Raw genomic sequence first — 55,848 nt, forward strand, 5'->3', positions numbered from 1 at the left:
CCTGCTGGTCGCCGCCCGGCCATTGCGTGCCCAGCCATACTTCGCAGCCGTCGGCGCGCACATCGAACACGGCGTGCAGCGGCTCCATGGTGGCGTGGGTCAGGTAGGGGAACTGGTAGTCCGCCGTGAAGCTCTGTTTTGCATTCTTTCGGGCCGCGGCCACGTTGCCGTCGTTGCGCGCCGCCGTGCCGGCCACATCCATCAGCTGCCGGTAGACGATGCTTTGCATGTCCGACGACACCCGCTCGCCCACCACGGCATCCCACTCGATCGCCAGCGCATCGCGCCCCAGCTTGGCCGCCCAGAAATCCTTGGCGACTACCGCTATGCCCGCCGGCACCTGGTACACGCCAAGCACGCCGGCAACCTGGCGCGCCTTGCTATCGTCAAAGCTGCGCACCTTGCCCTTGAAAATCGGCGGGCGCGCAATCAAGGCGGTCAGCATGCCGGGCACCATCACGTCCATGCCGAATTTCGCGCTGCCGTCCGACTTGGTCCTGCCGTCCAGGCGCTTGACGGGACGGCCGATGATCTTGAAATCCCGGGGATCTTTCAGCACCACCTTCTCGGGCGCCGCCAGCCCGGCCGCTTCCGAGGCCAGCTCACCGTAGCTGGCGCTGCGGCCGCTGGCGGCGTGGATCACCCGGCTCTTTTCCGCATGCAGGCTGGCGCTGTCGACGTTCCAGCGCCTGGCTGCGGCCGCCAGCAATATCGCCCGCACCGCCGCTCCCGCCTTGCGCTGCGGCTCGTATTGCGCCATGGTGGTGATGCTGCCGCCGGTAAGTTGCGTATGCATGAGGGGATGGGCATACGCAGGCGCCGTCGGCGACTGTTCCCAGCGCACCTTGTCCCAGTCGGCATCCAGTTCTTCCGCCACCAGCATCGGCAAGGCGGTAGAAACACCCTGGCCCATTTCGGTGTGGCCGACGATGACGGTGATCCAGTTATCCGGCGTGATGCGGACGAAGGCGTTAGGCTGCAGCGCTGCCCCGGCTTGCGGCGTGGCGGCGATGGCGCCGCGCATGGTGCTGCTCATGTGCCAGCCGACCAGCATGCCGCCGCCGACCAGGGCGCTCACCTGCAGAAACCCGCGGCGCGAAATTTGGGGAGGATTGGCTATGCTCATTTTTTTGCTCCGCCCTGTGCAACGCTATGTATGGCGGCGCGGATGCGCGGGTACATGCCGCAGCGGCAGATGTTGCCCGACATGGCCTGGTCGATATCCGTGTCGCTTGGCTTTGGCGTGCTGGCCAGCAAGGCAACCGCTGCCATCACCTGCCCCGACTGGCAGTAGCCGCATTGCGGCACATTCAGCTCTTCCCAGGCTTGCTGCACCTTCTTGCCCAGCGGGTGGTCGCCGATAGCCTCGATCGTGGTGATTTTCCTGCCTTCCAAGGCCGCCGCCGGCGTCACGCAAGAACGCACCGGCAACCCGTCCACATGCACGGTGCAGGCGCCGCACAGGGCAGCGCCGCAGCCGAACTTGGTGCCCGTCATGGCAAGTTCGTCGCGCAAGACCCATAACAGCGGTTTCTGATTGGACGCATCGACCTGATGCGCAGTGCCATTGATATTGAGTGTAGTCATCACGCTTCCCTTGTTTATCGCACACGGATCAAATCGCTGTTTTTTGCAGGCCAGACAGGCAGTGCGATTAATTTTAAGTTAATTAAAAGCTGGAAATAGACACATTTCCTGTATGCAGTGTTCACAAATGCCGACCAATACCCCTACCCAAGATTCATGGTCCTGTACTTTTTTTTCGACAAAAAAAAGTACAGCAATTGAGAAATGTGTAACTGTGCTCTAAATCTACCGCGCCTACTGTATGTGCTACCGCAGCAATGCCCTGGCTACACTCCACCTGACCCTGCGCGTTTTGCGCAAGCGCCGAACCCGCGTTACAGGCCGGCAGCGCCACAAGGAATGAAATTGAGCGACCAGAAGATCGAGCAGTACAACCACCCCGCCGGCGGCTGGGGCGCCCTCAAATATGTGGCCCTGCATCTGCTGAAGGAAAAAGTGCCGGGCGGCGGGATACGCACCCTGCTGAAACAAAACCAGCCGGACGGCTTCGATTGCCCCGGCTGCGCCTGGCCGGACCGCGATCACGCATCGACCTTCGAGTTCTGCGAAAACGGCGTCAAGGCGGTGGCGGCAGAAGCCACCTCCAAGCGCGTTACCGCGGACTTTTTTGCGCAGAACAGCGTCAGCGCCCTGCTGCGGCAATCGGACTATGAACTGGAAGAACACGGCCGCCTGACCGAACCGATGGCGTATGACGCCGCCAGCGACAAATACCGGCCCATTTCCTGGCAAGACGCGTTCACCCTGATGAGCGATCACCTGAACGCGCTGGACGATCCGAACCAGGCCTCGTTCTACACCTCCGGCCGCACCAGCAATGAAGCGGCGTTCCTGTACCAGCTGTTCGTGCGCGAATACGGCACCAACAATTTTCCCGACTGCTCCAACATGTGCCACGAGCCGACCAGCGTCGGCTTGCCCGAAACCGTAGGCGTCGGCAAAGGCACGGTGACGCTGGACGATTTCGACCTGGCCGACACTTTCCTGATCTTCGGCCAGAATCCGGCCACCAACCACCCGCGCATGATGGGCGAGCTGCGCGAGTGCGCCAAGCGCGGCGCCGCCATCGTTTCCATCAATCCCTTGCGCGAACGCGGCCTGGAACGTTTCTCCAGCCCGCAACACCCGTCCGACATGCTGTCGCGCAGCGGCACCGCGATCAGCAACATGTTCATCCGCCCTACCCTGTGCGGCGACCTGGCGCTGGTCAAAGGCGTGATCAAGCGCGTGCTGGAGCTGGACGACCAAGCCCTGCAGGACAATGGCGAACGCGTCATCGACGTCCAGTTCATCGCCGAGCACACCGCTTACTTTGAAGAATTCGCCGCCGATATCCGCGCCGAAAGCTGGGACGACATCGTCACCGAATCCGGCGTCGGCAGGGACGACATCGAACGCCTGACCCAGGTGTACGTGCGCGGCAAGAACGTGATCGCCACCTGGGGCATGGGCCTGACCCAGCACAAGCATGGCGTGGCGACGATCCAGATGGTGTCCAACCTGATGCTGTTGCGCGGCAATATCGGCCGTCCCGGCGCCGGCCTGTGCCCGGTGCGCGGCCACTCCAACGTGCAGGGCGACCGCACCGTCGGCATCGACGAAAAGCCGACCGCCGCTTTCCTCGACCGCATCGAAAAAGTGTACGGCTTCAAGCCGCCGCGCGAACACGGGCTCGACGTGGTCGGCACCATTGAAGCCATGCTGCAAGGCCAGGTCAAGGTTTTCATCGGCCTCGGCGGCAATTTCGCCATGGCGACGCCCGACACCCCGCGCACCTGGGAAGCGCTGCAGTCTTGCGCGCTGACCGTGCACATCACCACCAAGCTGAACCGCAGCCACCTGATCCACGGCAAGGAAGCCTTGATCCTGCCGACCATGGGCCGCACCGAAATCGACATCCAGGCAAGCGGCGCACAAGGCGTGACGGTAGAAGATTCGATGAGCATGGTGCACATTTCCTACGGCATCAACAAACCGGTGGCCAAGACCTGCCTGTCCGAAATCGACATCGTGGCGCGCCTGGCGCACGCCACGCTCAAGGACAGCCGCATACAGTGGCTGGACTACGTCAAGGATTATTCCCTGATCCGCGACGACATCGAAAAAGTGTACGACGCCTTCAAGGATTACAACGCGCGCATCAAGCATCCGGGCGGTTTCCACCTGGGCGTCGCTTCGCGCGAACGGATCTGGAAAACCGCCAGCGGCCGCGCCCAGTTCATCGTCCATGCGATTCCCAAGGACACGCCGATCCACCAGGCGCGGCGCAAATACGGGCCCGAGCTGATGACCCTGATGACGACCCGCTCGCACGACCAGTACAACACCACCATCTACGGGCTCGACGACCGCTACCGCGGCGTGTTCGGGCAGCGGCGCGTAGTGTTCGCCAACCTGCTCGACATCCAGATGCTGGGTTTCGCGCCGGGCGACTGGGTCGACCTGGTCGGCGTCTGGGACGACGGCATCGAACGCCGCGCCGACCGTTTCCTGCTGGTGGAATACGATATCCCGCGCGGCTGCATCAGCAGCTACTATCCGGAAACCAATCCGCTGGTGCCGCTCAACAGCTTTGCGGATAAAGCGCGGACGCCGACCTCGAAGTCGATCCCGGTGCTGATGCGCCGTTCCATGCAGATGGCTGCGTAACATCATGATGGACTGCGCATGATGGACTGGGACGAACAGCTTGACGATGCGGTGCTGGCGATCTTGTCCGCTCTCCATGCCGAAGCTAGCGGCGAGCGCTGCCACAACCAACGGAGCAACTACGCCGAACCGGGAATGTCGCTGGCAAAGCTCAGCAAGCGGGTCGAGCAGCGCATGAGTACTTTGCGCCGTAATCTCAGTGCCTTGGAAGACGCCGAAATTGTCAGCGTCGCTCTCAACGAAGACGGCACTGGCCGCGCTACCCTGACCGCGCTCGGAGTGGCGATTTTCGATGCCCTGGATGAGAGCCAGGCCGCCGCGGCGGCGTGATCTATTCCAGCATGGCGGCCAGCATTTCGCCCAGGCGCCGTATTGCCTGTTCGATCTGCGGCGTCCAGCTGTAGCTGTAATTCATGCGAATGAAACTGCGATAGGCGTCTGAAGTGGAAAACAAGCGGCCCGGCGCAATCGTGATGCCTTCCGCCAGCGCTTGCCGATACAAGATCATGGAGTCGATCGCCGCCGGCAATTCTATCCACAGCACATACCCCCCGGTTGGCCGCGTGATGCGTGTACCCGCAGGAAAAAAGCGCCCGACGAAAGCGCTCATGATGTCGCAGCGTTGTTGCAAGGTGCGCCGCACCCGGCGCAGATGACGGTCGTAGCCGCCAGCTGTCAGATAAGCAGCGATGGCCCGTTGCGGCAACGTCGACGTGCTTAGCGTGTTGAGGAATTTCAGCTTTTCCACCTGCTCCCGATAACGTCCCGGCAAGGTCCAGCCGATGCGGTAAGCGGAAGTCAGGCTCTTGGAAAACGATGAGCAGTACAGCACGATGCCGCGCTTGTCGTAAGCCTTCAGGACGCTCGGATGCGCCGTGCCGAAATACAGCTCGTTGCAAACGCCGTTTTCGATAATCGGCATGTTGTAGCGTGAACCCAGTTCAACCAGTTGCCGTTTATTTTCTTCCGGCATTTCGAAACCCAGCGGATTCTGGAAATTCGGCATCACCATGCAAGCCGCAACCGGCTGGCCCTGCATGACTTTCTTCAGCGCCGCGATATCCATTCCCAAGCGCGGATCGGTCGGGATTTCGATGGCGCGCATGCCAAGCCGTTCGATCGCATGCAGCATCGCGTAAAAGGTCGGCGACTCTACCGCGATCGTATCGCCCGCTTTCGCCACCGCCTGCAAACACAGGTTGATGGCTTCGGTGGCGCCCACCGTGATCACCACATCGCCGGGACCGACGCTAAGGCCGGTTTCCAGGTGACGCCTGACGATCTGCCGGATCAGGTCCGGATGGCCTGGCGGCAAATCGTCCAGCACACCCAGCGGGCCGCCGCTGCGCAAGATGGCGCCGTTGTATTGGCTGATGCGGCGGGCCGGAAACAAGGTCGGATCGGGGTACGGCGAACCGAGCGGGATGGCGTCGTTCTGGTGAATCGATTTGAGGGTCGCCAATACGTGGCGGCTGACATCTACCTCGGCCGATACCGGCAGCGGCTGCGACCGGTCAGGTTCAGCCGGTGACGCATGGACGACAGGAAACGCCGGATCATGCGCCAAGGTTGGCGTCGATTCGGCGCCAAACCGGGCGCGCACAAAATAACCCGACTGCGGATGGCTTTCGATCAAGCCGCCGCTTTCCAGCAGTTCGTAGGCACGCACCACGGTCGTGATGCTCAAGCCGTGTTGCTGGCTGGCCTGCCGCACCGAACTCAGGCGATCGCCGGGACGCAGCACGCCATTCCGCAGCGAAGCCCTGATCTGCTCGGCAAAACGTTGGTAGAGGGGTTGGCGCGTTGTTTTCAAACCGGACAGTGACAGGGGCCAAGGATGGGCTCATTATAGTGAAAATAATAAAAATCAAACCGTTGCCTTGCTCCTCAGCGGCAGTTATCACCTAGGCATCGCAAAAAAATACAGTATCGATTTATAGTAGCGACAGCAAGCGCAATATGCCTGTGGCTGAGATTCAACAGTTCTGGTGACCGATGGGATTATCCATGGCGACGCTCATTTTTACACCGCAACTTGCCCGCTTTATTTCCGCGCCGGAAATTCACACCGACGCCCTCACCTTGCGCGCAGGGTTGGAAACGGCATTCGCATCCAACCCGCGTTTGCGCTCTTACCTGCTCGACGAACAAGGCAGCCTGCGGCCGAATGTCGCGATTTTCATCGACGGCCATACCGTACGTGACCACGTGCACCTGAACGCGCCGCTGGCGGCGCATAGCAAGGTGCACGTTCTGCAAGCTCTCTCAGGAGGTTGACCATGAATGACCGCGCCTGGATGGCAAGCCGCAAGGGATTGTTTTCACTGCAAAAGCAAGACGGCCGCTGGGCCCTGGGCCCAATTGCCTTTCTCGGCGAGCCGGTTTCCATGGTGCTGGCGGACCCACGCGACGGCGCAGTCTACGCCGCGCTGAACCTTGGCCATTTCGGTGTAAAGCTGCATCGCAAGGATGCCGGGACGGAGCGCTGGACTGAAATTGCCGCGCCGGCTTATCCCCTCAAGCCCGAAGACTCAAGCGATCCGGTCGACTGGAGCGTGAAATTCATCTGGTCGCTCGCTTGCGGCGGCGCCGACCAGCCCGGCGTCGTCTGGGCCGGCACCTTGCCGGGCGGTCTGTTCCGATCCAGCGACCGCGGCGAATCGTGGACACTCGTAAATTCCCTGTGGGATGCGCCCGAGCGCAGGGAATGGTTCGGCGGCGGCTACGACGTTCCGGGAATTCACAGCATTTGCGTCGACCCGCGCGACAGCCGCCATGTCCTGGTCGGCATTTCCTGCGGCGGCGCCTGGGTTACACATGACGGCGGCGACAGCTGGCGCTTGAGCGCAAAAGGCATGAGCGCCAACTACATGCCGCCGGAGCGCGTCGACGATCAGAATATTCAAGACCCGCATCGGATTGCCGGGGCCAGGGACACCCCCGATCAGCTTTGGTGCCAGCATCACAATGGCATCTGGCGCTCCAGCAATTTTGGCGCAGACTGGCAGGAAGTCAGCACCGCGCCTTTATCGAATTTCGGTTTCGCCGTGGCCGTGCATCCGGGCGACGGCAATACCGCCTGGTTTGCCCCGGCACAGGCTGACCAGGCACGCATCCCTTCGGATGCCGCCCTGGCGGTCACACGCACCACCGACGGTGGAAAGTCCTTCACCGCCTTGCGCAACGGCCTGCCGCAGCAGCATTGCTATGACCTGGTCTATCGCCATGGCCTGGCTGTGGCGGATGACGGACGCACCCTGCTGATGGCCTCGACTACCGGCAATGCCTGGCTGTCGGAAAACGGCGGCGACAGCTGGCAGGCCATTTCCAACTCCATGCCGCCGGTTTATTCGGTGTGCTTCGGCTAATCAGGCCTGCTATTTCTCTCGACGTAATGCGTGGGCACGATGTGCCCACGCACCGTCTTTCTTGCGTATGCGGCATCGATATCAACATAACAACGAAACATATCGATAGAGCAAAAAAATATTGGACGCATGGGCGGCCAGCCCCGATACTCTCGGGTCATCCGGTTTACGCGCCTTCTCGGGCTTGCCACGCTCTTGCCTCTCGCTTTACAGCAAGACACATACTTACTCCCTGATTACTCTATGAACATTTTTTCTTTCTGGTTCCGCATCCCCTTTTGGCAACGTGTGCTGGGCGGCTTCGTGCTGGGCGCACTGGCCGGCTGGCTGGTTGGCGCCCCTGCCGAAACCTGGTTCGGCCCGCTTGGCAAGCTGTATGTCACGCTGATCAAGATGATCGCCGTGCCGCTGGTTTTCTTTGCCGTCACCAACAGCATTTCCAGCTTGCACGGCATGAAAAGCGTTGCTGCATTGGGCGGCAAGACCTTCTTGTGGTTTGCCATCACAGCGGTGCTGGCGGTCGGCGTCGGCCTGCTGGTCGCCAATTTCACCAATCCCGGCCAGAACCTGGGCCAGCTCGCGATTGCCGCCGACTACACCGTGCGTGAGGTGCCGACGCCGATCCAGGTGCTGCTCGACGTGGTGCCGTCGAACCCGTTCAAGGCGCTGACCGAAGGCAAGATCCTGCAAGTGATTTTCTTCGCCGCGCTGCTCGGCATGGCGCTGGTCAAGCTGGGCGACAAGGTCAAGCAAGTGCGCGAGCTGATGGGCGAAGCCAGCAGCGCCATGATCCAGATCACCCGTTTTGTGTTGGAAATGACGCCGCTCGGCACCTTCGGCCTGATCGCCGCGCTGGTCGGCTCTTACGGTTTCGAGCGCCTGCTGCCGCTGGGGAATTTCGTCTTTACCTTGTACATCGCCTGCGCGCTGCACATCGTGGTGGTGTACGGCGGCCTGCTGCTCACGCACCGCCTCAACCCGGTCCGCTTTTTCCGCGGCGCCTTCCCGGCGATGCAAGTGGCCTTCACCAGCTCATCGAGTTTTGCTTCCATGCCGATCGCCCTGCGCAGCGTGGTGCATAACCTCGGCGTGAAACAGGAATACGCAGCATTCGCAGTGCCGCTCGGCGCCAGCATCAAGATGGACGGCTGCGGCGCCATCTATCCGGCGATCGCGTCGATTTTCGTGGCCCAGTATTTCGGCCTGCACCTGGACCTGTCGCAGTATTTCATCATCATGCTGGCTTCGGTGCTCGGCTCGTTCGGCACCGCCGGCGTACCCGGCACCGCGATCGTGATGGTGACGCTGGTGCTCAGTTCAGCCGGGCTGCCGCTGGAAGGCATCGGCTACCTGGTCGCCATCGACCGCATCCTCGACATGATGCGCACCATGACCAACGTTACCGGACAGATGCTGGTGCCGGTGCTGGTGGCGAAGGAAGAAGGCTTGCTGGACCTGGAAATCTACAATGCGGCCAACAGCGATGTCGGCCTCGACCAGAACAGCAACGCGGCTGCCTGATCCTGCGCCGGGCGGACACGCTATGCGCCCGCCCGGCTGTTTCCTTCAAGGCTCGCCTTCCCAGTAATCCAGGTCATTCGACTTACGCTGGATCACATCGAAAACCCGTTCCCCCCCGGCCTCCGCCATCGCCAGGAACTTGCCGGAATCGGGATATTCGCAGACCTCGGGCTGCTCCTTGGTGCTGATTGAAAGATACTTCAGCGGCTGGTCTGAAGTATTTACAAGCTGGTGCGGATATTCCGGGCCGGGCGGAATGAAGATCACGTCGCCGCTGCGCAGCGGCAGCATTTCCCCCGCCACCCGCAGCGTGCCGCTGCCCTCCAGGATGATAAACATCTCTTCCTGCGCGTAATGAAAATGATACGGGCAGGATATCTTGCCGGGGGCGACGATATCCACGCTGGCGCCCAGCTTGCGGGCCGCGCTGCCGGTGGCCAGGCGCGCGCACAGCGTGTCGTACATGGGTTCGCGCACCTGATGCTCCAGCGGCACGTCATTGAAGTTGCGGATCAGCCGGCGGCTTAAACTCTCTGCGTTTTCACTCATTTTTTCTCCGTTATGGCGGCGTCATGAACTGCGCCTTGCGCCTGCCCAGCAGAATACACGCAACTACGTTCCGCCGTGATTCCTCCCTGGTTTCCCCATGCACCGTTGCGGACAATCGCCAGGCAAAAATGGTGCAAAGCCGCATTTCCAAGCCATCCGCGCACCAGTTGCGCGCACATCCGATGGCACAAAATACACATCTCAAAAAAGAAAATAAATTTCCTTTACTTGCGATGTAAATGAAAATATATTTACACAAATTATAAAAATCAATCCAAGGGGCAGATGGTGCAACATTCCGCAATCACGGCATGGCAACGCGAAAGCGCGGTCGCAGCGCGCATAGGCAAAGCCTATCCGGAACTGTCGAAAGCGCACCGCAAGGCCGCCGATTATGTGCTGGCGAACGTGTTCCATACCGCCACCATGACCATCGACGAGCTGGCGGATGCAGTCGGCGTTTCGCTGGCGACGGCCAACCGTTTCGCCCATGCCTTGGGCTTCGACGGCTACCCCGCATTCCGCGCGGCGCTGGTGCTGGATTTCGCCTCGTCGCTGGCGCCGGTGGAAAAACTGCGCGACCAAGTGCTGCGCCCCGCCAGCAGCGCCGAAATCATGGCTGCCGCACTGAGGGCCGACATGCAGAACCTGGAAGCCACCCAGCGCGCCTTGTCGCCGGCGCATTGCGACCGGGCCGTCAGCATGATTCTCAATGCCGACCGGATCTTCATCATCGGCTTCGGCGCCAGCGCCTTTTTGGCCGGCATCATGGCGCATGCGCTGGAGCCGTATTGCCGCACGGTGCTGTCGGTGGCCGGCCCAGGCGGCCCTTCGCAGGCCGCGCGCCAATTCTTCAAGCTGGACCAGCGCGACCTGGTGATCGCGCTGGCCTTCCCGCGCTACGTCACCGATACCGTGACGCTGGCCGGCCGCGCCAAGGAACGCGCGGCGCCGGTGCTGGCGCTCACCGATGCGCCGACTTCGCCGCTGGTGCCGCTGGCCGACGTCACGCTGTACGCACAGACCGAGAGGCTGCTGTCGCCGACTTCGGATGCGGCGGCGCTGGCCCTGATCCAGGCGGTATGCGACGCCGTCGCCCACCGCGCCAACCGATCGGTGCATGCCGCCTCGAAGATGACTGAAGCCGTACTGCCGTGGCTGCATCATCCGGATGGCCGCACCCCCGACAAGGCTGGCAAATCCGTTTCCAAAAAATCTGCAGCGAAAGCGAAATAACGTGAACAACAGTACGACCATTCCCGGCGACATCGCCACCATCGCCATCCACGGCGGCGCCGGCACCATCTTGCGCAGCGCCATGAACACCTCGCAGGAACAGGCATACCACGACGCCCTGGCGGAAATCCTCGGCGCCGGCCAGAAGATCCTGGCCGCAGGCGGCAGCGCGCTGGACGCCGTCGCCTGCGCCGTCAGCATGCTGGAAGACTGTCCGCTGTTCAACGCCGGCAAAGGCGCGGTCTACACCCATGCCGGCACCCATGAACTGGATGCGGCGATCATGGACGGCGCCACGCTGGATGCAGGCGCCATCGCCAATGTCGGCCACGTGCGCAATCCGATACTGGGCGCGCGTGCGGTGATGGAACACAGCGAACACATCCTGCTGGTCGGCGCCGGCGCGGAAGCCTTCGTCGCCCAGCACGGCGTGGAACTGGTGGAGCCGGACTACTTCCATACCGAAGCCCGCCACGCCCAATGGCTGCGCGCGCGCGACCAGGAAGGCATGCTGCTGCTCGACCACGACGCTACCAGCAAGGCGGCCGAAATCGCCCCCATCGATCCTGACAACAAGTTCGGCACGGTGGGCGCCGTCGCGGTCGACATGCACGGCAACCTGGCGGCGGCCACTTCGACCGGCGGCATCACCAACAAGCGTGTCGGCCGGGTCGGCGACTCGCCGCTGGTCGGCGCCGGCTGCTACGCCAACAACCGCACCGCGGCGGTTTCCGCCACCGGCACCGGCGAGGCGTTCATGCGCACGGTAGCGGCCTACGATATTTCGGCGCGCATGGAATATGCCGGGCAATCCCTGGCGGACGCCGCCGAACAGGTGGTGATGGACCTGCTGCCACGGTATAAAGGCCGTGGCGGCCTGATCGCCATCGACGCCCAAGGCAACCTGGCATTGCCGTTCAATACCGAAGGCATGTATCGCGGGTACGCCAAGGTCGGCACGGCGCCGGTAACGGCGATCTACAAATGACGCAGCCAACCACAGGAAGCAATTCCATGAACAGACAAATCGGCCGTCGGGTGCTGACGGTGGAACAAATGAGCGTCGGCTTCACCACTTCCGAACGCAAGGTGGAAGCGGTGCGCAACCTGTCCTTCCATATCGACGCCGGCGAAACGCTGGCCATCGTCGGCGAGTCGGGCTCGGGCAAGTCGGTGTCGTCGCAATCGATCATGCGCCTGATCGACTACGGCGGCGGCCGCATCACCGGCGCCAGGATGAATTTCCAGCGGCGCGACGGCAGCACGGTAGACCTGGCCAGCGCCGACCAGAACACCATGCGCCACATCCGCGGTTCGGAAATCGCCATGATTTTCCAGGAACCGATGACGTCGCTCAATCCGGTGTTCACGGTCGGCGAGCAGATCGCCGAATCGATACGCCTGCACCAGGGCAAGAGCATGGCTGCCGCGCGCGCCGAGGCTTTGCGCATGCTGGAAACGGTGCGCATCCCGGAAGCGCGGCGCATCCTGGACCGCCATCCGCACCAGCTGTCGGGCGGCATGCGGCAACGCGTGATGATCGCCATGGCCCTGTCTTGCAAGCCGTCGCTGCTGATCGCCGATGAGCCGACCACGGCGCTGGACGTGACGATACAGGCGCAGATCCTGCAACTGATACGCGCGCTGCAGGATGAAATGCAGATGGCGGTGATCTTCATCACCCACGACATGGGCGTGGTGGCCGAGATCGCCGACCGGGTCGTGGTCATGTGCCGCGGCGAAAAAGTCGAAGAAAACAATGTGCATGCGATCTTCGAAGCGCCGCAGCATCCTTACACCCGCGCCCTGCTGGCGGCCGTGCCGCGCCTGGGTGCGATGCATGGCACCGACCTGCCGCAGCGGATTGCCATCGCCGGAGCAACGATCACAGCTGAAATGGAAGCGGAAGCCAAGCTGGTGCGCAGCATTCCAGGTTCAGATCCAGAGCAGCAGCCGCTGCTGAAAGTGCGCAACCTGACTACCCGCTTCGACGTCAAGAGCGGCATCTTCAGCCGCGTCAAGCAACGCGTGCATGCGGTGGAGCAGATCAGTTTCGACCTGTATCCGGGCGAAACGCTGGCATTGGTGGGTGAATCCGGCTGCGGCAAATCGACCACCGGCCGTTCGCTGCTGCGGCTGGTCGACATCACCAGCGGCAGCGTCGAATTCGGCGGCCGCGACCTGGCCAAGTTGCCGCGCTCGGAGCTGCGCTCGCTGCGGCGCGAAATCCAGTTCATTTTCCAAGACCCGTTCGCCTCGCTCGATCCGCGCCTGACAGTCGGCTATTCCATCATGGAGCCGCTGCTGGTGCATGGCCTGGCCGAAGGCGCGCAGGAAAAAGTCGCGGCGCTGCTGGAACGGGTCGGCTTGCTGCCGGAGCATGCGCAGCGTTATCCGCATGAATTTTCCGGCGGCCAGCGCCAGCGCATCTGCATCGCCCGCGCATTGGCGCTGAACCCGAAGATCGTGATCGCCGATGAATCGGTGTCGGCGCTGGACGTCTCGATCCAGGCCCAGATCGTCAACCTGCTGCTCGACCTGCAGCGGGAACTGGGGATTTCCTTCATTTTCATTTCGCACGACATGGCCGTGGTGGAGCGCATCAGCCATCGGGTTGCGGTCATGTACCTGGGGCAGATCGTCGAGATCGGCCCGCGCCGCGCGATCTTTGAAAACCCCCAGCATCCGTACACCAAGAAACTGATGGCGGCTGTGCCGGTCGCCGATCCGAACCAGCGTCATCGCCTGCGCGAGATGCTGCCGGAAGAAATTCCCAGCCCGATCCGCAATGTCGGCGATTTGCCGCTGGTCGAGCCGCTGAAACAGGTGGGGCCGGGACACTTTGTCGCAACCCATCGGATTTCAGCTGCTTTTTAACCGTTTGACCGTTGTTTTCTGCCTTATCTGCTTATTTATCTGTTTGTTTATCTTCGATGACTTTTTGACCCAGGGGAGTAACACATGCGCACTAATCGACATTTCGGAAAACTGCTGGCAGGCACCGCCGTTGCATTGACCGCCCAGTTTGCCGCCGGCCACGCTTTTGCCGCCAAGGACGTCACGCTGGCGGTCGCATCGACCTTCACCACGCTGGATCCGTACGACAGCAACGACACGCTGTCGCAGGCGGCGATCAAATCGTTCTACCAGGGCTTGTTCGGTTTCGACAAGGACCTGAAGGTAGTCAACGTGCTGGCCGACGGTTACGAAGTCAGCAAGGACGGCCTGGTCTACACCATCCGCCTGCGCAAGGGCGTCAAGTTCCAGGACGGCACCGACTTCAAGGCGGATGCGGTCAAGATTTGCCTGGAACGGGTCATCAACCCGGAAAACAAGCTCAAGCGCTTCAACCTGTTCAACCGCATTTCCAAGGTCGACATCGTCAACGACTATGAAGTCAAGATCACGCTGAAAGAGCCGTTCTCGCCGTTCATCAATACGCTGGCGCACTCTTCGGCCGCGATGATTTCGCCGGCCGCGCTGAAACAGTACGGCAACAAGGACATCGGCTTCCACCCGGTTGGAACCGGTCCGTTCAAGTTCGTCGAATGGAAACAGACCGACTACATGAAGGTCACCAAATTCGACGGCTACTGGAAAAAAGGCTATCCGAAGATCGACAGCATCACCTGGAAACCGGTGATCGACAACAACACCCGCAGCGCCGTGATGCAGACCGGCGAAGCGCAGTTCGCCTATCCGCTGCCTTACGAACAAGCCGAACTGCTGAAGAGCAAGCCCAACCTGGACCTGGTCTCGTCGCCGTCGATCGTACAACGCTACATTTCGATGAATACGCTGCAGAAGCCGTTCGACAATCCGAAAGTGCGGCAAGCGATCAATTACTCCATCAACAAGGAAGCGCTGGTCAAGGTTGCCTTCACCGGCTACGCCATGCCGCAGGACGGCGTGTTGCCGCAAGGCGTCGATTACGCGCTGAAGACCGGGCCATGGCCTTACGATCCGAAAAAAGCCAAGCAGTTGCTGGCTGAAGCCGGATATCCGAACGGCTTCGAGACTGAATTGTGGTCGGCCTACAACCACACCACGGCGCAGAAAATCATCCAGTTCGTGCAGCAGCAGCTGGCGCAGGTCGGCATCAAGGCCAAGGTGATGGCGCTGGAAGCCGGCCAGCGTGTGGAGAAAGTCGAAAGCGCACCGGTCCCTGCCAACGCACCGGTACGCATGTACTACACCGGCTGGTCGTCTTCCACCGGCGAAGCCGATTGGGGCCTGCGTCCATTGCTGGCTTCGGAATCGTTCCCGCCGAAACTGTTCAACACGGCTTACTACAAGAACGACAAGGTCGATGCCGATATCGCCAAGGCGCTGACGACCACCGACCGCATGGAAAAAACGGCGCTCTACAAAGATGCGCAAACCGAAATCTGGAAAGACGCGCCTTGGGCTTTCCTGGTCACGGAGAAACTCCTGTATGCACGCAGCAAGAACCTGAAAGGCGTGTATGTCATGCCTGACGGCTCCTTCAACTTCGACGAAATCGAGCTGAAATAATCATCCGCCAGGACGTCATCCCCGCGAACGCGGGGATCCACTTTACTGCAGGGCATTGCAAATAAGATGGATTCCCGCATTCGCGGGAATGACCCGGCAGAAGCGGAGATTGTCAGCAAATAGATTCTATCGCCGCAATTTGGCCAATTACCCGAGCACCCCATGTTTCCTTACGTACTAAAACGCCTGATGGGCCTGATACCGACCTTGCTGATCGTGGCGGTCATGGTATTTCTGTTTGTCCACCTGCTGCCGGGCGATCCGGCGCGGCTGGTGGCCGGACCTGAAGCCGACTCGCAGACAGTCGAGCTGATCCGCCAGGACCTGGGCCTGGACAAACCCATGCACGAACAATTCATCAACTATTTCAGCAAGGCCCTGCGCGGCGACTTCGGCACCTCCCTGCGCAGCAAGCGCCCGGTCAGCACCGAAATCGCCGAACGCTTCTGGCCCACGTTCTGGCTCACCGTCACCAGCATGGTGTGGGCGGTGCTGTTCGGCCTGGTCATCGGCATCGTCTCCGCTGTCTGGCGCAACGAGTGGCCGGACCGCCTGGGCATGACGCTCGCGGTATCCGGCATTTCCTTCCCGTCGTTTGCGCTGGGCATGCTGCTGATGGAATTGTTTTCCGTCAAGCTGGGCTGGCTGCCGACCATCGGCGCCGACAGCTGGCGCCACTACATCCTGCCGTCGCTGGCCCTGGGCGCAGCGGTGGCGGCCGTGATGGCGCGCTTCACCCGTTCCTCGTTCGTCGAAATCCTGCAGGAAGATTTTGTGCGCACCGCGCGCGCCAAGGGCCTGTCGGAAACCATCGTGGTGCTCAAGCATTGCCTGCGCAACTCCCTGATCCCGGTAGTCACCATGATGGGCCTGCAGTTCGGCTTCCTGCTGGGCGGCTCCATCGTGGTGGAAAAAGTGTTCAACTGGCCCGGCATGGGGCGCTTGCTGATCGACGCCGTCGAAATGCGCGACTACCCGGTGATCCAGGCCGAGATCCTGCTGTTCTCGCTGGAATTCATTTTCATCAACCTGGCGGTTGACGTGCTGTACGCCGTCATCAACCCAAGCATCCGTTACAAGTGAGGCCGTCCGTGTCTACTCCATCCAATCCCGTGGTTTCAGCCACAGCTGCAATTGCCGCCGCGCCGCTGCCGAGCACCATACGCACGCCCTGGAGCGAATTCTGGCGCAAGTTCAAGAAGCAGCACCTGGCGGTTGCGGCCGGCTGCTTCGTGCTGTTCCTGATCGTGGTGGCGATTGCCGCGCCCTGGCTGACGCCTTACGACGCCGAAAATTATTTCGACTACGACGCCCTGAACGCCGGGCCGTCGCTGGCGCACTGGTTCGGCGTCGACTCCCTCGGGCGCGACATCTTCAGCCGCATCCTGATGGGCACGCGGATTTCCCTGACCGCTGGCTTTTCGTCGGTGGCCGTAGGCGCCGTGGCCGGCACCCTGGCCGGCCTGATTGCCGGTTATTACGAAGGCTGGCCTGACCGCATCATCATGCGCATCTGCGACGTGCTGTTCGCCTTTCCCGGCATCTTGCTGGCGATCGGCATCGTGGCGATCCTCGGCAACGGCATGTCGAACGTGATTTTCGCGGTGGCGATTTTCAGCATCCCGACTTTCGCCCGCCTGGTGCGCGGCAATACGCTGGCGCTGAAGCACCTGACTTTCATCGAAGCGGTGCGCAGCATAGGCGCCAACGACCGTACCATCATCCTGCGCCACATCTTCCCCGGCACGGTGTCGGCAGTGGTGGTGTATTTCACCATGCGCATCGGCACTTCCATCATTACCGCCGCCAGCCTGTCGTTCCTCGGCATGGGCGCGCAGCCGCCGATGCCGGAATGGGGCGCGATGCTCAACGAAGCGCGTTCCGACATGATGACCGCGCCGCATATCGCGATCTTTCCCAGCCTGGCGATCTTCTTCACGGTGCTGGCGTTCAACCTGCTGGGCGACGGCTTGCGCGACGCCCTCGATCCTAAAATCGACAGACGATGACCCTGGACCTCCCTCACATAGGCAGATTGCCGGCCGGCCCGCTGAACGCCATCAGCGATGTCGCCGGCGTCACGGTCGGCCACGCCACGCTGGCGCACGGAGCCGTCCAGACCGGCGTGACGGTGATCCGCCCGCACGGCGGCGATCCGTTCCGCGACAAGGTGCCCGCCGCCGCGGTCGTGTTCAACGGCTTCGGCAAGAGCATAGGGCTGGTGCAGGTGCAGGAACTGGGAGTGCTTGAAACGCCGGTCGCGCTGACCAACACCATGTCGGTCGGCAGCATCGCCACGGCCCAGGTCATTTCGGCTATCCAGGCCAACCCGGAGATCGGGCGCAGCGAACCGACGGTCAATCCGCTGGTGTTTGAATGCAATGACGGCTACCTGAACGATATCCAGGCCATGGCCGTCAGTGCCGAACACTATCGGCAAGCGCTGGCCGGCGCCGCGCCTGAGTTTGAGCAAGGCGCGGTCGGCGCCGGGCGCGGCATGTCGTGTTTCGACCTCAAGGGCGGCATCGGTTCGGCTTCGCGCCATGCGAGCGCCGGCGGCATGCAATATTGTGTCGGTGCGCTGGTGCTGGCCAATTTCGGCAAGCTGGCGGCGCTGACGCTGGCCGGCCAGCATATCGGAAACGGACTGCGGCGTTTGCGGCAACCCACGCCAGAAGCACCCGAGATGGGATCGATCATCATGATCATTGCGACCGATGCGCCGCTCGATGCGCGCCAGCTGGGACGGCTGGCAACCCGCTGCGGCGTCGGCCTGGGCCGCACCGGCTCAGTCTACGGCCACGGCAGCGGCGACCTGGCGCTGGCGTTTTCCACGGCGCAGACCGTGCCTGCCCGCCCCGACAGCGCCATACGGCAGAGCGCTTCCTTGCACGACAACCTGCTCGACCCGCTGTTTGAAGCGGTGGTCGACAGCACCGAACAAGCCATCGTCAACGCGCTGTTTGCAGCACAAACCGTGACCGGACGCGACGGCCACCGGCGCTTGTCTCTGCGCGATGCCGCAGCCGGCCTGCCTTGATCCACCTGACAGAACATAATAATGAAAATCCTGATTTCCGTTGATATAGAAGGCGTCGCCGGTGTATTCCATCCGGAACAAACGCGCGCCGGCAATCCCGAATACGAACGCGCGCGGCGCCTGATGACGGCCGAAGCCAACGCCGTGATCGAGGGCGCGCTGGCCGGCGGCGCCAGCGAGATCCTGGTGAACGATTCGCACGGCGGTTTCCGCAACCTGCTGCCCGACTTGCTGCATCCCGCCGCCAGCGCAATCCTCGGCAAACCGCGCCTGCTGGGCATGATGAGCGGCGTCGACAGCGGCGTCGCCGGCGTGATGATGGTCGGCTACCATGGCCGCTCGCAAAGCCGCGGCATCCTGGCCCACACCATCAACAGTTTTGCTTTCTCGCGTATCTGGCTGAACGGGCAGGAGCTGGGCGAAGCCGGCATCTACGGCGCGCTGGCCGGCGAATTCGGCGTACCGGTGATCTTTGGCAGCGGCGACGATGTTTTTGTGGAAGAAAACCGGCCGCTGTTTCCGCACGCTACGCTGGTCAGCGTCAAGACCGCCGATGGCAGCAACAGCGGCACATCGCTGTCGCCGCAACGCGCGCTGAGCTTGCTGAGCGAGGGCGCCAAGGCCGCACTGGCCAATCTTGCCGCCGCGCGTCCCTTCATCTTGCCGCCAGCGATTACCTGCAGATTGCAGATCCAGAGCCCGGCGCTGGCCGACCTGTTCTGCCAGCTGCCTTTGCTGCAGCGGATCGACGGCGTCAACGTTGAATTCACTGCGCCGTCGGTGCAATACGCCGTCAGGATATTGAACAGCCTGTCGGCGATGTCATTCATGCTGCGTTAGCAGCCGGGCCTGTTTGCACTGCCGGTTTCTTCAGGGGCCGGCAAAACCAGGCGCCGGCCGCCAGCTGCACCAGCAAGGCAAGCGCCCACGCGGTCCGGTGCGCAACCGCCGCATAACTGCCGGTATCGTGCGGCCAGGCGTTGAGCAGCAAACCGAAGCCATACTGCACCACGAACGCGCCGGCGAAAATCGCCAGGGTCAGCCCGGTGCTGACGCGGCCGGCCAGGTGGACTGGAAACTCGCGCACCAGCGCCGCATACGACAGCACGCCCGAAGTACCCAGCAAGCCATACAAACCCCACGGCAGCCAGCCCGGCAAGGGTGCGCCGAGCACGATCAGCAGCTGCGCCAGCATGAACAGGAACATTCCTGCGCCGGCGGTCATGTGCAAGGAAATCCCGCGCTGCTGCAAACGGCGCGCCAGCCAGCCGGAACCAACCGCGCCCAGCACCATCGCCAGGCCGGCCAGCGCCACGATATTGGCTGCTGCGGCGGCCGGCAGCCGGCTGACGTCGCGCAGATACGGCCCGGCCCACAAGCCCTGCACGCCGAGAAACACGCCCTGGCTCGCCATCACAAAAGGCGCAGTGCGCCAGAACACCGCGCTGCGGAAAATGCCGCCGATATCGCGCAGCTGCGCCGCCAGGCTGCTTTTCGGGTGCAGCTCATCCTTTTCCGGCACCAGCGTAAACAGGGCCAGCACGATCATCAGGATCAACACCGTAACCACCACGAACAGCACGCGCCAGGTAGTGAGGCCCAAGGCCCAGGCAATCGGCGTCCCGGTGGCGACCGCGCCCAGGCCGCCGATGGCGTAGATGGCGCCGTTCATCAACGGCAAGTGGTCGTGCGGGAACCAGGCGACAATCGCCTTCAGGCCGGCCATCAGGCAGGCTGAGGTACCGATCCCCAGCAGCAGGCGGCCCACCAGCAGGCTGCCGAAGCCGTGGGCATTGGCCGACACCACAGCGCCAGCTGCGGCCAGCAGCAGCAAACAGGCCAGCACCCGGCGCGGACCGAAACGGTCCAGCAAAATGCCGAGCGGCAGCTGGCAGGCGGCGAATGCGAAAAAATACAGGCTGGTCAGCAGTCCCAGCTGGGCCGGAGACAAGCCCAGCTCGCTGCTGAGCAAAGGCGCCAGCGGCAGGTTGATGCCGCGCGCCAGGTAGGAAATGAAATAGCCCGAGGAAAATATCAGGAAAACACGGGTAGCGAGCTTCATGGTCGGTCACTCATCAAAAACAGGATATGACGATGGTAAAGAGCAAACTGCCCCAAGGCCAACGAAGTGTTTTATCCTTATATGTGAATGGAATTAACCGATTGACTGAAAAAATGCGTAAACACCTTCCTCGCCATCATGTTTGAACAACTGCCACCGACCCAGGCCTTGCGTGCGTTTGAAGCCGCCGCGCGGCTCGGCAACTATACCCGGGCCGGGGAAGAACTGCACCTGACGCACAGCGCCATCAGCCACCAGATCCGCGCGCTCGAGCAGCGCACCGGACGCAAGCTGTTCCAGCGCGAAGGCCGGCAGATGGTGCTGACCGACGGCGGCCGCCTGCTGGCAGGGGAAGTGCGGCAGGCGCTGCTGGCGCTGGACCGCGCCCTGCACATCGGCCAGGCCGAGCGCCGGCGCGCGGGGCAAGCATTGCGCGTCAGCGTGCCGCCATCGTTTGCCAGCGCCTGGCTGGTGCCGCGGCTAGCCGCGTTCCACCGGCAGCATCCGCATATCGACATCAGCTTGCGCACCAGCCACGAACTGAGCGAACTGGATTTCAGCGACGCCGACGTCGCCATCTGGTACGGCCGCGCCGGACACAAGAATTTCCGCTATCAATGCCTGCTGAAGGAAGTGATTTTCCCGGTATGCAGCCCGCGCTTCGCCGCCGGCCATCCCGCCATCACGCCGCAAGACCTGGTGCACCACCCCTTGCTGCGCTTTGCCCACCATGGCGGCTGGGAGCCGTGGTTTGCCGCCGCCGGCATCAGGCAAGGCGAACCGCCGAGCGGCCCGGTGTACGACGACCCCATGCACCTGCTGGACGCCGCCGCTGCCGACCAGGGCATCGCGCTGGCGCGCAGCTGCCTGGTGCGCAACCATCTGGCCGACGGCCGCCTGGTGCGGCTGTTCGATATCACCGCCCCGGCCCGCGGCAATTACTTCTCGGTTTCGCCCTTCGATACCGAAAAGGCAGCCACCATCGCCGAGTTCCAGGACTGGCTGGGTGCAATCTTGTCAGACTCAATAGAATAAAAATCCATGCCTACCATTACTTCGCTCACGTTGTACCCGATCAAATCCTGCGCCGGCATTGCCTTGCAGGCGGCCACCGTCACCGCCGCCGGCCTCAGCCATCAACATGCGCACGACCGCGAATGGATGGTGGTCGACAGCGGCGGGCAGTTCCTGTCGCAGCGCAGCCATCCTGCCATGGCCCTGATCGTGCCGGCCTTGCAAGCCGGCGCCATGACCGTGCAGGCACCCGGCATGCCGCCGCTGCTGGTCCCGGCCGCGCCGCTGGATCGCGCGCAGGCGGCGTCGCTGGCAGTGAGCGTCTGGGACGACAAGCTCAGCGCCCATGACTGCGGCGACGACGCTGCCGACTGGTTCTCGCGTGTCTTGGGCCAACCCTGCAGGCTGGTGCGCTTCGACCCTGCGGCCAGGCGCCTGGCCAGCAAAAAGTGGACGCTCGATGCAGATGCGCCGACCCGCTTTGCCGACGGTTATCCGATGCTGCTGATATCACAGGGATCGCTGGACGACCTCAACCGGAAACTGCAGGCGCAGGGCCGCTCGCCATTGCCGATGAACCGTTTCCGGCCGAACATCGTGATCGATGGCGTGGATGCTTTTGAAGAAGATTTCCTGGAAACGCTGCAGGCCGGGCCGGTCTGCCTGCAGCCGGTAAAACCATGCACACGCTGCCCGATGCCGGCCATCGACCAGGCCAGCGGAGAAATCGGCCCCGATCCGATGGATATCCTGCTGACCTACCGCGCCAACCCGCGTGTCGACGGCGCCGTCACCTTCGGCGTCAACATGATAGTGCGGGAGGGGAATGGCGCGATCCTGCGCATCGGGCAGGACATCGAGGGTGAACTGGCGTTCTAGAGGGTTGCTGCGGATTACTGCGGCTTGACGGCAGGCGCCGCCAGCTCGGCCTGCAAGCGCTCGTACTTGGCTTGCAGCTGTTCCTTGGATTCATGCCAGGCCGGATCCAGCGGGATGCAGCTGACCGGACAGACCTGCTGGCATTGCGGTTCGTTGAAATGGCCTACGCATTCGGTGCACTTGTGCGGATCGATTTCGTAGATCAGCGGCCCCATGTAAATTGCGCCGTTCGGGCACTCGGGCTCGCATACATCGCAATTAATACAGTCATCGGTGATCAATAAAGCCATTTCACTACTCTACTCAAGTTGCCGCGGGACCAGGTGGTCCCGCCTTACTGCCTTGCCGCCATTTTAATCCCGTTGCGGATTCGCCGCTGCCCGGGCGCTCAGGGCTGCTGGGCGTCCAGCTTTTCCTTCAGCCATTTTTCGACCGAAGGGAAGACGAATTTGGAGACATCGCCGCCCAGCGTGGCGATTTCGCGCACGATGGTGCCGGAGATGAACTGGTACTGGTCGGACGGCGTCAGGAACAGGGTTTCCACATCCGGCAGCAGGTAGCGGTTCATGCCCGCCATCTGGAACTCGAACTCGAAGTCGGAAACCGCGCGCAAGCCGCGCACGATGACGTTGGCGTCATGCTGGCGCACAAAATCCTTGAGCAGGCCGGAGAAGCTCTCCACCTGCACATTGGGGTAATGGCCCAACACCTCGTTGGCGATCGACAGCCGTTCTTCCAGAGAGAAAAACGGTTTCTTGTTCTTGCTGTCGGCGACGCCGACCACCAGCTTGTCAAACAGCCCGGATGCACGACGCACCAGATCTTCATGGCCGCGCGTGAGCGGATCGAACGTACCTGGATAAACAGCTGTGACCATCTTTCTTCCCCCAATCAGATCGCGCATTATGCCTGAATTTGCATCAGGCAGAATGCACTTGCCTTTTCAGCAAGTGGTAAAACACTATACCAGCCTTGTCCGCCCGCAGCAGCTGCCAACCGCCCAGCCAGGCCGGCAAAGCGTCCTCCTGCAGCGCAAATTCAGACTCAAGGTACAGCAAACCGTGTTCGGCCAGCAAACCCTGGCATAGCGGCAGCACTTTTTCCAGCCAGCCCTGCTGGTAGGGCGGGTCGAGGAAAATCAGGTCGAAGCGCGCAGAATCTGCAACGGCCGCGGCGCCAGCCTTACCCAGCCAGGTGACCGCATCGCTGCGCAGGATCCGCACCTGGCTCGCGTCCAGCTTGGCCTTGGTGGTTTCCAGCTGGCGCGCCGCCGGCGTATTGTGCTCGATCATGGTCACTTCCAGCGCTCCGCGGCTGGCGGCTTCAAAACCCAGCGCCCCGGTGCCGGCAAACAGGTCGAGGCAGCGCACGGTGCTCCAGTTGCCGTCCAGCAAGTGCGTCAGCCAGTTGAACAGGGTCTCGCGCACCCGGTCCGGCGTCGGCCGCAAGCCTTCGCTGTCCAGCACGGCCAAAGGCGTGCGTTTCCAGGCGCCGCCAATGATGCGGACCTGGCGCGCCAGGGGCGGTTTGATGGCGTGCACCGGTGTCTTCGGCGGCTTTTTGCTGCTTGGTTTTTTCATTAAGTTTAATAAAGATGGGAAAATTTGCCGGAAATCCGTCAATAGCTTCTACGCACCGGGCTATCCCTGATTTGATGGCCTGCGCTCTGATAGAATGCCGGGGATTGTACCTCTTGTGCAGCCGGCCCCGAAAGGCTGCTGCAGCGCCCTATTTCACCGCCTTACAGATCAGGCCTCAGATGTTTAGCTTCTTCAAGAAAAAACCAAAACCCGAAGTCACGCCCTTGCCGGAATCTTCCGCGCCAGAGGCGCTGCCACAGGCCGATGCTGCGGCGGTTGCCGTCCCAAGCGCGCCGCCTCTGGCCGCCGTGCACGCCGCGCCGGCTGCAATCGCCGAGACGGCGGAAGAAATTGAGATCGTTTCCGCGCCGGTGGCGGCGGAACAAAAACGCTCCTGGCTGTCGCGCCTGAAAACGGGACTGTCGAAAACCTCGTCCAACCTGAGCATCCTGTTCGTCGGCGCCAAGATCGACGACGACCTGTACGAAGAGCTGGAATCGGCGCTGCTGGTGTCCGACGCCGGCGTCGAAGCTACCCATTTCCTGCTCAACGCCCTGAAAAAGAAGGTCAAGGAAGACAAGCTGACCGAGGCAGCCCAGGTCAAGGCGGCGCTGCGCACCTTGCTGATCGACCTGCTTTCCCCCTTGCAGAAACCGCTGGTGCTGGACCAGCACCAGCCGCTGGTGATCATGATCGCCGGCGTCAACGGCGCCGGCAAGACCACCACCATCGGCAAGCTGGCCAAGCATCTGCAGGCACACAAGCAGTCGGTGCTGCTGGCCGCCGGCGATACGTTCCGCGCCGCGGCGCGCGAGCAGCTGACGATCTGGGGCGAACGCAACAACGTCACCGTGATCGCGCAGGAATCCGGCGATCCGGCCGCGGTGGCGTTCGACGCCGTGCATTCGGCCCAGGCGCGCGGCACCAATGTAGTGATGGTCGATACTGCCGGCCGCCTGCCGACCCAGCTGCACCTGATGGACGAGCTGAAGAAAATCAAGCGCGTCATCGGCAAGGGCATGGCCACCGCGCCGCATGAGATATTGCTGGTCATCGACGGCAACACCGGCCAGAACGCGCTGGCGCAGGTCAAGGCGTTCGACGATGCGCTGGGGCTGACCGGCCTGGTGATCACCAAGCTGGACGGCACCGCCAAGGGCGGCGTGCTGGCGGCCATCGCCACCACCCGCGCGATCCCGGTGTACTTCATCGGCGTCGGCGAACAGATCGAAGATTTGCAGCCGTTTGACGCTGCCGAATTTGTGGATGCGTTATTAAGTTAACCACGAGCCAATTATTGATGACAGGTCCCAGCCACTCCATGATTGAATTCAACCAGGTCTCCAAGAAATATACGCGCGACGTGGTCGCACTGCGCGATATCACATTGACGGTTAACAAGGGCGACCTGATTTTCCTGGCCGGCCCGTCCGGCGCCGGCAAGACCACGCTGCTCAACCTGATCGCCGCGATCGAACGTCCCAGCAGCGGCACGCTGACCGTCAGCGGCGCCAACGTCGGCAAGCTGAAGTCTTCCGGCCTGCCTTACCTGCGGCGCAACCTCGGCTTGATCCTGCAGCAGCAGAAGCTGCTGCAGGACCGCAGCGTGCTGGCCAATGTCATGCTGCCGCTCCTGGTCACCGGCGCCACCCGCGCCGAAGCCGAGAAGCGGGCCCAGGCCGCGCTCGACAAGGTCGGCCTGCTGGACAAGGCGGCAACCGATCCGCAAGCCCTGTCCGGCGGCGAACAGCAGCGCGTATCGATCGCCCGCGCCATCGTCAACCGGCCGCAAATCATCCTGGCCGACGAACCGACCGCCAACCTCGACCGCGACAACGCCAACAAGGTGCTGGATGCGCTCAAGTCGTTCCATGCAGCCGGCGTGACCTGCCTGATTTCCACCCACGACGAACAATTCCTCAACAGCGCCAACCGCGTGGTGTTCCTGGACCAGGGCCAGATCGTCGACCACTGGCAGAATTCCGCAGTCGGAGGTGCAGCATGAAGAGCTGGCTGCGGCAACACCTGTTCGCCATCAGCGACGCCTTCACCCACTTGTTCAAGGCGCCCGGCGGCTTTGCGCTGAATGTGCTGGTGGTGGCGATTGCGCTGGCGCTGCCGTTCGGCGGCCTGACCTTGATCGAGAACGTGCGCCCGGTCTCCGAGCAGCTGGCGGTAGAGCCCGAGATCAGCATCTTCATGGCGCTGGATGCGGTGCGCGACAAGACCGCCGCACTGGCCAAGCCGATCGACGCCGTCCTGCAGCAGCACCATAGCTCGGCCAAAGTCGTGTTCATTCCGCGCGAAGACGCCTTGATCAGCCTGAAAAACAAGACCGGCATGGACGATGCGCTGACCACCCTGGGCCAGAATCCTTTGCCGGATGCGTATGTGCTGAAACTGGCCGGCTTCCACGATGCGCCTGACGCTGCCCGCATCGACACCATTGCGGCTGACCTCAAGGCTTTGCCCGGGGTCGACACGGTACAGGTCGATTCCGAGTGGGTCAAGCGGCTGGCGGCGCTGCTGGGAATATTGCGCCTGGTGCTGATGTTCCTGGCGGCCACGCTGGCGGTGGTGGTAGTGGCCGTGGTGTTCAATACCGTGCGCCTGCAAGTGCTGACCCAGCGCGAAGAAATCGCGGTCGCCAAGCTGGTCGGCGCTACCGATGCGTTCATCCACCGGCCGTTTTATTACACCGGCGCGCTGCTCGGCCTGTGCGCCGGCGGACTGGCGCTGGGCGCGGTGGCGCTGGGCTTGCAGCCGCTGAACCAGGCGATCGCCGAGTTCGCCCGCTTGTACGCATCCGAATTCCGCCTGCTGCCGCTGAACTGGATCGCCAGCCTGGCGCTGCTGGCGATCAGCGCCGGCCTCGGCCTGGTCGGCGCGCTGCTGTCGGTACGGCGCCATCTGGCCCGCCTGGCCTGAACCCGGCCCTGAGACCAGCGTGTTCCACCATCCGTCCGAATTCGTCACCTTCAAGACCAGCCCGCACCTGCCGGGCGTGGAATTGTATTCGGCGCGGCTGGTCGACCACGAGTTCGCGCCGCATGTGCACGACGCCTATTCGCTGGGCGCGATTGAAACCGGCGTCGAGCGTTTCCGCCACAAGGGTTCCCAGCATGTTGCCCCGGCCGGCACGCTGGTGCTGCTGAATCCCGACGAACTGCACGACGGCCACGCCGAGATCGCTGCCGGCTGGACTTACCAGATGCTGTTCATCGAGCCGCAGCTGCTGCGCGAGCTGACCGGCAGCGAAGTTTATTTCGCTGCCGCCACCGCCCACGATCCCCAGCTGGCCGACAGTTTCCAGCTGCTGTTCAAGCGCATGTGGCAGGCGCCCGACGATCTCGCGTTCATATCGCATTTCACGGTATTGATAGACGCTGTCACGCAGCGCTACGGCAAGAACCTGCGTCCGGTTTCGCTGCTGAAACCCGGCCAGCCGCAACGCATGCTGGCGATGCGGCGTGTCCTCGACTGCATCGAAGCCAACCTGGACCAGACCCTGCATATCGACACCCTGGCGACCGAAGCCGGCATGTCTGTCTTTCATTTCGTGCGGGCCTTCTCGGCCGCGTTCCACGCCACCCCGCACCAATACCTGCAGGCGCGCCGCACCACCCGCGCCAAGACCTTGCTGGCCCAGCGCAGCACCCCGACCGACGCCGCCGCCGCGGTCGGGCTGGCTGACCAGAGCCACCTGACGCGCTGGTTCAAGCGCGCCTATGGCGTCACACCGGCCCAGTATCAACAGCAAATTGGTACAAGACCGCTGGGCTAAAGATAGGCATGATGGGTAAATCCCATCACTCGTCCTCGACCTTTTTATGGCATCGCTTCGATTAACTGCACCGCCGCCGGGAGCCGCCCCATGCTGACCGGCCTGTTATGCGCCCTGGGCGCAGGAATGATGTGGGGCCTGGTGTTCATCGCGCCCTTGATACTGCCCGACTACCCCGGCCTGATGCTGTCGTTCGGCCGTTACGTGGCGTTCGGCCTGATCGCGCTGGCGCCTGCCCTGCTTGACCGCAAGCGCATAGCCGCGTTGACCAGGGCCGACTGGCGCGCCGCGCTGAAGCTCTCGCTGGTCGGCAACCTGCTGTATTACGCGGCGCTGGCGACTGCGATCCAGCTGGCGGATGCGCCGCTGCCGACCATGCTGATCGGCACCCTGCCGGTGGTGATTTCCGTCTTTTCCAACTGGTCGCCGGGACATGCGGCGGAAAGCGTCGCCTGGCGCCGGCTGGCGCCGTCGCTGCTGGTCATCCTGGTCGGTATCTTGTGCGTCAACGCCGCCGAGCTGGCGCATATGCGGCTGGCAGGCGCCGGCAATACACGCTCGATCGGCGACTACGTGCTGGGCTGCCTGATTGCGCTGGGCGCGGTCGCGGCCTGGACCTGGTATCCGATCGTCAATGCCCGCTACCTGCGCGCCCATCCGCATATCAGCCCTTCCACCTGGGCGACCGCGCAGGGCCTGGCGGTCTTGCCGCTGGCGCTGGCCGGGCTGTTCGGCTATGGTGTTTACCAGAAACTGACGGGCGGCAGCTACGCTTTTCCGTTCGGACCGCGGCCGCTGCAGTTTGTCGGCCTGATGCTGGTGATCGGCCTCAGTGCTTCCTGGATCGGCACGCTGCTCTGGAACAAGGCCAGCCAGCACCTGCCCACCGCGCTGCTGGCGCAGCTGATCGTATTCGAAACCCTGGCGGCGCTGCTGTATGCCTTCATTTTCCGCGACGCGGTGCCAGGCCTGCAGGTCATGGCGGGCGTGGCGCTGTTATGCATAGGCATAGTTTTCGGTGTGCGCACCTTCCAGCATCAGATACCATAGGGGCTGCTTCCATTTCCGCAGCCGCTGCGCCATTTCGTGAAACCTGTGCTTACCTTGCCTTCCCGCCTGTTGCTTGCCTGTTCCGTACTGGCATTGCTGGCCTGTTCCCCCAAGTTCAACTGGCGCGAAGTGCGCAGCAAGGACGCGCCTTACAGCGTGCTGCTGCCGGCCAAGCCATCGACCTTCGCGCGCCCCATCGATCTTGACGGCACGCCGGTCACGATGACCATGACCGCCGCCAAGGTGGACGACACGGTGTTCGCGGTCGGCAGCGCCACCGTGCCCGACGCCGCCAAGGCGCAAGCGGCATTGAGCGCGATGAAAACCGCATTGGTGAAGAACATCAACGGCACCGTCAGGGCGGAAAAGGCAACCGCGGCTGCCAGCGGTGCGCAGGGGCTCTCGGCCAGCATAGACGTCGAAGCGGTCGGCACCACCCCGGGCGGCAAGCCGGAAATCCTGTACGGACATTTTGTCAGCAAGGATAAGGAAATCTACCAGGTCATCGTGATGGGGCCGGAAAAAGCCGTCTCACGGGAAAATGCAGAGACTTTCATCTCTTCGTTCAAACATGATTAGCATTGATGCAATAATGCGGCCGGCCGCCCTGCTCTGTAACCAGCGGTGACAGCAGTGGCAAGCCCCCCGACAAAGGGGTATTCTGTACAATGTCTTTTTTCATCAAAAACAATATTCTGAGGTTTTATGTTAGTTACATTCAAATCCAAGGCGTCGGCCGAAGTCACCATGTTCGACTACGATGCCAAGCGCATCCTCGACCTGCTGAATAAAGATGTGAAGATCGGCGTCATCACCGCCGAAGAAGGCCCTGCAGCAATCGCCAAGCTGGAAGCGGAAACATCGGAAAGCCGCGCCCATCCGGCATCGGACAGCGTGCAGCACGACATCGCCGCCCATCACAACGAGGCTGGCGACGATACCGGCCATGAGCCGGTGCAGACGGTCAACTTCGCCAACAAGATCTATCCCCTGCTGGAAATGCTGCGCGAAGCGCACAAGCACAATAACGACGTGCTCTGGGGCGTTTGATGAGCTCCGGTCTTGAGCGACAGCTTACGACCGCAGACGGCATCCCTCTCTTCGTCGCCGACTGGCCGCCAGCTGCTGGCGTGCCGGTGGCGGGCAGCATCCTGCTGATGCACGGGCTGGGCGAACATGCCGGGCGCTATGCCCACGTAATACGTTTTTTCAATCGCTGCGGCCTGCTGGTGCGCAGCTACGATCACCGCGGCCACGGCCGTTCCGGCGGACCGCGCGGCGACGTGCCGGACGAATCCGCCTTGCTGCGCGACGCCCGGCTGGTGCTGGACGACTTCAACCGCCAGGCGCAACGCGATTATCCGGCGCTGGCAGGCAATACACCCTTTTTATTCGGCCACAGCATGGGCGGCCTGTTTGCGGCCCGCTTCGCGCTAGCCGCGGTGGCGCCGCTGCGCGGCCTGGTTTTATCCTCGCCCGGACTGGCCTTGCGCCTGAACCGGGTGCAGCTCGGCCTGCTCAGGCTGATGTCGCTGGCGGCTCCCGGCGTGGCCGTGCCCAACGGCCTGGACGTCGGCCATCTGTCGCACGATCCCGCAATCGCCAAAGCTTATAGCGGCGATCCGCTGGTGCATAACAAGATCACCGCGCGCCTGCTGAACAGCATGCTGCGCTCGGGGGAATTCGTCCTGGGCCAGGCACATGCCCTGGCGGTCCCGACGCTGCTGGTGATCGCCGGCGACGACCGCACCATCGATCCCGACGGCAGCCGCCGTTTTTTTGCTGCCTTGCCGCCTGCCATCGTCACCTTCCGCGACTATGACGGCATGTACCACGAGATTTTCAACGAAGTCGGCGCCGAGCGGGTATTTGCAGATGTGCGCCGCTGGCTTGAGGCGCAGTACGCGCTGCAGCCGCTGGCGGCAGTCCATCCAGCCCTGGCTGGCTGAAGTTATCCGTCAACCGCGGAAGTTGCCGGCCAGACATCTTGCTCTATTGCCAGGCTAATCCATTATGGCAAAAGATTATTGCTGTCAAGCAATCCTGAATTTTCACTTTTTCCCGCCACAATCACGACCTAACTGTAGGTGAGCGACCATATCCCCGCTACAATCGCGTTGTTACCTTCCTGTCTAGCTGCGTCGTTATGATCTCCTTCGGCATTACTGATTTTGGCCTGTTCCTGATGGCTGTCCTGCTGCTGAACGCCACTCCCGGCCCGGATACCGCCTATATCGTCGGCCGCAGCGTGGCCCAGGGCCGGCGCGCCGGCCTGCTGTCGGCGCTAGGCATCACAGCCGGCTGCTGCATCCACGCGACCCTGTCGGCTTTTGGCCTGACGGCGCTGCTGGCAGCCTCCGCCACCGCCTTCATGGCTGTCAAGCTGGCGGGCGGCGCCTACCTGGTCTACCTCGGCATCAGGATGCTGCTCAGCAAGAAAGCAGCCGCCAGCGAACAGCAGCCGCAGCTGGACCTGCGTTCGCACAAGACGATTTTTGTGCAAGCCCTGATCACCAATGTGCTCAATCCCAAGGTGATCTTGTTTTTCCTCTCCTTTTTCCCGCAGTTCGTGCGCCACGATTCGCCGCACAAGATCGCGGCCTTCCTGGTGCTGGGCGCGGTGTTTTCGGTCGTCACGCTGTGCTGGAACAGCGGCACCGCCATGCTGGCCGGCACCCTGACACGGCATGCCAGCAACAATCCGCAAATCAAGCATTGGCTGGAACGCACGGTGGGCGCCGCCTTCATTGCGCTGGGCATCAAGCTGGCTTTAACCAAAAACTGAACAAGATCCGATTTCCCGACAACCCTTACCCGCAAAACAGACCTGAACCACTTGTGACCTATTCGACCCTTAAAAAAGACTCTCTCGCCTTTAGCCTGTTAGGCGCAGCCCAAGCCATCGCCCTGGTGCGCGACGGCGCGGCGCTGCCGCAGGCGCTGACCCAGGTATTTGCACAATCGGCAGCGCCGGCGCCAACGCGCGGCGCGATCCAGGACATCGCCTACCGCACCATGCGCGGCATCGGCCGCGCCGAAACCCTGCTCGGCAACCTGGCCAGCCGGCCGCCGGAGCCGACCTTGCTGCATTGCCTGCTGTGCGCCGCGCTGTGCCTGCTGGCCGACGTCGACGATCCTGCATATGAGAATTTCACGGTGGTCAACCAGGCTGTCACCGCCGTCTCTTCCGATCCCCAGATGGCCCACGCCAAAGGCATGGTGAATGCGGTGCTGCGGCGCTTCCTGCGCGAACGCGAAGCGCTGGTGGCAGCCGCCGTCAAGACGCCGTTCGGCTTGTGGAATTATCCGGTGTGGTGGATAGACCGCATGAAAGCCGCCTATCCGCAGCAATGGCAAGCCATCCTCACAGCCGGCAATACGGCGCCGCCGCTGACCTTGCGCGTCAACCGCCGCAAGACTTCGGTAGCCGCTTACCTGGAGACCCTGGCCAGCCACGCGATAACGGCGCGCCAGATCGGCCCGGACGCAATACGCCTGGACACGGCGATGCCGGTGGCCCAAATCCCCGGCTTTGAAGACGGCCTGGCCTCGGTGCAAGACGCCGCTGCCCAGCTTGCCGCACCGCTGCTCGACCTGCAGGACGGCATGCGGGTGCTGGACGCTTGCGCCGCCCCTGGCGGCAAGACCGGCCACATCCTGGAAACCGCCGCGGTCGACCTGACCGCGCTCGACAACAATCCCAAGCGCCTGCAACGCATTACCCAGAACCTGCAGCGCCTGCAACTGGAGGCAAAACTGCAACTGGGTGACGCCAGCATCGGCGGCCAGGGCGGCGACTGGTGGGACGGCCAGCCCTTCGACCGCATCCTGGCCGATGTCCCTTGCACGGCCTCCGGCATCGTGCGCCGCCATCCCGACATACGCTGGTTGCGGCGCAAGACCGATACCGAGCAACTTGCAACACTTTCGGCAAAGATTCTGGACAATCTTTGGCAGATGCTACGCCCGGATGGTAAATTGTTACTCGTAACATGTTCCGTATGGCCACAAGAATCGGAAGCCCAGGCGGTAGCCTTTGCCGCGCGCAACAATGCGCGCAGGCTGCCGGCGCCGGGCCAGCTGCTGCCGACCGCCGATGCCGGACAAGATCACGACGGCTTGTTTTACGCGCTGTTCCAGAAGTGCTGAAGCATGTGTAGTACTGCAACCCTTTTGCCATAACTTTTTTACCATACCCGAAACCAGTGACACGACCATTGCCTCAATTCATAAAATACTGGCTGCTGGCCCTGCTGCTGGCTCTGTCTTTTAGCCCGCCATCCAGCTATGCATCGGACGGCGTTGAATTGAGTCAGGCCCACATCGAAGCCGGCGACGACGGCTATCGCTTGTCGGCAACGTTTTCCTTCGACCTCAACCGCGGCCTGGAGGATGTGGTCAACCGCGGCGTCACCCTGTATTTCACCACCGACGTCGAGCTGACGCGGCCGCGCTGGTACTGGTTCGATGAAAAGGCGATTACCGCCACCCAGACCATCCGCCTGCAATACAACGTCATCACGCGCCGCTACAACGTCGCCATCAACGGCAGCCTGCAGCAGAGCTTCAATAGCCTGGACGATGCCCTGTCCCTGATCCGCCGCCCCAGCCGCTGGCTGATCGCCGACAAGAGCGCGCTCAAGCAGGGCGAGGTGTACCGGGTCGCGGTGCGCATGGGCCTCGACCTCGGGCTGCTGTCCAAGCCGTTCCAGGTCAACGCCCTCAACAATAGCGACTGGCGCTTTTCTTCCGACTGGAAGAGTTTCAACTACAAGGTGGAATAGCCGTGTCGCGCGCGTTACGCTATCTGCTGGTGGTCGGCGGCGCCGTCGCCAGCATCTTGCTGTTCCTGCTGTCGTCGGCCTCGGCCAATTCGGATTTTTTCGACAAGCACTATCCCTGGCTGCTTGGCTTGAACGCGCTGGTGGCGGTAGCGCTGTTTGTGCTGGTCTGCCTGCTGCTCGGACGACTCTACAATCGCTACAAACGCGGAAAATTCGGCTCGCGGCTGACTGCCAAGCTGGTGCTCATGTTTGCGCTGATCGGCATCTTGCCGGGGGCCGTGATTTACGTGGTGTCGCTGCAATTCGTGTCGCGTTCGATCGAATCCTGGTTTGACGTGCATGTCGAAACCGCCTTGCAAGCCGGGGTCAACCTGAGCCACGCAGCGCTGGATGCATCGCTCAGCGACCTGAGCGCCAGGGCGCACACGCTGGCGGCCGAATGGTCCGAACTTTCCAATTCAGCGCAAGCAACCCAGCTGGGCCGGCTCAGCGACCAGAACCTGGAAGCATCGATTGTCACCGCCAGCGGCCAGGTCATCGCTTCCGTCGGCGGCCACCTGGGCACGCTGGTGCCTAACCTGCCGACCGCCTCGATGCTGCAGCGGGCCCGCCTGCCGCGCGGTTTTGCCGAAACGGAAAGCGATTTTGATGCTCCCGGCAACAACCCCGGCAAGCCGGCAACCGGCAATGAAACCGCCAACCTGCGCCAGCACGTGGTAGTCGAAATCCCGGCGCCGCTGAGAAGTTCTTCGCTGCAAAACGAAACCCATTTCCTGCAAATGGTGCAGCCGGTGCCAGCCTACCTGGCCTCCAACATCGGCATCCTGGCCTCGACCTCCTCCGAATATCAAGAGCGCTCGATCAGCCGTTCCGGCTTGCGCAAGATGTACGTAATGACCCTGACCCTGACCTTGCTGCTGGCGGTGTTCAGCGCCATCGTCAGCGCCTTCCTGATCGCCACCGACCTGGCCAAGCCCCTGCTGCTGCTGGCGGAAGGCACCAAGGCGGTGGCCGAAGGCAACCTGTCGCCGCGGCCGATCGTCGCCACCTCGGACGAACTGGGCGTCCTGACCCAGTCTTTCAACCTGATGACGCGCCAGCTCTACGACGCCCGCGCCGCGGTGGAAAAAAACCGCAGCGAACTGGAAAACGCCAAGGCTTACCTGGAATCGGTGCTGGCCAACATGTCGGCCGGCGTGATGGTGCTGGACGGCGATTTCCGCCTGGTCACCAGCAACCAGTCGGTAGCGCGCATCCTGCAATACGATTTTTCGCCGCACATCGGCCAGCCGCTGACCATCATCGACGGCCTGGCGCATTTCGCGGAAGTCATCATCAACGCCTTTTCCGAACAGAACGCGCAATTCGCCACCGGCAAGATCGGCGCCGAGCTGCTGCACTGGCAGCAGCAGATCGAAATCCCGCGCCGGGTCGACAGCGGCGAGAACAGCGACAGCGACGACATCACCCTGCTGGCGCGCGGTTCGCGCCTGCCGGTCGAAAACCGCACCGGCTACGTGGTGGTGTTCGACGATATCTCCGACGTCATCTCCGGCCAGCGCTCGATCGCCTGGGGCGAAGTGGCGCGCCGCCTGGCGCATGAAATCAAGAATCCGCTGACGCCGATCCAGCTCTCGGCAGAACGGCTGCAGATGAAGCTGGAAGACAAGCTGATGACCCACGACGCCGCGATCCTGAAGAAAAGCACCGACACCATTGTTAACCAGGTGGCTGCGATGAAGCGCATGGTGGACGATTTCCGCGACTACGCCAAGACGCCGCCGGCGGTATTGGGCGAGCTCGACCTGAACGTGCTGGTGGCCGAAATCCTGCATCTCTACTTGGCCGGCGACGAACGCGATATGATCCATGCATCCTTGGCGCCGGACCTGCCGCTGATCATGGGCGACGCCACCCAGCTGCGGCAAGTGATCCATAATCTTTTGCAAAACGCCCAGGACGCCGTCCTCGACCGCAGCGACAACGCCACGCCGCCCCGCATCGACCTGGTCACCGAACGGGTCAGCTACCAGAGCTCGGATGGCCTGTCGCGCACCGCTGTGCGGCTGTCGATTACCGACAACGGCTCGGGATTCTCGCCCAAGATACTGGCCAGGGCCTTCGAACCGTACGTCACGTCGAAGCCGCGCGGCACCGGCCTGGGTTTGCCGATGGTGAAAAAAATCATCGACGAACACGGCGGCCGCATCGATCTGCAGAACCGAAGCGACACAAAGGGCGCAAAAATCCTGATTTTGCTGTTAAAGTTAGCCACGAGTGATGATTCGGCCATAATTTGATCAAGAACAGCTGCAAATTGGCGAATTGCTGATATAGCATATGTATCCGGACGCGGAAATAAAACAAATAGACATTGATAACTTAACTGGGCTGTCCGAACAGCCCATACAGTGGGATTTGATGCAACAGGAAATGGGAAGGCTACCGCATGGCTAACATCCTAGTCGTTGACGACGAAATGGGAATTCGGGAATTGCTCTCGGAAATTTTAGGTGACGAGGGGCATGTAGTAACCGCCGCGGAAAATGCACAACAGGCTCGCGAATTTCGTCAGGGCGGCGTACCGGATCTGGTGCTGCTCGATATCTGGATGCCGGATACCGACGGCGTCACGCTCTTGAAGGAATGGCAGCGCGACGGCTTGCTGACCATGCCTGTCATCATGATGTCCGGCCACGCCACTATCGATACCGCGGTAGAAGCGACCCGCATCGGCGCCCTGAATTTCCTGGAAAAACCCATTGCCCTGCAAAAGCTGCTGAAAGCAGTCCAGCAAGGTTTGTCGCAAGGTCCCAAGACCGCGCGCGCCCCGACCCTGTATCCGCAGCCGGCAGCCTCCTCCAATGAATTGAACGACGCGGTCGTTACTGCCGGCGTCTTTAACAATCCGGCTTCGTCGGAAGCGACGCACATCGCGGCCCTGCCATCGGTCGCGGCCTCGTCCGAGAGCCTGTTCTCCTCCTCGTTCGGCCTGCCGCTGCGCGAGGCGCGCGATGCTTTCGAGCGCGCTTACTTTGAATACCACCTGATCCGCGAAAGCGGCAGCATGACCCGGGTAGCGGAAAAAACCGGACTGGAACGCACCCACCTGTACCGCAAACTGAAGCAGCTCGGGGTTGACCCCGGAAAGTTGTCGAAAAAAGGCGGATGACCCTCACCACCCTGGTCAGCGGCGGCTCAGCCGGCATGCGTGAAGCCGCCATCTACTCCGCCCTGGAGCAAGACCTTGGACGCAGCGGCGTCCACCTCGGCACCGCGCTCATACTGGAAGGCTTGCCTGACGGCAAAACTGCGGTGCCGCCGCAGGAGCTCGCGCAAGATCTCGACATCAAACGGATCGCGCCCGGCTGCTTTTGCTGCATCGGCAACCTGACCCTGCGCGTCACCCTCAACCGCCTGCTGCGCAAACCCCCGGCGCGCATCTACATCAGCATCGCCGACAGCACGCACTTGCCGCAGCTGCGCGATTTCCTGTGCCATCCTCCCTACGACGATTTTCTCGAGCTGACCCCGGACCTGGCCCTCTGACGGCCGTTTTCGGGGGCGTCGTGCGGCTATGCAGCATTTGCTTTAATATGGACGCAACTTTCCCCGGATTGCCTTCTCTAACTAACTGCTTCGAACAATCAAAAGAAAAATATCGATAGCACCAACCTATGTACACTCTTTAACAAATCCTATTAGCACTCCACTATAGAGAGTGCTAATATATCCAAGTCAAACGTCTGATCGTTGATCTACCGGCAGCTTAAGCTGGCCGGACAGCAAGGAGAAAGAATGAAGAATCCATCAGTCAACACTGCTTTAATGCCCACCGACACCAGCGCCCTGGCGCTTGGCTTTTCCGGTACGCTGGGGAATATTGACGCGTATATCTCGGCGGTGAATCGCCTGCCGATGTTGACACATGATGAAGAAATTTCTTTAGCGCAACAACTGCGCGACAAGAACGACCTCGGCGCCGCCCAAAAGCTGGTGCTGTCGCATTTGCGCCTGGTGGTTTCGATCGCCCGCGGTTATCTCGGCTACGGCTTGCCGCATGCCGACTTGATCCAGGAAGGCAATATTGGCCTGATGAAAGCCGTCAAGCGCTTCGATCCTGACCAAGGAGTACGGCTGGTGTCGTACGCCATGCATTGGATCAAGGCCGAAATGCATGAATACATACTGAAAAACTGGCGCCTGGTGAAAGTTGCCACCACCAAGGCGCAGCGCAAGCTGTTTTTCAACCTGCGCAGCCACAAGGAAGGCCTGGACGCCATGACGCCGACCCAGGTCGATGCGCTGGCCAAGACCCTCAACGTCAAGCGCGAAGAAGTGATCGAGATGGAAACGCGCCTGACCGGCCGCGACATCGCGCTGGAAGCGCCGGCCGATGACGACGATGACAAGTTTGCACCGATCGCCTACCTGTCGACCGAAGCGCAAGAGCCAAGCAAAGTGCTGGAAGCGCAACGCTACGACCGCATGCAGTCGGAAGGACTGGAATCGGCCCTGAGCAAGCTGGACGACCGCTCGCGCCGCATCGTCGAAGCCCGCTGGCTGGCCAACGACGACGGCTCCGGCGCCACCCTGCATGAACTGGCGGACGAGTTTGGCGTATCGGCAGAACGGATACGGCAGATCGAGGCGGTTGCGCTGAAGAAGATGAAGGGTTCGCTGGCAGCGTTTGCCTGAGGAACCGATTGCAAATAGAAAAAGGCAGCCAAGCGGCTGCCTTTTTTATTGCCTGTGCCTACATCGATTATTTCAACAGCAGTTTCAAATCATGGGCAATCGGATCCGGCCCCTGGCCGTGCCGCACAAACAAGCGGATGTGGCCTTCCGGATCGAACACGTAGCTGCCGGCGGTATGGTCCATGGTGTAGCTGCCCGGGGTCTTGCCGGGTACTTTCTGGTAGAACACGCGGAATTCCTTGGCTACCTTGTCGGTCGCCGCCTGGTCGCCGTACAGGCCGACAAAACTCGGGTCGAACGCCGGCACATACTTGGACAGCAGCTCCTGCGTATCGCGCTCCGGATCCACGGTGACGAACAGGACTTGCACCTTGCTTGCCAGCGGCCCCAGTTCCTTCATCACATTGGCCATCTCCACCATGGTGGTCGGACAGACGTCGGGACATTGGGTATAGCCGAAAAATACGACTACCGCCTTGCCCTTGTAATCAGCCAGCGTGCGCGGCTTGCCGGTGTGGTCGGTCAGCGCGAAATCGCGGGCGTAGCCGAGGCCGGTGACGTCGGTGTTGATGAAAGCGCTGTTGGCAGGCGACAGTGTCATTTCCTGGCCGCCGCCGGCTGATTTGTCGCCGCAGGCGGTTAAAGACAAAGCCGTCAGCAGGCCGGCAACAGCCACGGTAAAAACACGCTTCATGTTTGCTTTCAGAATTTGAGATAGTGATCGACCAGCAAGGCGGCGAACAGCAGCGACAGGTAGATGATCGAATAAGCGAATGTCTTGCGCGCGATCAGGTCGGTGTAGTGCTGGTAGATCTGCCACGCGTACCAGAGGAAGATCAAGCCCAGCACCGCGGCGCTGGCCAGGTAGATCAAACCGCTCATGCCGACCGCGAACGGCAGCATGGTGGTGGCGACCAGGGCGATCGTGTAGAGCCAGATCTGGAACTGGGTGAACTTCATGCCGTGCGTGATCGGCAGCATCGGCAGGCCGGATTTCGCGTAGTCGTCGCGCCGGTACATGGCCAGCGCCCAGAAATGCGGCGGGGTCCAGACGAAGATGATCAGCACCAGGATCCAGGCTTGCATCGGCACGTCGTTGGCGATCGCGGCCCAGCCCAGCGCCGGCGGCATGGCGCCGGCCAGCCCGCCGATGACGATGTTTTGCGGCGTCGCCGGTTTCAGGATGATGGTGTAGATGATGGCGTAGCCGACGAACGTGGCGAAGGTCAGCCACATGGTGAGCGGATTGACGAAGTTGTACAGCACCCACATGCCGAGCCCGCCTATGACGCCGGAAAACACCAAGGTCTGCGGCACGGTGATTTCTCCGCGCGCCATGGGACGCCGGGCGGTGCGCGCCATGCGCGAATCGATTTCGCGCTCGACCAGGCAATTGACGGCAAAAGCGGCGCCGGCCAGCAGCCAGATGCCGATGGTGGCGGCGATCAAGCGTTGCCAATCCGGCAAACCTGGCGTCGACAGGAACATGCCGATCACCGCGCAAAACACCGCCAGCTGCGTAACGCGCGGCTTGGTCAGCGCCCAGTACTGGGCAATTCGATTAGGTGGTACGGTCAAAGCAGTCATGGGTGCGGGTTGAGGCGGTCAGCAATTACTGGGCGGGCTCCCAAAACGGGGGATGCGCCAGGAGCAAGTCTAGTCTTATAGTTTAACATGACCAGCAACAGCAACAGCGCCGCCGCACCACCGTTGTGCGCCACGGCGATGGCCAGCGGCCAGTTCAGGAAAATGGTAGACAAGCCGGTAATCAATTGCAAGCCGACAACGATCAGCAGCCAGCGGCCGGTGTTTTGCAAACCCTCGGTGCGCAAGGCTTTGCAGGCCAGCCAGACAACAAAGGCGATCACCACGAAAGCGAAGCTGCGATGGGTCCAGTGGATTGCCGTCAGGGCCTGGAACGACAGGAATTCGCCATCGGCGGTCATGCCCAGGTGGCGCCACAGGGTGAAGCCGTTGGCGAAATCCATCTGCGGCACCAGCGCGCCATGGCACGCAGGAAAATCCGTGCATGCCAGGGCGGCATAGTTGGTGCTCACCCAGCCGCCCAGGGCAATCTGCAGGACCAGCAGCAGCAGGCCGGCCAGGGCTGGTTTGGCCAAGGCGCTGGCGCTGGGCGCTACCGGCGAATGATGGGTTTGCCGCGCCGCCAGCCAGGTCAGCATCGCCAGCAGGGTCAGGCCAAGCAGCAGATGGGTAGTGACGATCACCGGCTGCAGTTTTTGCGTCACGGTCCAGGCGCCAAACGCGCCTTGCAGGCAGACGAATAAAAACAGCCAGGTTGGAAACCATGGTGAAAACCTGCTCTCCCGCTGGGCCGCCGCCGCTGGCTTGCGCGTTTTGAACCAGCGCATCCAGGCGATCACCATCAAGGCGATGATCAGCACGCCGACTCCCATCGCGAAATAGCGGTGGGTCATCTCGATCCAGGCTTTCATGACCGTGACCGGACCGGTCGGCATGGCTTCCTGCGCCGCGCTGATATGGGCATGCGCCTGCAGCGGATTGGAGTGGCCATAGCAGCCGGGCCAATCAGGACAGCCGAGGCCGGAATCGGTGAGGCGGGTGAAAGCGCCGAACATGATCAGGTCGAAGGTCAGGAACAGCGTCACCCATACCAGCTTGCGGTATTTATTGGTGTCGCTGGAAACCCAGACCACGCAGAACGCCAGCAAGGCAACCAGCAGTCCCATGCTGCCGAGCTGGATTAACATAGACGTTGTCATCGGCAACTCAACCTATCGCCGAAGCCCGCAGCAGCTTGGACAAGTCTTTTTTGACCTTGCTCGGATCGGCGTCCTTGGGAAAACGCATCATCAGGTGGCCGCGCGGATCCATCAGGTAGATGTGATCGGCGGCGCTGGTGCCGGCCTCGGTCGGCAGCCAGGCTTTCAGCAGGTCCGGCTTGACCCGCAGCAGCCTGGTGCCGTCGTATTCGCGCATCACCATGGTTGGCAAAGGCTGGTCGTCGGTAATCAGCCAGACCCGCTCGATCCTTTCCATTTCCTTGCCCTGCATCAGGCGCAGCTGGCGCATTTCGAACAGCTTGTCCTGGCAAGCCTTCTGGCAAGCGCCGCCGTCAACCTGCAGCATCAGCCACTTGCCCTGGTAGGCGTCCAGCGTGAGCGGCTTGCCGTCGAGCGCGGTGCTGCCCAGCTCGGGCACGGGATAGTTGCGCGGATCGAGCAGCTCGCCGTAGTTATTGCGGCTTTGCGGCTTGATCACGTAGTACGTGAGATAGGAGGCAATCATCGGCGCTGCGCATACTGCAATCACCGCGAACAGTTTCCAGCGGCCGCTCCGGCGCTGTTTGTCGTCAGCCGGACTGGGCTGGCTTGTTGGTGTTTTCTGGTCCACGTCTAAATCCTGTCACAACAAAAAAAATCAAGGCCATCACGGCCAGCGCATACCACTGGAACGCGTAGCCGCGGTGCTTTTCGATACCGAGCGAGGGCCTGGGCCAGTCGCGCAGCAAATGGTCGCCGGAATTGCTGGTCTGCTCGATCACGAACGGCTGCAGCCTGAATTTGCTGGCGGCGGCGAATTCATCGATTCCCAGGTTTTGCACAATCGCCTGGGGCCGCAAGGGGCCGGCATCTCCCAGCTGCAGGACATGGCCGAAATCGCGCCTGACCAGTCCTTCTATCTCGACCGTGCCGGCCGGCGTCGGATAAGACGGCAGCTTGCTGCGATCGGCAGGATCGCGCGGCAGCCAGCCGCGCGCCACCAGCACATAACTATCCACCCCCGTGCCCGTCGCCGCCAGCTTGAACGGCATCAGCACATAAAATCCTGCCACGCCGTTCAAGGGGCGATTGTCGAGATAGACCGGCCATCCGGCAATAAATTCACCGCGCAGCGCCATGCGCCTGAATTCGATCTGGTCAACGTCTTGCAAGGCGTCGCCAAGCTTGGCGGTGGCGTCGGCTTCGCGCTGCAGCAACCTGTTTTCGATCGCCTGCTTCTGGTCGCCGCGACGGGTTTGCCATTGTGCCAACGTTATGCCCAGCACCACCAGCAATACGGTCACCACGAAGGGAACCAGCCGAAATCTGAATCTAAACCGGAATCCGATTGGCATTACAATATCGCCTTAGTCAACATTTCCCTGGCCCAAAAATGAAAATCGTCGTCGCCATCGCCTTCATCCTGATTATCGGCAGCCTTGCTTCGGCGCTGATTTTCCTGATGCGCGACAAAGGTAAAAGCAACCGCACGGTGCAGGCCCTGACCATGCGCGTCGGCTTTTCGGTCGCCCTCTTCATCCTGCTGCTGGTCCTGTACAAACTCGGCTATATCCAGCCGACCGGGCTGCACTGAGCAGCATAGCGCTACCAGAATCCACAGTAAAAAAGGCCGCACCGAAGTGTGGCCTTTCTTTTATGCGCCTGTTTCAGGCGCTTGATCCGACCTTGCCGTTACAGCCAGTACACCACGACGTACAGGCCGAGCCAGACGACGTCCACAAAGTGCCAGTACCAGGCCGCGCCTTCAAACGCGAAATGGTGTTCCGGGGTGAAATGTCCTTTCAGTACACGGAACAGCACCACCGACAGCATGATGGCGCCGATGGTGACGTGGAAGCCGTGGAAACCGGTCAGCAGGAAGAAGGTCGAACCGTAGACGCCGGAAGTCAGCTTCAGGTTGAAGTCGCTGTACGCTTCGATGTATTCGGCAGCCTGGAAGCCCATGAAGGTCGCGCCCAGTGCGATCGTGATGAACAGCCAGAATGCGGTCTTGCCGCGGTGGCCGGCGCGCAAAGCGTGGTGGGAAATCGTCAGGGTGACGCCGGAAGCCAGCAGCAAGGCGGTGTTGATGGTCGGGATCGGGAACGGTCCCATGGTGCTGAAGGATTCGATGGTGCCGGCCGGGCCCGCATTGCCCCAGTGCGCGGCAAAGTCTGGCCACAGCAGCTTGTTGTCGAGGTCGCCCAGCCATGGCATGGCAATGCTGCGGGCGTAGAACAAGGCGCCGAAAAACGCAGCGAAAAACATGACTTCGGAGAAGATGAACCAGCTCATGCTCCAGCGGTACGAGGTATCGATGCGCGCGCTGTACATGCCGCCTTCGGACTCGCGGATGGAATCGCCGAACCATTTGAACAGCACCACCAGGAACGACAGGATGCCGATAGCGCACAGCTCCGGCCCCCACACGACGCTGTTGACCCATGCCGCGGCGCCTGCCATCGTCGCCAGCAGCGAGACGCCGCCCAGCACCGGCCACCTGGATGGGCCAGGGACGAAATAGTAAGGCGCACTACCTTGTTGAGAACTCATTTCCATCTCCCGATACAAATTTAATTAGTTTCTGTCAGTTACTGTGCTGCGGTTTTACTTAGCGACAACCAGTTTCACGATGGTGAGCAGGATCGCAATAAAAATCAGGGCGCCGAGTATCCCGGCTATCACTACATGCACCGGGTTCAGGCCGGCGGCATCGCTTTCATAATCTTTTCTCTTGCGCACGCCGAAGAACGACCAGAATACCGCTTTCATGGTGGCGCCGAATGAGGCTTTACGGCGGCTTGCTTGCTTCAGATCCGACATTTGATACCCCTGGTTGTCCTGCCAATCATGCTGCTGAATCGCCGGGATCAGCCCGGTTTGTCCGGCTGCCCTGCAATTTCAAAAAACGTATAGGACAGCGTGATCAGCTTTACATCTTTAGGTATAGCAGGATCTATGTAAAACACCACCGGCATTTCCTTGGCCTGGTTCGGGCCCAGGGTCTGCTGGGTGAAACAGAAACATTCGACCTTCTTGAAGAAAGCCGCCGCCTGCTGTGGCGCATAACTAGGAATCGCCTGTGCATCCATCTTGCGCGACTGCTTGTTCACCACTTCATACACCACCTGCGTCATTTCGCCCGGGTGCACCTGCACGCTGCTGACCGTCGGCCTGAAACGCCAGGGGCCTTGCGAATTGCCGTCGAATTCGACGGTAATCGTGCGGCTCTTGTCGACCTGGGTATTGGCCGGCGCTTCCACCGTAGCGTCTTTCGGCGTCAGGTAATTGACGCCGGTAATCTCGCAGATCTTTTTATACACCGGCACCAGGCCATAACCGAAACCGAACATCAGGACCGCAATCACCAGCAGCTTGCCCAGCATTTGCCCGTTCAGCTTCCTCGATTCAGCCTTGGCGCCTTCATTTGCACCACTATCCGCAGGATCCGCCATTTACTTGAACCACAGCATCTTGACGAAGATCGCAATGAAGAAGCTCAATGCAAGCAGGCCTACCAACAATCCGGTACGTACGTTATTCGGCTTCTTTGGGTTGCTCATTTTGCTCAGTCGCACAGGGTTGGCGGGCTGTGCTGCCGCCCGCCGCTACCGTTATTTAAAGGTCGGTGGCGTTTCGAATGTATGGAAAGGCGCCGGGCTAGGCACAGTCCATTCCAGTCCTTCGGCGCCGTCCCATGGCTTGTCGGCTGCTTTCTTGCCGCCCTTGATCGATGGAATGATCACGAAGAACAGGAAGTAGACCTGGCTCAGGCCGAAACCCAGGGCGCCGATCGAAGCGAGCATGTTGAAATCGGTGAACTGCGCCGGATAATCGGCGTAGCGGCGCGGCATGCCGGCCAGGCCCAGGAAATGCATAGGGAAGAAAGTCACGTTGAACCAGATCAGCGAATTCCAGAAGTGGATCTTGCCGCGGGTTTCGTTGTACATGAAACCGGTCCACTTCGGACCCCAGTAGTAATAACCGGCGAACAGCGCGAACAGGGAACCGGCCACCAGCACGTAGTGGAAATGCGCCACCACGTAGTAGGTATCCTGCATCTGGATATCGATCGGGGTCACCGCCAGGATCAGGCCGGTGAAACCGCCCATGGTGAACACGAAGATGAAGCCGATGGCGAACAGCATCGGCGTTTCGAAGGTCATCGAACCGCGCCACATGGTAGCGATCCAGTTGAAGATCTTGACGCCGGTAGGCACCGCGATCAGCATGGTTGCGTACATGAAGAACAGCTGCGCAGTCACCGGCATGCCGGTGGTGAACATGTGGTGGGCCCAGACGATGAACGACAGGATCGCAATCGAAGCCGTGGCGTACACCATCGATGCATAGCCGAACAGCTGCTTGCGGGCAAAAGCCGGGATGATCTGCGACACGATGCCGAACGCCGGCAGGATCATGATGTAGACCTCCGGGTGTCCGAAGAACCAGAAGATGTGCTGGTACATCACAGGATCGCCGCCGCCGGCAGCGTTAAAGAAAGATGTGCCGAAATGACGATCGGTCAGGGTCATGGTGATCGCACCGGCCAGGACAGGCATCACGGCGATCAGCAGGTAGGCGGTGATCAGCCAGGTCCAGCAGAACATCGGCATCTTCATCAGCGTCATGCCAGGTGCGCGCATGTTGAGGATGGTGGTGATGATGTTGATCGAACCCATGATCGACGAAGCACCCATGATATGGATGGCGAAAATCGCCATGTCCATGCCAGGTCCCATCTGGGTCGACAGCGGTGCGTACAGGGTCCAGCCGGCAGCGGTTGCGCCGCCCGGCACCAGGAACGAAGTCGCCAGCAGCAGGGCCGCCGGCGGCATCAGCCAGAACGAGAAATTGTTCATGCGCGCAAAAGCCATGTCGGACGCGCCGATCTGCAGCGGGATCATCCAGTTGGCGAAACCGACGAAAGCAGGCATGATCGCGCCGAACACCATGATCAGGCCGTGCATGGTGGTCAGCTGGTTGAAGAATTCCGGCTTGAAGAACTGCAGGCCAGGCTGGAACAGCTCGGCGCGGATCAGCAGCGCCAGCACGCCGCCGGACAGCAGCATGGTGAACGAGAACCACAGGTACAAGGTGCCGATATCCTTGTGGTTGGTGGCGAACAGCCAGCGGCGCCAGCCGTGCGGATGGTCATGCGCGTGGTCGTGATCGTGAGAATGATCGTGTGCGTGATCGACTGCGGTAGTGCTCATCTCAATCTCCTAATTTACTTACGCGCAGCCAGCACTTCAGCTGGTTGGACAATATTTTCCTGGGCCTTGTTGGACCAGTTGTTGCGGGTGTAGGTAATCACCGCAGCAATTTCGGTATCCGACAACACGGCTTTCCAGGCGGGCATCTGCATGCTGCCGGTGACTTTACCGTTCAGCACGACGTTGATCTGTTCGGCACGCGGGCCGTTGACGACCGGGTCGCCATCCAGCGCCGGGAACGCGCCAGGCACGCCCTTGCCGGTAGCCTGGTGGCAGACCGCGCAATTGGCCGTGTAGACTTTTTCGCCGCGCTGTTTCAATTCGTCGATGGTCCAGGTCTTGGTCGGATCGTCTGCCTGCGCAGCCATTTCCTTTTTCTTGCCGTCGACCCAGGCCTTGTAATCTGCTTCGCTCAGGACGTTGACCACGATAGGCATGAAGGCGTGGTCCTTGCCGCACAGTTCAACGCACTGGCCGCGGTAGGTGCCGACCTTTTCAGCCTTGAACCAGGTGTCGCGCACGAAACCGGGAATCGCATCCTGCTTGACGCCGAATGCCGGAATGCCCCAGGAGTGGATGACGTCGTTGGCGGTGGTGATGATGCGGACCTTCTTGTTGACCGGGACCACCATCGGATTGTCGACTTCGATCAGGTAGTTGTCGTTCTTGACCTTGGTCGAATCCACCACTTGCTCATGCGGCGTCGACAGGTTGGACAGGAAGGAAATGCCGGAACCTTCGCCGTTGAGGTAGTCATAACCCCATTTCCACTGCATGCCGGTGACTTTGATCGTGAGGTCGGCATTGGATGTGTCCTTCATCGCCACCACGGTCTTGGTGGCAGGCAGGGCCATGCCGATGACGATCAGGAAAGGAACCACGGTCCAGGCGATTTCGACGCCGGTGCTTTCGTGGAAACTGGCCGATTTGTGGCCGAGCGATTTGCGGTGCTTGAGGATGGAGTAGAACATCACCCCGAAAACGGCCAGGAAGATCACCAGGCAAATGATCAGCATCAAGTGATGCAGGTCATAGATTTGCTGAGCGATTTGCGTCACCGGTGGTTGAAAGTTCATCTGCAGTACCGCTGGACCACCCGGACTATCGACCACCGCCCATGACGGCATAGCTGCCGACAAGAGCGAGGCACCGAGCATCAACGATATAAGGCGCTTCGCATATTCCATGATTTCCTCAAAAGCCCAAAATTATAATTATGTCAAGCACTAGGCACTTGTACGCTGTAGCTCCTGCCGCAGCTCCAGAACAAACTCGCGCCGCTTCCATTTCGTCAAAAACTGCCCCACTTCAACCCTGGTGCCAAGCGCCTCGATGTCTATCAGGCCCTTGTTTGTCTCTTGCACCGCAATCCGGATCGAATGCAGATCCAGCTTGAATCGTCGAACTTCCTGTGCCTGTATCACTTCCACAAGCAGATAATCGTCCAGCATCGCTATGTGCTCGCGGTCCGTGGCATGCCTTGCATAGACCAGGAATGCGACAGCAACCGCCGACATTTCCAGGACCGCAAATACCAGGACAAACCAGGCGCCGCGCAAGGTAAAGCCGATTGCCACGGCAAACGACGTGGTACAGAGGATTGCATAGAAAAAACCAAGTTGGCGCGGCGCGATTGCGCAGTTACGCCTCAAGTCCCATTCTCGCTTAATCATGATGCACTATCGACACCGAACAAGTCGCCTGTACGCACAAGCTAAAACCTTCGAAGTATAAGGGGTAACCGAAGATGTTATCAAGGAGAATCAAATCCTTATACCCGCTGCACGCACGCCCTGAAAACCGCGCTTTCATCCCCGTGCGGCGCCGCCTTCCTCCACGACAAACCGCCCAATTATCGCCCTATCGATATGTTTCATATAGGAAATTTATTATACTGACGAGAGCCCGGATCAGCAGAGATATGCCATATTGACAACCCGCACCGTATCCCGGCCTCCCCCGACAAGGCTTGGAATTAATTAGGGTCAGAGTCGATTTATTGTCGCCAATCCAGCGGGACGCGGGTTTTCTGCGCGATGCGGCCAATCATTCCCAGTCCCGTCATGGCTTCAAATAAGCGTACCCCTGCGACTGCAGATCGGCGAGCAACACAACTGCGCCTTTATCGGCAACGGTAAAACCTGGCAGCAGATCTTTCAGCGATACGTTCTGTGCCTTCATCGTATTGATGCAGGCATTCAACCCGAGTCCCATTTTTGCCAGCCCGGCCACCTGCGCGCTCAATTCCGGGCTTGCCTGCGTTGAGTAAAACGCCTTGAGCGCCGCGCCATGTATGACCAGATTGATTTTGACCCGGTCCGGCCCTCCCATGCCGTCGAAATGATTCTGGATATTGCCGAGTACGAAACCGGCTTTATCAAGTTCATTCAGGTGATAGGCGACCTTGGCTTTATCCACGCCCGCAACGCCTACCGCATTGGCGCGCGACGCGGTGCCGGCAAGGACAGCTGCCGCGCCGATTGATGAGAACATAGTCCATAGTATGTTGCGTCGTTGCATATGTGCCCCCGAATGGAAAACGAACGAATAGGATAACGCTGATTTATCGAAGGCCTGTAAGTGCATCGACGTTAAATCAAATCCGCCAACGGATGATTTTTTCCTGTCCATGGATTGGCGAAAAAACCGTTGCCCCAATCGTCTGCCACCGCGGCCAAGGTTGCTGGCTGCCATTTCGGCTGGCGGTCCTTGTCGATGATCAGGGCCCGGATGCCTTCGGCAAAATCGGCGCGGGCGGCACAGTGCAGAGAAACCACATATTCGAGGCGGAACACTTCCGCCAGCGACATGTGCCGCGCCCGCTTCTGCAGGGCGTGCGACAGCCAGGCCGAGCCGGGGCTGCCGGCGGCCAGCGTGGCGATGCCTCTTTGCAGCCACTGGTCTTCGGTTTCCAGCGTGACGATATTGTCCACCACCTCCGCCAGGGTCGGCGCGCCGCACAGCCGGTTGATCAATGCGAAATGCTGCTGCAATGGAGCCGGCGCGGCCTCGAAAGCCGCCGCCCCCTGACCTTGGGCATCCAGCAGAACCCGGCTCAGCAACACATCATCCTGCCTGCCATCCCAAGGCTGGTCAAGCAAGGCAGCCAGCACCGCCTGCTTTTGCGCATGGCTGACCTGGTAGTCGGCCAGCCGCGCAAAAATGGCGTCGGCCGCACCGATGGAAGCCCCGCTCAAGGCCAGGAACAAACCGGCCTGGCCCGGCATGCGGTTCAGGAACCAGGTGCCGCCCACGTCCGGATACAGGCCGATCGTAATCTCCGGCATCGCCAGCCGCGACTTCTCGGTCACCACGCGGTGGCTGGCGCCCGCCATCAGGCCGATGCCGCCGCCCATCACGATGCCATGGCCCCAGGCCAGGATCGGTTTCGGATACGTATGGATCAGGTAGTCGAGCCGGTATTCGCGCTCGAAAAAATCGCAGGCGTAAGTATTGCTGCGAATATCTTCCGGCTTGCCGGCGGCATGCTGGTCCAGCATGGTGCGGTACAAACCCTGCAAGTCGCCGCCGGCGCAAAAAGCCTTTTCGCCGGCAGCCTGCAACACCACCATCGCCAGTTGCGGATCGGCGGCCCATGCACGCAATTGCTGGTCCAGCAGGTCCACCATTTCCAGCGATATCGCATTCAGCGTCTTTTCGACATTCAGCGTGGCGACGCCGATGCGTTTGCCATTTTCGGCCGCCAGCTCTTCGAACAAGGCCGGCGCCGCCGTCATATTCACTTCTGCCATCATTGATTGCTCCACACAGCCGGACGCTTTTGCAGGAAGGCATTCACGCCTTCCTTTTGATCCTGGGTATCAAACAGGTCGAGGAACAATTCGCGCTCCACCGGCAGCAAGTTCGCCAGGGGATTGCCGCGCGCGCCCTGGATCAGTTTCTTGCAGGCGCTGATGCTGGACGGGCTCTGCTTGCTAACCTGCTCGGCCAGCGCCAGCGCGCGCTGCCTGACCTCGCCCTGCTTGACCACTTCTTCGACCAGGCCGATGCGCAATGCCGTTTCAGCATTGACCCGCTCGCCGCACAAGATCATGCGTTTGGCCCAGCCTTCGCCCACCAGCCACGGCAGGTTCTGGGTGCCGCCGGCGCAAGGCAGCAGACCGACCGCAGCCTCGGGCAAAGCCATCTGCGCGTGCTCCTCGGCGATGCGCAAGTCGCAGGCCAGCGCACACTCCAAACCGCCGCCCATGGCGTAGCCGTTGATGGCGGCAATCGAGACGCCGCGGAAGCCCGACAGGGTTTCGAATGCCTCGCCGAAGCGGCGCGCCATTTCGCGCGCCATGACCTTGTCGCCATCGGCGAACAGTTTCAGGTCGGCGCCGGCGCAAAAGAATTTCCCGCCTTCGCCGGTGAGCACCAGGCTGTAGATACCCTTGTCCGCATTCAAGTCCTGGACCAGGCGCGTCAGGTCGCGCAGGGCGGCGCCGGTCCAGGTATTGGCCGGTGGATTGGCCATCGTGACGACGGCGGTGTGGCTGATGATTTCCAGCCGCAGGTTGGTGTAGGTAGTGTTGTCGCTATTCATCGGATGTCCTCGTTGGATGCGCTGCTCAGCAACTGGCGGGCAATGATCACGCGCATGATTTCATTGGTGCCTTCCAGGATCTGGTGCACGCGCACATCGCGGAAATGGCGCTCCAGCGGGTATTCCCGGATGTAGCCGTAACCGCCGTGGATCTGCAGCGCTTCGTTGCAGATCTGGAAGCCGATGTCGGTGGCAAAGCGTTTCGCCATCGCACAGTATGTCGTCGCATTCGGATCCTTGGCGTCCAGCTTGCAGGCGGCCAGGCGCACCATCTGGCGCGCGGCCACCAGCTCGGTCTGCATGTCGGCCAGCTTGAACTGCAGCGCCTGGAAATCCGACAGCGGCCGGTTGAATTGCCGCCGCTCGCTCATGTACGCGTGCGCTGCATCCAGTGCCGCCTGGGCGGTGCCGACCGAGCAGGTAGCGATATTGATGCGGCCGCCATCGAGGCCGCGCATCGCCAGGCGGAAACCTTCGCCTTCTTGTCCCAGCAGGTGATCGGCGGGAATCCGCACGTTATCGAAGCTGATGGTGCGCGTCGGCTGGCTGTTCCAGCCCATCTTTTCTTCCTTGCGGCCATAACTGATGCCCGGCGTATCGGCCGGCACCACGAAAGCCGACACGCCATGGGCGCCGCCGGCGCCGGTGCGCGCCATCAAGACCAGGACATCGGTAGCGCCGGCGCCGGAAATGAAAGCCTTGGAGCCGTTGATCACATACTCACCGTTAACCAATTGCGCGCTGGTTTTCAAAGACGCAGCGTCCGAGCCTGAACCCGGTTCGGTCAGGCAATAGGAGCCCAGCTTCTGGCCGCTCGCCAGCTTGCCGCACCAGGCTGTACGCACTGCCGGCGTGGCCCAGTTGGCGATCATCCAGCTCACCATGTTATGGATCGTCAGATAGGCCGTGGTCGAGGTGCAGCCGCGCGCAAGTTCTTCGAATACGATGGTGGCGTCCAGCCGCGACAAACCCAGGCCGCCCGCTTCTTCAGGCGTGTACAAACCGCAGAAACCCAGTTCGCCCGCCTTGGCGATGACATCGGTCGGGAAGATACTCTCGGCATCCCACTTGGCGGCATGCGGCGCCAGTTCTCCTGCTGCGAAATCACGCGCGGTCTGCTGGAACGCGCGTTGCTCCTCTGATAATTCGAAATCCATGGTGGTCTGCCTCCAAATCGGATGGGTATCGGTGATTGCTGCTGACGGCAATTTCTATCCCAGCAGGATAGCAATAATTGACGTTAACGTAAACGTCACCCAATCCATTTGGACGAAAAAAAAGCGACGGAGAGAATGCCGTCGCCTGAGACCGCCTACCTGCCTTATGACTATTTAGGCATCAATACGGTATCGATCACGTTGATCACGCCGTTCGACTGATTCACGTCATAGGTGCTGATATTGGCGCTATGGCCGCCTTCGTCAGTGACGGCAATATTGTGCGGGCCATTTTGCGTGAAGGCCAGCTTGCCGCCGCTGGCGGTAGGCAATTCTGCCTTGCCATTGCCTTGCTTGATGGCGCTTTCAAGCCTGGCATAGCCATACCGGCCTGGCACCACGTGATAAGTCAGGATTTTGGTCAGGGTCGCCTTGTTTTCCGGCTTGACCAAGGTTTCGACCGTACCGGCCGGCAGCTTGGCGAAGGCAGCGTTGGTCGGGGCAAATACAGTGAACGGCCCTTTGCCTTTCAGCGTTTCCACCAGGCCCGCAGCTTTTACCGCGGCTACCAGGGTGGTGTGGTCTGCCGAATTGACAGCGTTGTCGACGATGTCCTTGCTGGGATACATGCTTTGCCCGCCAACCATCACGGTATCTTCTGCATGAGCCGCGCCGGCGGCAATCAGGGTTGCGGACAAAGTCAAGGCATAGGTAAGTTTGCGCATGATGATTCCTTTGAAAGAAAGTCAGTTTTCGGAGCCTGCACAGTCATATACGCAACTGCCCCGAAACCGGATTCGCCGGATCCAAAAAAAATCATGCAAGAAGATGGCGATGCCGATATGGCATCTGCCGAAAGAAAATGAAGTAAGCCGATAGGCCGGATTCTGTTACGACGTCCAGGCTTGCGCCCTCGCGTTATGACAACCATTCCTCTAGGCGCTGGATTACTCCAGCGCTCAAGCTTCCTACCCGCACGCTCCGCGAGCAACATCAACGCGTGCCTATTTGGAATTGCTCCGAGTGGAGGTTACCGCGTTTCACCGTAACTTAATACGCTCGTCTCTGTGGCCCTATTCCTCGCCTCACGGCGGACGGCCGTTAACCGTCACCCTGCTCTATGGAGTCCGGACCTTCCTCCCGCCGGCGCATTGCAGCGCCGGCCAGCGGCTGTCTGGCTTACTTCAGGCCGCATTTTACCGCAACGGGAGCGGCAGCCCGCGCTATTTCATTGCACTTGCGCCATCGGACCCTGTAGACGATGCCAAAACAGCATGAGACAGAATATTGAGGCATACGTATAGTATTCATGGCTTTGTGCACTGCAAGAGCACGGCAAGCGATATCACATCCCCGACAGGACAAGACAAATGCACATCTGCGTATTGGGCGCCGGCGTCATCGGCGTCACTTCCGCCTACCGGCTGCTGGAAGCCGGCCACCAAGTCACGCTGGTCGACGCCGAAGCGCTGCCCGGCAGCCAGACCAGCCTGGGCAACGGCGCCCAGCTGAGTTTCTCCTATGTCGCGCCGCTGGCCGATCCTTCGGTCTGGACCCACTGGCCGGAATACCTGTTCAGCGCCGGTTCGCCATTGACGCTGCGGCCGAAAATGGATCCGGCGCAATGGCGCTGGCTGTTCAAGTTCCTGGCGGCCTGCAACGCCAGCCGGGTCAGGCACACCACTGTCGACCTGCTGCGGCTGGCGTTCTTCAGCCGCGACCAATTGCAGCAATTGATGCAGGCGCAGCCGTTGGATTTCCAGCATCGCCGCGCCGGCAAGCTAGTGATGTACGGCGACGCCAAAGGGCTGGAAGGCGCCCGCAGGCAAATCGAGTTCCAGGCCCTCCATGGCTGCCAGCAGGAAATCATCGACGCCGCGCGCTGCATGCAGATCGAACCGGCGCTGGCCAACGCCAAGCGCGACTGGGTTGGCGGCGTGTATACCCCGAGCGAAGAAGCGGGCGACTGCGCACTGTTCTGCCGGCAACTGGTCGGGGCCATGTCGCAACAGTCGGGCTTCCGCTTCGCTCACTCGCAGCGCATCCATAAACTGGAAATGCGCAATGGCGCCTTGACAGCGGTGCACGCTGGCCAGGAACAGATAGCCGCCGACGCCTTCGTATTGGCATTGGGCGCCGCCAGCGCCGATTTTGCACGCCACGCCGGCTTCTCGCTGCCGCTTTACCCGCTCAAGGGCTACAGCATCACCGTGCCGCTGGACAACGCCGCCACGCAGGCCGCGGCGCCGCAGGTGTCGATCACCGACCTTTCCCGGAAAATCGTTTATGCCCGGCTGGGAAACCGCCTGCGGGTTGCGGGGCGGGTGGAGCTGGTCGGCATGGATCGCAGCATACCGGCTGCCGCCATCGATGAACTGAAGCGCGGCGTCAGCGAATTGTTCCCTGGCTGCGGCGACTTGTCCGACAGCGCCGGCCTGTCGCCCTGGACCGGATTCCGGCCGGCGACGCCGAGCGGCGTGCCGCTGATTTCCGCTTCCCCAGTCAAGAACCTGTACCTGAATGTCGGCCACGGCAGCCTCGGCTGGACCCTGGCGCACGGCAGCGCAAGCCTGCTGGCCCAGCTGATCGCGGGCGGCGCCACTGCGATCGACACCAGTCCTTTCTCATTTAGCGCAAGCAAAGGAACATCATGAAACTCATCACCAACCAGCAAGTCGCGGAACTGATCAACACCGGCGACGCCATCGATGCCATGCGCCAGGCTTTCGCCGGCATCGGACAAGGCGCGCAGCAGGCCAGGATGCGCACCAGCGCGGGCCCCGTCATGATGTCCAGCATGGGCGCATTGCTGCCGGCCGCCGGCATTGCCGGTTACAAGGTCTACACCACGATCAACGGCAAATTTCATTTCGTCACCGTGCTGTTTTCTACCGAAGACGGGCGGCCGCTGGCGGCGATTGAATCCGACACCATGACCGGCCTGCGCACCGCTGCCGCCACCGCAGTCGCCGCCGACAACCTGGCCAGGCAAGACGTGTCCACGCTGGCGGTGATCGGCACCGGGGTCCAGGCGCACTCGCATGTGCCGGCTTTGCTGGCGGTGCGAAAATTCAAGGAGATCCTGATTGCCGGCCGCAGCGGGCAGCAGCAGTTTGCAGAGCAGGTCACGCAGCAGACCGGCATCCCGGCGCGCGCCGTCAGCATCGACGAAGCAGCCCAGGCCGGCGACGTAGTAGTCACTGTGACGCGCTCGGCCACGCCGCTGTTTTCCGGCGACTTGCTGCAAGCCGGCGCCTTCGTGGCGGCAGTAGGCGCTAGCAAAGGCAACCTGCGCGAACTCGACGACCGCGCGATCGCCCGCGCCAACACCCTGGTGGTCGAATGGAAACCACAAGCGCAACAGGAAGCCGGCGACCTGCTGCTGTGCCAGCCCGGCACTTTCGCCTGGGACCAGGTGTGGGAGCTGGGCCAGATTGTCGACGGCAGCAGCACTTACCAGCGCCAGCCGGACGACCTGGTGATCTACAAGGCGATTGGCGTCGGCCTCGAAGACATCGCCCTGTCCGGCCTGGTTTATCGCCGCGCCTGCCAACGTTTCGGCTGGTAAGCCCCGTTACACGCGGGATTGCTTGCCGCCGCCATGCCGTCAGTCTAGAATCGGGCCACCGATGACTACTGACGACAAACACACATGGAATTCCACCTGCTGAGCTTCCTGAAGACCGTGCTGTTTGTGCTGGCGGCACTGTTGCCGATCATGAATCCGCCCGGCGGCGCGCCGATTTTCCATGCGCTGACCATCTCCGCTTCCGACGCCACCCGCAATTCGCTGGCGCGCGGGGTGGCCATCAACTCCTTCCTGCTGCTGATGGGCGGCATGTTCATCGGTACCCATGTGCTGGCTTTTT

General features: G+C 61.4%; 59 protein-coding genes and 1 other RNA gene (2 of these 60 running past the window's edge). 35 read left to right on the forward strand and 25 right to left on the reverse strand.

Annotated features, from left to right (window positions below; genetic code table 11):
- Positions 1 to 1,126, reverse strand: the 5' portion of a protein-coding gene (locus AC07RZ_RS10560; RefSeq protein ID WP_494667906.1) for a xanthine dehydrogenase family protein molybdopterin-binding subunit. It extends 1,064 nt beyond the left edge of the window; only the first 1,126 of its 2,190 coding nucleotides appear in the window; the start codon lies at positions 1,124 to 1,126; its stop codon lies beyond the left edge, outside the window.
- Complete coding sequence (locus tag AC07RZ_RS10565) at positions 1,123 to 1,587, reverse strand: (2Fe-2S)-binding protein (RefSeq protein ID WP_342828751.1); 465 nt, start codon at positions 1,585 to 1,587, stop codon at positions 1,123 to 1,125. The genes AC07RZ_RS10560 and AC07RZ_RS10565 overlap by 4 nt, the downstream gene beginning before the upstream one ends.
- Before the next feature lie 339 nt (positions 1,588 to 1,926).
- Between AC07RZ_RS10565 and AC07RZ_RS10570 the strand changes: the two genes are divergently transcribed.
- Both AC07RZ_RS10570 and AC07RZ_RS10575 read left to right on the forward strand, forming a co-directional pair.
- Positions 1,927 to 4,236 carry an FdhF/YdeP family oxidoreductase gene (locus tag AC07RZ_RS10570; RefSeq protein WP_494667907.1) on the forward strand — a complete coding sequence of 770 codons (2,310 nt, stop codon included), beginning with the start codon at positions 1,927 to 1,929 and terminating at the stop codon, positions 4,234 to 4,236.
- Between the two features lie 18 nt (positions 4,237 to 4,254).
- Positions 4,255 to 4,566, forward strand: a complete 312-nt coding sequence (locus tag AC07RZ_RS10575) for an ArsR family transcriptional regulator (RefSeq protein WP_494667908.1) — start codon at positions 4,255 to 4,257, stop codon at positions 4,564 to 4,566.
- Between the two features lies 1 nt (position 4,567).
- On the opposite strand, the gene AC07RZ_RS10580 is transcribed toward AC07RZ_RS10575, so the two are convergent.
- The gene (locus tag AC07RZ_RS10580; protein ID WP_494667909.1) at positions 4,568 to 6,049 is read right to left on the reverse strand and encodes an aminotransferase-like domain-containing protein; all 1,482 of its coding nucleotides are present in this window, start codon (positions 6,047 to 6,049) and stop codon (positions 4,568 to 4,570) included.
- Positions 6,050 to 6,243: 194 nt separating this feature from the next.
- Between AC07RZ_RS10580 and AC07RZ_RS10585 the strand changes: the two genes are divergently transcribed.
- The 3 genes from AC07RZ_RS10585 (at position 6,244) to AC07RZ_RS10595 (ending at position 9,125) form a co-directional block, all read left to right on the forward strand.
- Positions 6,244 to 6,513, forward strand: coding sequence for a MoaD/ThiS family protein (locus tag AC07RZ_RS10585; RefSeq protein ID WP_092394841.1), 270 nt, complete (start codon positions 6,244 to 6,246; stop codon positions 6,511 to 6,513).
- A gap of 2 nt (positions 6,514 to 6,515) precedes the next feature.
- Positions 6,516 to 7,604, forward strand: a complete 1,089-nt coding sequence (locus AC07RZ_RS10590; protein ID WP_494667910.1) for a WD40/YVTN/BNR-like repeat-containing protein — start codon at positions 6,516 to 6,518, stop codon at positions 7,602 to 7,604.
- 243 nt (positions 7,605 to 7,847) lie between these two features.
- Complete coding sequence (locus AC07RZ_RS10595) at positions 7,848 to 9,125, forward strand: dicarboxylate/amino acid:cation symporter (RefSeq protein ID WP_494667911.1); 1,278 nt, start codon at positions 7,848 to 7,850, stop codon at positions 9,123 to 9,125.
- A 45-nt stretch (positions 9,126 to 9,170) separates the two neighbouring features.
- Here AC07RZ_RS10595 and AC07RZ_RS10600 read toward each other — a convergent pair whose 3' ends face one another.
- Complete coding sequence (locus AC07RZ_RS10600; RefSeq protein WP_144739839.1) at positions 9,171 to 9,674, reverse strand: cupin domain-containing protein; 504 nt, start codon at positions 9,672 to 9,674, stop codon at positions 9,171 to 9,173.
- A 23-nt stretch (positions 9,675 to 9,697) separates the two neighbouring features.
- Between AC07RZ_RS10600 and AC07RZ_RS10605 the strand changes: the two genes are divergently transcribed.
- From AC07RZ_RS10605 to AC07RZ_RS10645, 9 genes are all read left to right on the forward strand, one after another.
- The gene (locus AC07RZ_RS10605) at positions 9,698 to 9,913 is read left to right on the forward strand and encodes a hypothetical protein (RefSeq protein ID WP_494667912.1); all 216 of its coding nucleotides are present in this window, start codon (positions 9,698 to 9,700) and stop codon (positions 9,911 to 9,913) included.
- 46 nt (positions 9,914 to 9,959) lie between these two features.
- Positions 9,960 to 10,910: a MurR/RpiR family transcriptional regulator gene (locus AC07RZ_RS10610; RefSeq protein WP_494667913.1), complete on the forward strand. Its 951-nt coding sequence runs from the start codon at positions 9,960 to 9,962 to the stop codon at positions 10,908 to 10,910.
- A gap of 1 nt (position 10,911) precedes the next feature.
- Positions 10,912 to 11,898 carry an isoaspartyl peptidase/L-asparaginase family protein gene (locus AC07RZ_RS10615; RefSeq protein ID WP_494667914.1) on the forward strand — a complete coding sequence of 329 codons (987 nt, stop codon included), beginning with the start codon at positions 10,912 to 10,914 and terminating at the stop codon, positions 11,896 to 11,898.
- Between the two features lie 26 nt (positions 11,899 to 11,924).
- On the forward strand, positions 11,925 to 13,787 hold the full coding sequence (locus AC07RZ_RS10620) for a dipeptide ABC transporter ATP-binding protein (RefSeq protein ID WP_494667915.1): 1,863 nt from the start codon (positions 11,925 to 11,927) through the stop codon (positions 13,785 to 13,787).
- 84 nt (positions 13,788 to 13,871) lie between these two features.
- Entirely contained in the window at positions 13,872 to 15,425 is a 1,554-nt protein-coding gene (gene gsiB / locus AC07RZ_RS10625) for a glutathione ABC transporter substrate-binding protein GsiB (RefSeq protein WP_494667916.1), read from the forward strand.
- Positions 15,426 to 15,587: 162 nt separating this feature from the next.
- Positions 15,588 to 16,508, forward strand: a complete 921-nt coding sequence (gene gsiC, locus AC07RZ_RS10630; protein WP_494667917.1) for a glutathione ABC transporter permease GsiC — start codon at positions 15,588 to 15,590, stop codon at positions 16,506 to 16,508.
- Entirely contained in the window at positions 16,505 to 17,434 is a 930-nt protein-coding gene (gene gsiD, locus AC07RZ_RS10635) for a glutathione ABC transporter permease GsiD (protein ID WP_494667918.1), read from the forward strand. The genes gsiC and gsiD overlap by 4 nt, the downstream gene beginning before the upstream one ends.
- Complete coding sequence (locus AC07RZ_RS10640) at positions 17,431 to 18,465, forward strand: DmpA family aminopeptidase (RefSeq protein ID WP_494667919.1); 1,035 nt, start codon at positions 17,431 to 17,433, stop codon at positions 18,463 to 18,465. Before gsiD ends, AC07RZ_RS10640 begins: the two co-directional genes overlap by 4 nt.
- 21 nt (positions 18,466 to 18,486) lie before the next feature.
- Positions 18,487 to 19,305 carry a M55 family metallopeptidase gene (locus tag AC07RZ_RS10645; RefSeq protein WP_144739856.1) on the forward strand — a complete coding sequence of 273 codons (819 nt, stop codon included), beginning with the start codon at positions 18,487 to 18,489 and terminating at the stop codon, positions 19,303 to 19,305.
- On the opposite strand, the gene AC07RZ_RS10650 is transcribed toward AC07RZ_RS10645, so the two are convergent.
- Positions 19,292 to 20,527 (reverse strand): MFS transporter, encoded by a 1,236-nt coding sequence (locus AC07RZ_RS10650; RefSeq protein WP_494667920.1) that lies wholly within the window; start codon positions 20,525 to 20,527, stop codon positions 19,292 to 19,294. The two genes, AC07RZ_RS10645 and AC07RZ_RS10650, sit on opposite strands and share 14 nt — an antisense overlap.
- A gap of 138 nt (positions 20,528 to 20,665) precedes the next feature.
- On the opposite strand from AC07RZ_RS10650, the gene gcvA reads away from it, so the two are divergent.
- On the forward strand, positions 20,666 to 21,562 hold the full coding sequence (gene gcvA, locus AC07RZ_RS10655; protein WP_144739862.1) for a transcriptional regulator GcvA: 897 nt from the start codon (positions 20,666 to 20,668) through the stop codon (positions 21,560 to 21,562).
- 6 nt (positions 21,563 to 21,568) lie between these two features.
- The gene (locus AC07RZ_RS10660; RefSeq protein WP_494667921.1) at positions 21,569 to 22,420 is read left to right on the forward strand and encodes an MOSC domain-containing protein; all 852 of its coding nucleotides are present in this window, start codon (positions 21,569 to 21,571) and stop codon (positions 22,418 to 22,420) included.
- Positions 22,421 to 22,434: 14 nt separating this feature from the next.
- On the opposite strand, the gene AC07RZ_RS10665 is transcribed toward AC07RZ_RS10660, so the two are convergent.
- The 3 genes from AC07RZ_RS10665 to rsmD all read right to left on the reverse strand — a co-directional run bounded on the left by AC07RZ_RS10665 (position 22,435) and on the right by rsmD (position 24,000).
- Positions 22,435 to 22,710: a YfhL family 4Fe-4S dicluster ferredoxin gene (locus tag AC07RZ_RS10665; protein WP_144739868.1), complete on the reverse strand. Its 276-nt coding sequence runs from the start codon at positions 22,708 to 22,710 to the stop codon at positions 22,435 to 22,437.
- 98 nt (positions 22,711 to 22,808) lie between these two features.
- Positions 22,809 to 23,297, reverse strand: coding sequence for a pantetheine-phosphate adenylyltransferase (gene coaD / locus AC07RZ_RS10670; RefSeq protein WP_038485166.1), 489 nt, complete (start codon positions 23,295 to 23,297; stop codon positions 22,809 to 22,811).
- A 43-nt stretch (positions 23,298 to 23,340) separates the two neighbouring features.
- Positions 23,341 to 24,000: a 16S rRNA (guanine(966)-N(2))-methyltransferase RsmD gene (gene rsmD / locus AC07RZ_RS10675; RefSeq protein WP_494667922.1), complete on the reverse strand. Its 660-nt coding sequence runs from the start codon at positions 23,998 to 24,000 to the stop codon at positions 23,341 to 23,343.
- A gap of 179 nt (positions 24,001 to 24,179) precedes the next feature.
- On the opposite strand from rsmD, the gene ftsY reads away from it, so the two are divergent.
- The 15 genes from ftsY to rpoH all read left to right on the forward strand — a co-directional run bounded on the left by ftsY (position 24,180) and on the right by rpoH (position 38,316).
- Positions 24,180 to 25,283, forward strand: a complete 1,104-nt coding sequence (ftsY, locus tag AC07RZ_RS10680) for a signal recognition particle-docking protein FtsY (protein WP_494667923.1) — start codon at positions 24,180 to 24,182, stop codon at positions 25,281 to 25,283.
- Positions 25,284 to 25,321: 38 nt separating this feature from the next.
- Positions 25,322 to 26,005 (forward strand): ATP-binding cassette domain-containing protein, encoded by a 684-nt coding sequence (locus AC07RZ_RS10685; protein WP_144740223.1) that lies wholly within the window; start codon positions 25,322 to 25,324, stop codon positions 26,003 to 26,005.
- Positions 26,002 to 26,928: a permease-like cell division protein FtsX gene (ftsX, locus tag AC07RZ_RS10690; RefSeq protein WP_494667924.1), complete on the forward strand. Its 927-nt coding sequence runs from the start codon at positions 26,002 to 26,004 to the stop codon at positions 26,926 to 26,928. The genes AC07RZ_RS10685 and ftsX overlap by 4 nt, the downstream gene beginning before the upstream one ends.
- 19 nt (positions 26,929 to 26,947) lie before the next feature.
- Entirely contained in the window at positions 26,948 to 27,784 is an 837-nt protein-coding gene (locus AC07RZ_RS10695) for an AraC family transcriptional regulator (RefSeq protein ID WP_494667925.1), read from the forward strand.
- Between the two features lie 90 nt (positions 27,785 to 27,874).
- Positions 27,875 to 28,834 (forward strand): DMT family transporter, encoded by a 960-nt coding sequence (locus AC07RZ_RS10700; protein ID WP_494667926.1) that lies wholly within the window; start codon positions 27,875 to 27,877, stop codon positions 28,832 to 28,834.
- A gap of 36 nt (positions 28,835 to 28,870) precedes the next feature.
- Positions 28,871 to 29,413 (forward strand): hypothetical protein, encoded by a 543-nt coding sequence (locus AC07RZ_RS10705; protein WP_494667927.1) that lies wholly within the window; start codon positions 28,871 to 28,873, stop codon positions 29,411 to 29,413.
- Positions 29,414 to 29,539: 126 nt separating this feature from the next.
- Positions 29,540 to 29,884 carry a DUF1840 domain-containing protein gene (locus AC07RZ_RS10710; protein WP_144739885.1) on the forward strand — a complete coding sequence of 115 codons (345 nt, stop codon included), beginning with the start codon at positions 29,540 to 29,542 and terminating at the stop codon, positions 29,882 to 29,884.
- The gene (locus AC07RZ_RS10715; RefSeq protein WP_494667928.1) at positions 29,884 to 30,783 is read left to right on the forward strand and encodes an alpha/beta hydrolase; all 900 of its coding nucleotides are present in this window, start codon (positions 29,884 to 29,886) and stop codon (positions 30,781 to 30,783) included. The genes AC07RZ_RS10710 and AC07RZ_RS10715 overlap by 1 nt, the downstream gene beginning before the upstream one ends.
- 197 nt (positions 30,784 to 30,980) lie before the next feature.
- Positions 30,981 to 31,619 carry a LysE family translocator gene (locus AC07RZ_RS10720; RefSeq protein ID WP_144739891.1) on the forward strand — a complete coding sequence of 213 codons (639 nt, stop codon included), beginning with the start codon at positions 30,981 to 30,983 and terminating at the stop codon, positions 31,617 to 31,619.
- 53 nt (positions 31,620 to 31,672) lie between these two features.
- A complete protein-coding gene (gene rsmB / locus AC07RZ_RS10725) occupies positions 31,673 to 32,983 on the forward strand; it encodes a 16S rRNA (cytosine(967)-C(5))-methyltransferase RsmB (protein WP_494667929.1) in 1,311 nt (436 codons plus the stop codon).
- 68 nt (positions 32,984 to 33,051) lie between these two features.
- On the forward strand, positions 33,052 to 33,618 hold the full coding sequence (locus AC07RZ_RS10730; protein WP_494667930.1) for a DUF4390 domain-containing protein: 567 nt from the start codon (positions 33,052 to 33,054) through the stop codon (positions 33,616 to 33,618).
- A gap of 2 nt (positions 33,619 to 33,620) precedes the next feature.
- On the forward strand, positions 33,621 to 35,918 hold the full coding sequence (locus AC07RZ_RS10735; protein WP_494667931.1) for a sensor histidine kinase: 2,298 nt from the start codon (positions 33,621 to 33,623) through the stop codon (positions 35,916 to 35,918).
- Positions 35,919 to 36,067: 149 nt separating this feature from the next.
- On the forward strand, positions 36,068 to 36,790 hold the full coding sequence (locus AC07RZ_RS10740) for a response regulator (RefSeq protein WP_494667932.1): 723 nt from the start codon (positions 36,068 to 36,070) through the stop codon (positions 36,788 to 36,790).
- A complete protein-coding gene (locus tag AC07RZ_RS10745) occupies positions 36,787 to 37,167 on the forward strand; it encodes a GTPase (protein WP_494667933.1) in 381 nt (126 codons plus the stop codon). The genes AC07RZ_RS10740 and AC07RZ_RS10745 overlap by 4 nt, the downstream gene beginning before the upstream one ends.
- A 249-nt stretch (positions 37,168 to 37,416) precedes the next feature.
- On the forward strand, positions 37,417 to 38,316 hold the full coding sequence (gene rpoH, locus AC07RZ_RS10750; protein ID WP_144739909.1) for an RNA polymerase sigma factor RpoH: 900 nt from the start codon (positions 37,417 to 37,419) through the stop codon (positions 38,314 to 38,316).
- Between the two features lie 67 nt (positions 38,317 to 38,383).
- On the opposite strand, the gene AC07RZ_RS10755 is transcribed toward rpoH, so the two are convergent.
- The 5 genes from AC07RZ_RS10755 to AC07RZ_RS10775 are packed head-to-tail and all read right to left on the reverse strand — an operon-like array spanning position 38,384 to position 42,367.
- Positions 38,384 to 39,010: an SCO family protein gene (locus AC07RZ_RS10755; RefSeq protein ID WP_092394746.1), complete on the reverse strand. Its 627-nt coding sequence runs from the start codon at positions 39,008 to 39,010 to the stop codon at positions 38,384 to 38,386.
- An 8-nt stretch (positions 39,011 to 39,018) separates the two neighbouring features.
- Positions 39,019 to 39,903, reverse strand: coding sequence for a heme o synthase (gene cyoE, locus AC07RZ_RS10760; RefSeq protein ID WP_144739924.1), 885 nt, complete (start codon positions 39,901 to 39,903; stop codon positions 39,019 to 39,021).
- On the reverse strand, positions 39,900 to 41,048 hold the full coding sequence (locus AC07RZ_RS10765; RefSeq protein ID WP_494667934.1) for a COX15/CtaA family protein: 1,149 nt from the start codon (positions 41,046 to 41,048) through the stop codon (positions 39,900 to 39,902). The genes cyoE and AC07RZ_RS10765 overlap by 4 nt, the downstream gene beginning before the upstream one ends.
- A 19-nt stretch (positions 41,049 to 41,067) precedes the next feature.
- Entirely contained in the window at positions 41,068 to 41,691 is a 624-nt protein-coding gene (locus tag AC07RZ_RS10770; protein ID WP_494667935.1) for an SCO family protein, read from the reverse strand.
- Positions 41,651 to 42,367 (reverse strand): SURF1 family protein, encoded by a 717-nt coding sequence (locus AC07RZ_RS10775; protein WP_494667936.1) that lies wholly within the window; start codon positions 42,365 to 42,367, stop codon positions 41,651 to 41,653. The genes AC07RZ_RS10770 and AC07RZ_RS10775 overlap by 41 nt, the downstream gene beginning before the upstream one ends.
- 86 nt (positions 42,368 to 42,453) lie before the next feature.
- On the opposite strand from AC07RZ_RS10775, the gene AC07RZ_RS10780 reads away from it, so the two are divergent.
- The gene (locus AC07RZ_RS10780) at positions 42,454 to 42,654 is read left to right on the forward strand and encodes a twin transmembrane helix small protein (protein WP_092394731.1); all 201 of its coding nucleotides are present in this window, start codon (positions 42,454 to 42,456) and stop codon (positions 42,652 to 42,654) included.
- Between the two features lie 98 nt (positions 42,655 to 42,752).
- On the opposite strand, the gene AC07RZ_RS10785 is transcribed toward AC07RZ_RS10780, so the two are convergent.
- From AC07RZ_RS10785 to rnpB, 12 genes are all read right to left on the reverse strand, one after another.
- On the reverse strand, positions 42,753 to 43,613 hold the full coding sequence (locus AC07RZ_RS10785) for a cytochrome c oxidase subunit 3 (RefSeq protein WP_342828779.1): 861 nt from the start codon (positions 43,611 to 43,613) through the stop codon (positions 42,753 to 42,755).
- Between the two features lie 54 nt (positions 43,614 to 43,667).
- A complete protein-coding gene (locus tag AC07RZ_RS10790) occupies positions 43,668 to 43,883 on the reverse strand; it encodes a DUF2970 domain-containing protein (protein WP_092394728.1) in 216 nt (71 codons plus the stop codon).
- Between the two features lie 47 nt (positions 43,884 to 43,930).
- A complete protein-coding gene (locus tag AC07RZ_RS10795; RefSeq protein ID WP_494667937.1) occupies positions 43,931 to 44,515 on the reverse strand; it encodes a cytochrome c oxidase assembly protein in 585 nt (194 codons plus the stop codon).
- Positions 44,516 to 44,674: 159 nt separating this feature from the next.
- Positions 44,675 to 46,276, reverse strand: a complete 1,602-nt coding sequence (gene ctaD / locus AC07RZ_RS10800; protein WP_342828780.1) for a cytochrome c oxidase subunit I — start codon at positions 46,274 to 46,276, stop codon at positions 44,675 to 44,677.
- Positions 46,277 to 46,290: 14 nt separating this feature from the next.
- Positions 46,291 to 47,463 carry a cytochrome c oxidase subunit II gene (coxB, locus tag AC07RZ_RS10805; protein WP_092394719.1) on the reverse strand — a complete coding sequence of 391 codons (1,173 nt, stop codon included), beginning with the start codon at positions 47,461 to 47,463 and terminating at the stop codon, positions 46,291 to 46,293.
- A gap of 39 nt (positions 47,464 to 47,502) precedes the next feature.
- The gene (locus tag AC07RZ_RS10810) at positions 47,503 to 47,949 is read right to left on the reverse strand and encodes a DUF2244 domain-containing protein (RefSeq protein WP_494667938.1); all 447 of its coding nucleotides are present in this window, start codon (positions 47,947 to 47,949) and stop codon (positions 47,503 to 47,505) included.
- A 388-nt stretch (positions 47,950 to 48,337) separates the two neighbouring features.
- Positions 48,338 to 48,907 (reverse strand): DsrE family protein, encoded by a 570-nt coding sequence (locus tag AC07RZ_RS10815; protein WP_494667939.1) that lies wholly within the window; start codon positions 48,905 to 48,907, stop codon positions 48,338 to 48,340.
- A complete protein-coding gene (locus tag AC07RZ_RS10820; protein ID WP_494667940.1) occupies positions 48,868 to 50,031 on the reverse strand; it encodes an enoyl-CoA hydratase/isomerase family protein in 1,164 nt (387 codons plus the stop codon). Before AC07RZ_RS10820 ends, AC07RZ_RS10815 begins: the two co-directional genes overlap by 40 nt.
- Positions 50,028 to 50,822 (reverse strand): enoyl-CoA hydratase, encoded by a 795-nt coding sequence (locus AC07RZ_RS10825; RefSeq protein ID WP_494667941.1) that lies wholly within the window; start codon positions 50,820 to 50,822, stop codon positions 50,028 to 50,030. The genes AC07RZ_RS10820 and AC07RZ_RS10825 overlap by 4 nt, the downstream gene beginning before the upstream one ends.
- A complete protein-coding gene (locus tag AC07RZ_RS10830) occupies positions 50,819 to 51,979 on the reverse strand; it encodes an acyl-CoA dehydrogenase family protein (protein WP_144739957.1) in 1,161 nt (386 codons plus the stop codon). The genes AC07RZ_RS10825 and AC07RZ_RS10830 overlap by 4 nt, the downstream gene beginning before the upstream one ends.
- A 170-nt stretch (positions 51,980 to 52,149) precedes the next feature.
- A complete protein-coding gene (locus AC07RZ_RS10835; RefSeq protein WP_494667942.1) occupies positions 52,150 to 52,704 on the reverse strand; it encodes a fasciclin domain-containing protein in 555 nt (184 codons plus the stop codon).
- Between the two features lie 135 nt (positions 52,705 to 52,839).
- An RNA gene (gene rnpB / locus AC07RZ_RS10840) (RNase P RNA component class A) lies at positions 52,840 to 53,165 on the reverse strand.
- A gap of 184 nt (positions 53,166 to 53,349) precedes the next feature.
- Here rnpB and AC07RZ_RS10845 point away from each other — a divergent pair.
- The 3 genes from AC07RZ_RS10845 to AC07RZ_RS10855 form a co-directional block, all read left to right on the forward strand.
- Positions 53,350 to 54,633, forward strand: coding sequence for a D-amino acid dehydrogenase (locus AC07RZ_RS10845; protein WP_494667943.1), 1,284 nt, complete (start codon positions 53,350 to 53,352; stop codon positions 54,631 to 54,633).
- Positions 54,630 to 55,547: an ornithine cyclodeaminase family protein gene (locus AC07RZ_RS10850; protein ID WP_494667944.1), complete on the forward strand. Its 918-nt coding sequence runs from the start codon at positions 54,630 to 54,632 to the stop codon at positions 55,545 to 55,547. The genes AC07RZ_RS10845 and AC07RZ_RS10850 overlap by 4 nt, the downstream gene beginning before the upstream one ends.
- 84 nt (positions 55,548 to 55,631) lie before the next feature.
- Positions 55,632 to 55,848, forward strand: partial view of a MarC family protein gene (locus AC07RZ_RS10855; RefSeq protein ID WP_144739969.1) — the start only. 455 nt of this gene lie beyond the right edge of the window; 217 of the gene's 672 nt are visible here — the first part of the coding sequence; the start codon lies at positions 55,632 to 55,634; the stop codon falls past the right edge of the window.

This window comes from Collimonas sp. GW821-FHT07E08 (assembly GCF_059418905.1).

Coding starts and splice junctions, on each gene's coding strand:
- AC07RZ_RS10565 (WP_342828751.1), bottom strand. CDS start 1,587: ATGACTACACTCAATATCAATGGCACTGCGCATCAGGTCGATGCGTCC.
- AC07RZ_RS10570 (WP_494667907.1), top strand. CDS start 1,927: ATGAAATTGAGCGACCAGAAGATCGAGCAGTACAACCACCCCGCCGGC.
- AC07RZ_RS10575 (WP_494667908.1), top strand. CDS start 4,255: ATGATGGACTGGGACGAACAGCTTGACGATGCGGTGCTGGCGATCTTG.
- AC07RZ_RS10585 (WP_092394841.1), top strand. CDS start 6,244: ATGGCGACGCTCATTTTTACACCGCAACTTGCCCGCTTTATTTCCGCG.
- AC07RZ_RS10590 (WP_494667910.1), top strand. CDS start 6,516: ATGAATGACCGCGCCTGGATGGCAAGCCGCAAGGGATTGTTTTCACTG.
- AC07RZ_RS10595 (WP_494667911.1), top strand. CDS start 7,848: ATGAACATTTTTTCTTTCTGGTTCCGCATCCCCTTTTGGCAACGTGTG.
- AC07RZ_RS10600 (WP_144739839.1), bottom strand. CDS start 9,674: ATGAGTGAAAACGCAGAGAGTTTAAGCCGCCGGCTGATCCGCAACTTC.
- AC07RZ_RS10605 (WP_494667912.1), top strand. CDS start 9,698: ATGAACTGCGCCTTGCGCCTGCCCAGCAGAATACACGCAACTACGTTC.
- AC07RZ_RS10610 (WP_494667913.1), top strand. CDS start 9,960: ATGGTGCAACATTCCGCAATCACGGCATGGCAACGCGAAAGCGCGGTC.
- AC07RZ_RS10620 (WP_494667915.1), top strand. CDS start 11,925: ATGAACAGACAAATCGGCCGTCGGGTGCTGACGGTGGAACAAATGAGC.
- gsiB (WP_494667916.1), top strand. CDS start 13,872: ATGCGCACTAATCGACATTTCGGAAAACTGCTGGCAGGCACCGCCGTT.
- gsiC (WP_494667917.1), top strand. CDS start 15,588: ATGTTTCCTTACGTACTAAAACGCCTGATGGGCCTGATACCGACCTTG.
- AC07RZ_RS10640 (WP_494667919.1), top strand. CDS start 17,431: ATGACCCTGGACCTCCCTCACATAGGCAGATTGCCGGCCGGCCCGCTG.
- AC07RZ_RS10645 (WP_144739856.1), top strand. CDS start 18,487: ATGAAAATCCTGATTTCCGTTGATATAGAAGGCGTCGCCGGTGTATTC.
- AC07RZ_RS10650 (WP_494667920.1), bottom strand. CDS start 20,527: ATGAAGCTCGCTACCCGTGTTTTCCTGATATTTTCCTCGGGCTATTTC.
- gcvA (WP_144739862.1), top strand. CDS start 20,666: ATGTTTGAACAACTGCCACCGACCCAGGCCTTGCGTGCGTTTGAAGCC.
- AC07RZ_RS10660 (WP_494667921.1), top strand. CDS start 21,569: ATGCCTACCATTACTTCGCTCACGTTGTACCCGATCAAATCCTGCGCC.
- AC07RZ_RS10665 (WP_144739868.1), bottom strand. CDS start 22,710: ATGGCTTTATTGATCACCGATGACTGTATTAATTGCGATGTATGCGAG.
- coaD (WP_038485166.1), bottom strand. CDS start 23,297: ATGGTCACAGCTGTTTATCCAGGTACGTTCGATCCGCTCACGCGCGGC.
- rsmD (WP_494667922.1), bottom strand. CDS start 24,000: ATGAAAAAACCAAGCAGCAAAAAGCCGCCGAAGACACCGGTGCACGCC.
- ftsY (WP_494667923.1), top strand. CDS start 24,180: ATGTTTAGCTTCTTCAAGAAAAAACCAAAACCCGAAGTCACGCCCTTG.
- AC07RZ_RS10685 (WP_144740223.1), top strand. CDS start 25,322: ATGATTGAATTCAACCAGGTCTCCAAGAAATATACGCGCGACGTGGTC.
- ftsX (WP_494667924.1), top strand. CDS start 26,002: ATGAAGAGCTGGCTGCGGCAACACCTGTTCGCCATCAGCGACGCCTTC.
- AC07RZ_RS10700 (WP_494667926.1), top strand. CDS start 27,875: ATGCTGACCGGCCTGTTATGCGCCCTGGGCGCAGGAATGATGTGGGGC.
- AC07RZ_RS10710 (WP_144739885.1), top strand. CDS start 29,540: ATGTTAGTTACATTCAAATCCAAGGCGTCGGCCGAAGTCACCATGTTC.
- AC07RZ_RS10715 (WP_494667928.1), top strand. CDS start 29,884: ATGAGCTCCGGTCTTGAGCGACAGCTTACGACCGCAGACGGCATCCCT.
- AC07RZ_RS10720 (WP_144739891.1), top strand. CDS start 30,981: ATGATCTCCTTCGGCATTACTGATTTTGGCCTGTTCCTGATGGCTGTC.
- AC07RZ_RS10740 (WP_494667932.1), top strand. CDS start 36,068: ATGGCTAACATCCTAGTCGTTGACGACGAAATGGGAATTCGGGAATTG.
- AC07RZ_RS10745 (WP_494667933.1), top strand. CDS start 36,787: ATGACCCTCACCACCCTGGTCAGCGGCGGCTCAGCCGGCATGCGTGAA.
- rpoH (WP_144739909.1), top strand. CDS start 37,417: ATGAAGAATCCATCAGTCAACACTGCTTTAATGCCCACCGACACCAGC.
- AC07RZ_RS10755 (WP_092394746.1), bottom strand. CDS start 39,010: ATGAAGCGTGTTTTTACCGTGGCTGTTGCCGGCCTGCTGACGGCTTTG.
- cyoE (WP_144739924.1), bottom strand. CDS start 39,903: ATGACTGCTTTGACCGTACCACCTAATCGAATTGCCCAGTACTGGGCG.
- AC07RZ_RS10765 (WP_494667934.1), bottom strand. CDS start 41,048: ATGTTAATCCAGCTCGGCAGCATGGGACTGCTGGTTGCCTTGCTGGCG.
- AC07RZ_RS10780 (WP_092394731.1), top strand. CDS start 42,454: ATGAAAATCGTCGTCGCCATCGCCTTCATCCTGATTATCGGCAGCCTT.
- AC07RZ_RS10785 (WP_342828779.1), bottom strand. CDS start 43,613: ATGAGTTCTCAACAAGGTAGTGCGCCTTACTATTTCGTCCCTGGCCCA.
- AC07RZ_RS10790 (WP_092394728.1), bottom strand. CDS start 43,883: ATGTCGGATCTGAAGCAAGCAAGCCGCCGTAAAGCCTCATTCGGCGCC.
- AC07RZ_RS10795 (WP_494667937.1), bottom strand. CDS start 44,515: ATGGCGGATCCTGCGGATAGTGGTGCAAATGAAGGCGCCAAGGCTGAA.
- ctaD (WP_342828780.1), bottom strand. CDS start 46,276: ATGAGCACTACCGCAGTCGATCACGCACACGATCATTCTCACGATCAC.
- coxB (WP_092394719.1), bottom strand. CDS start 47,463: ATGGAATATGCGAAGCGCCTTATATCGTTGATGCTCGGTGCCTCGCTC.
- AC07RZ_RS10810 (WP_494667938.1), bottom strand. CDS start 47,949: ATGATTAAGCGAGAATGGGACTTGAGGCGTAACTGCGCAATCGCGCCG.
- AC07RZ_RS10815 (WP_494667939.1), bottom strand. CDS start 48,907: ATGGACAGGAAAAAATCATCCGTTGGCGGATTTGATTTAACGTCGATG.
- AC07RZ_RS10820 (WP_494667940.1), bottom strand. CDS start 50,031: ATGATGGCAGAAGTGAATATGACGGCGGCGCCGGCCTTGTTCGAAGAG.
- AC07RZ_RS10825 (WP_494667941.1), bottom strand. CDS start 50,822: ATGAATAGCGACAACACTACCTACACCAACCTGCGGCTGGAAATCATC.
- AC07RZ_RS10830 (WP_144739957.1), bottom strand. CDS start 51,979: ATGGATTTCGAATTATCAGAGGAGCAACGCGCGTTCCAGCAGACCGCG.
- AC07RZ_RS10835 (WP_494667942.1), bottom strand. CDS start 52,704: ATGCGCAAACTTACCTATGCCTTGACTTTGTCCGCAACCCTGATTGCC.
- AC07RZ_RS10845 (WP_494667943.1), top strand. CDS start 53,350: ATGCACATCTGCGTATTGGGCGCCGGCGTCATCGGCGTCACTTCCGCC.
- AC07RZ_RS10850 (WP_494667944.1), top strand. CDS start 54,630: ATGAAACTCATCACCAACCAGCAAGTCGCGGAACTGATCAACACCGGC.